Genomic DNA, 57,300 nt, shown 5'->3' on the forward strand with positions numbered 1-57,300 from the left:
TGACAAACCTCTATACCGAGACCCCGCCGTCCACGTCTACACCCCGCTTGACATCCACCACACCGCCCTAACTGAGCGGCATTGCCCCTAACCCCCTCCCCCACCCCGCCGCCTCCCGCCCGCCCGGGGGTCCGGTTGATCAAGGAGTTTGCGTCACCCACCGCCTCTGGGCGCGACCAAACTTCTTGATCAACGAGGCGGGCGCGGAGGCGGGCGCGGGCTGGGGCAGCTCTCGCGATCATGGAGTTGTGGTCGCTGGTTCGCGGCTTTTGTTCGCGTTCTCGGCCGCCACAACTCCATGATCGGCGGCGACAGGAGTGAGGTGCGGAGGGGCGGCGGCGGGCGTGCGGCCTGACGTAGGCGGGGAGGGCGGCGGGCTTGCGGACGAGGGCGGCCTGACATGGGCAGGGAGAACGACGGGGCTTGCGGGCGAGGGCAGCCTGACGTGCGCGGGGAGGACGGCGGGTGTGCGCGCGAGGGCAGCAGGGGCGGAGCGACGAGGGCGGCCTGCGAGGGCGGCCGGGGCGGAGGCGGCTGCGGGGGCGGAAGATGGTGCGAGCAGGCAGGGTTGGGGCAGGGGTCAGCGGAGGAGGTGGAGGGCGGCGGGGACGGCGGTGACGGTGACCGGGAGGGGTAGCGAGCGCTCGCCGTCGGCGTACGTGGTGATGCCCTCGGCGGCCACCGTCACCGTGCGGGCGCGGTAGGTGCGTACCAGCGGATGGTCCACATGCGTGCCGGCGTAGATGCGCGGCTTGACGCGGATCAGGGTACGACGGTCGAACCGGCCGCCGACCACCACGTCGAGCAGCCCGTCGGTCGGGTCCGCGTCCGGGCAGATCCGCATTCCGCCGCCGTAGCTGGCGCTGTTGCCGACCGCCACCAGCACTGCGTCCACGTCGACCCGCTCGCCGTCGAGGGTGAGGGTGTACCGGCGTGGGCGTAGTCGGGCCAACTCCACCAGGATCGCCAGGTCGTAGCGGCGGGCGCCCTTCGGCCGGCGCATCCGGTTGGCTCGCTCGTTGACGATCGCGTCGAAGCCGGCCGCGAGCACCGCACCGTACCAGCGCACCGTGTCGTCGTACCCGGTCATTCTGGCCAGGTCTACCGGTCGGCTCCGGCCCTCGCGCAGTGCCGCCGCGATGGTGTCCGCCGCCGCGCGCGGGTCGCTCGGGAATCCGGTCTCGATCGCGAAGTCGTTGCCGGTGCCGGCGGGCACCGGTGCGAACGGCACCGTGGTGCCGGCCACCGCCTGCATCGCCCGGTGCACCGTGCCGTCGCCACCCACCGCGACCAGCGCGGACACGCCCTCGGCGACCGCCGCCCGGCAGGCCGCCTCCGCCTCGAGCGCGCTGCCCGCGCGCAGCAGCCGGACCGGGCGTCCGGCGGTCGAGAGCCGGTCCACCAGGTCCGGCAGCAGGCCCCGGTGCCGACCACGTCCGGCGGTCGGATTCGCCAGTACGGCGACAGGCCCGTCGAGGTTCGGGAGGTGATCGTCTGCGGTCACGGCGTGCACCGTACCCGCCATCCGGTCCCCCGGTCAGCGGGGAAAGGGCCGAATTCCCCGGGCCGCACAGCACGAACGCCGCCCCTTGGCGGGAGCGGCGTTCGTGGTGATCGACCGGGTCAGGTCACGTCGTCGAAGCGACGCTCGATCGGCCTGGGTGCGGTGACCGGTTCGGGGGCCTCGATCGGGCTGGACGCCTCCACCCGCGCGCCCGCCTGCACCGGCTCCGGGTCGGGCTCCAGCGGGGAGACCTCGTCGTCGTCGAGACCGGCGTAGACCTCCTTGCCGCGCCCACGCCGCTTGTCGTTGAGGAACGCCACCCCGACGGCGGCGAAGTAGAGCGCGCACAGGCACAGTGCCAGCGCGGTCATGCCGAACGGGTCCGGCGTCGGAGTGACCACCGCGGCGAAGGCGAAGAACAGGAAGACGGCGATCCGCCACCAGCCGAGCAGCTTCTTCGCGCTGGCGATACCGACGAAGTTGAGCATCAGCACGATCAGCGGGAACTCGAACGCCACCCCGAACAGCAGGATCAGGTTGGTGACGAACGATATGTAGCGGGTGATGTCCAGCGTCGTGTTGATGTCGTCGCCGGAGACCTGGAGCAGAAACTCCAGGCCCTTGGAGGTGACGAAGTACGCCAGCACCGCGCCGGCCGCGAACAGCGGTGCCGCCAGGGCGGTGAAGACGTACGCGTACCGCCGCTCGTTGCGGTGCAGGCCCGGCGCGATGAACGCCCAGAGCTGGTAGAGCCAGATCGGCGCGGCGATGATCAACCCGACCCACAACCCGATTTTCAGGTTGAGCAGGAAGAGGTCCGCCGGGCCGAGCTGGACGAAGTTGCATCGACCGTCGGGCGTCGTACTGCCGGGAAGCTGGCAGTACGGCTGCGACAACAAATGACGGACCGGACCAGCCAGCCAGATGCCGATGCCGAAGCCGACCAGGATGGCCAGCGACGCCTTGAACAGCCGGGTGCGCAGCTCACGGAAGTGCTCGACCAGGGTCATCGAGCCGTCGGAGGCCCGCTCGAAGTTGCTCGGCCCGCGTTTGCGGAGTCCGAAGGCCACGGTGATCGGCCTCCGGAATCAGTTCTCGCGGACGCGCTGCACCGGGTCGGCGACCGGCTGCTGCACGGAACCCTGGTACGGCGGCTGCACAGTGCCCTGGTACGGCGGCTGCTGGGGTGCCTGCTGGGGCTGCTGCGGCGGGTACGGCTGGTAGCCGGCCTGCGCGTCGGCCTTGCCGGCGAGGTCGCGGTCGTCGTCGGCGAGGCTCTTGGTCTCAGCCTTGATGATCCGCAGCGAGCGGCCCAGGGAGCGCGCCGCGTCGGGAAGCCGCTTCGCACCGAAGAGCAGGATCATCACGACCACGAGTACGGCGATGTGCCAGGGCCTGAGGGCACCCATGGGAAACTCCAGTCGCTCTGTGTCGATGAGGGTATACCGCAGCCCATCCTACGTGCGTCATCGGCTGTTGCCACCCGCCGGGCGAAGGGGCGTCCCGGTGGGTGAAGTCTCGACCACGTACGAGCATCCCGTCAACCACCGAATCGATCATGCGGGGCCGGATCGGGGCAGGTCGGCGCTCAGTCGCCCCGGCGCGCGCGGATCAGGGTCAGCCGCTGCTCGGTCGTCTCCAACCGGCTCTGCAGGCTCTCGGCACGCTGCTGGAGGCTCTCCGCAGCGGCGCTCAGCGCGACGGCCTCGTCGGCCCGCCGCTGCAACCGCCCGACCGCCCGGCGCAGATGCGGCAACCGGGCCAGCACCGGACGAACCGCCAGCGCGAGGACGACCAACGGCACCAGCACCAGCGCGAGCACGATCCACTTCAGCACGGGCGTCAGCCTACTGCCTGACCGCCTGCGCCGCCGGGTCCGCACCCGGTGACACCGGCGTCGCGTACGCCTCCAGGGCCGCCACGGCCGCATCCCGGACCTGCTCGGCCAGCTCGGCCGGAGCCACGACGGTGACGTCCGGCCCGAGGCCGAGCACGAACCGGCGGGCCCAGCCCAGGTCGGTGACGCGCAGCGAGACCACCCAGCGTTCGCCGTCGGACTCGATCCGCTCACAGGGGTAGTACTCGGTGATCCACCGCTCCCCCCGCCCGATCCGCAGCGTGATCAGCGGCAGCTCCGACGAGGGCCGGAACACGCCCTCGCTGAGGTCCTGCGGGCGGGCCTGCGGCGGCACCACGGCCGGCTCGGTCAGCTCGGTGACCGCGTCGATCCGGTCGGCCCGGAACAACCGGACCGCCTCGGCCCGGCGGCACCACGCCTCGACGTACGTCCGACCGCTGACCATCAGCACCCGTAGCGGGTCGATGACTCGTTCGGTGGTCTCGTCCCGTGCCGCCGTGTAGTACGTGATGCGCAGCGCACGGCCGCCCTCCACGGCGGCACGGAGCTGCTTCACCCGGCCGGTGTCGCCGGGCAGCCGTACCTCCACCGGGGCCGCCACCTGGTCACCGGCGGCGTCCTCGATCTTGGCGAGGGCCCGTTCGACCGCATCCCGGTTGGCCACGCCCGGTGTCTCGGCCAGCATCCGCAGCGCCACCACCAGAGCCAGCGCCTCGTCGGGCGTGAGCCGCAGCGGCCGGTCGATCCCGGCGTCGTAGGTGATGGTCACCCGGTCGCCATCGAAGGCCATGTCGATCAGGTCACCGGGGCCGTACCCGGGCAGCCCGCAGACCCACAGCAGTTCCAGGTCCTCGCGGAGCTGGCGCTCGGTGACGCCCAGGTCACCGGCCGCCTCGGCGATCTCGATGCCGGGCCGGGCGAGCAGGTACGGCACCAGGTTGAGCAGCCGGGCCAACCGGTCGGCCGAGGTACGGGAGGAGGTCTTCGCACTCACTGAGCTGGCCTTCCGTTCGCGACTGCGGGGCTCGCAAGCTCACTCCTCGCGCTCACCGAACCGACCTTCCGTTCGCGACTGCGGGGCTCGCAAGCTCACTCCTCGCGCTCACCGCGAGACCGCCATCTCGTCGTGCCGGACGGCGATCTCCTTGAGGCGCTGGATGACCGCCTCGCGTACCTCCGGGGGGTCGAGCACGCGCACGTCGGGCCCGTAGCCGACCAGGTGCCCGGCCAGGGTGTCGGCGTCGGCGTAGGGCAGGACCAGCCGGTCGCCCTCCGGCCCGGCGGTCGTCTCCACCGCCCAGCGGCGCAGCCCGGCGGCCCGCCCCGAGGCCACCAGCACGGTGGCCCGACCGGGCCGTTCGGTCGGCCCGAACCAACGGGCCACGTGGCTGATCAGGTCGACGTCGGCCGGTGGCTGGTAGGCGCCCGACGCGCCGGTGGCCCGGACCGCACCGGCGACCCGGGACAGCCGGAAGCAGCGGGTGGCGTCGCGGTCCAGGTCGTGGCCGACCACGTACCAGCGGCCACGCCAGCAGACCACCCCCCACGGTTGCAGCCGGCGGCGGGTGGGTGCGTCCTGGTCCGGTACCCGGTAGTCGAAGCGGACCTCGCGCCGGTCCCGCGCGGCGGCGGTCAGCGGGGCGAACGCCGGGTCGACCGTCACCATGGGTTCCAGGCCGAGGGTGGCCTGCGGGTCCACGTCCACCCCGGCGGCGCGCAGCTTCGCCAACCCGGAGGAGGCGGCGGCGGCCAGGCCGGCGTGCTGCCACAACCGGGCGGCGATGCCGACCGCGGCGGCCTCGTCCGGTTTCAGGGGAATGTCGGGGAGGGCGTACTCGCGCTGGGCGATCCGGTAACCCGGCTCGGTATCGAAGGCGCTCGCCGTCCCGGTCTCCAGCGGTACGCCCAACTCCCGCAGTTCGGCCTTGTCACGCTCGAACTTGCGCTGGAACGCCTCGTGTTCCCGGGCGTCGTCGGGGTGGTGCTCGTAGCCGGGCACGGTCGCGGCGATCTGCGCAGCGGTCAGGAACCGCCGCGTGGACAGCAGGCAGATCACCAGGTTGACCAGGCGTTCGGTGCGACTTCGCGACACGGCGTAGACGCTAGCAGCCGCGCCGCTTCCGCCACGCACCCGCGCCGCCCCCGGATTCCTCCGGATGTAAGGAGGGGTCCCCTACTAACGCCTCGTGTATAGGAAGGGTCCCTTCCTTACATCCGTACCCGGGCGTGAGCGGGCGGCGGGGTGCGGGTTAGCGTGCGGGGATGGTGCGATGGCGGGCGGGCGTGGTGGCGGCACTGCGGCGACGGTGGACCGGAGCCGTGGAACTCGACGTCGAGCTGACCGACGGCACATCGATGCGCGCGCTGGCGTACCCGGAACTGGTGGGTGAGCCCGAGCCCGGCGACCGGGTGCTGCTCAACGCCGGAGCACTGCTGATGAGGCTGGGCACCGGTGGGTACGCCCTGGTGGTGGCGGTGCCCGACCGGCTGCCGCCGGACCCGCCGCAGGCTCTCGACTCCCGCGACGCGGGCCACCTGGTCAAGGCGCGCTACACCCCGTTGCAGCCGATCCTGCTCGGGGTGGACGAGGAGGCGTCGCCGTACCGCGAGGTGCTGGCCGCCGCCGAGGATCTGGGCGGCCTGCCGGTGGTGACCGCCGACCTGCACTCGGCGTTGCCGGCGATCCTGGCCGGCATCCGGGCCGACGCGCCGCACGCGCGGGTGGCGTACCTGCTCACCGACGGTGGGGCGCTGCCCGCCTGGTTCTCCCGGACGCTGGCCGGGCTACGCGACGAGTTGGTCGGCACGATCAGCGTCGGGCAGGCGTTCGGCGGCGACCTGGAGGCGTCGACCCTGCACAGCGGGCTGCTCGCGGCCCGGTACGTCCTGCACGCCGACGTCGCCGTGGTGGCGCAGGGCCCGGGCAACCTGGGCACCGGCACCCGCTGGGGTTTCTCCGGGGTCGCCGTGGGCGAGGCGGTCAACGCGATCGCCGCGCTGGGCGGGCGACCGATCGGCTCGCTCCGGATCTCCGACGCCGACCCCCGCCCCCGACACCGGGGCGTCTCACACCACAGCCTGACCTCGTACGGGCGGGTGGCGCTGGCCCGTGCGGATCTGGTGGTGCCCGACGGCCTGGACCCGACGCTGACGGCCGAGGTCGACGCCGCGCTGGCGCCGCTGGCCGACCGGCACACGCTGGTACGGGTCGACGACGCGGGCCTGGACGCGGCGCTGCGGCGCAGCCCGGTGCCGCTGTCGACGATGGGGCGCGGCCTGGACGCCGACCATGCCTACTTCCTGGCCGCCGCGGCAGCCGGCCGGTACGCGGCCCGCCTCACGTCGACGACGCCCCCGCCGCCCGCTGCCCCCTGAGGCACCCGATGCCGCCAGCGCATCGTGCTGGCGTCCGGGCCGGGAGGCGCGGCGAGACGGATCGCGCCAGCGGCTGCTGGCACCCTACGCGGACAACGGCGTGAGCGGGATTCGCAGAGCGTGTTAGCAGGGGTCCCCTGCTATACCGCAGGCGTTAACAGGGGGCCCTTCCTTACACCTCAGGCAAAGATGATCAAGGCTAGCCAGCCGCCGATCATCGCGGCCAGGGCCAGCGCGAGCACCCAGGTGGGGACGGTGTACTCGCCTCGACGGTTGCGCTCGACTTCGGCGCGCACCTTCTCGCGGCGGCGTTCGAGCCAGCTCTGCCGCTCGGTGCCGGGGGTGGGGGGTTCGGGAGGAAGCATGGCCCGACCAGCCTACCCGGGCCCGTCCGGCGCGCGGACAGGCCCGGGCGGGACCGGTCACATGCTGGCGATCAACCGCTCCACCCGCTCGTCGTACGCCCGGAACGGGTCCTTGCACAGCACGGTGCGCTGCGCCTGGTCGTTGAGCTTGAGGTGCACCCAGTCGACGGTGAAGTCCCGCCGCTTCTCCTGGGCGTGCCGGATGAACTCGCCCCGCAGCCGGGCCCGGGTGGTCTGCGGGGGCGTCTCCTTCGCCTCGAAGATCTCCGGGTCGGTGGCCACCCGGTCCACGTCGCCACGCCGCTCCAGCAGGGCGTAGAGCCCGCGCCCGCGCCGCAGGTCGTGGTAGGCGAGGTCCATCTGCGCCACCCGGGGGTGCGACAGCGGCAGGTCGTGCTTGCGCTGGTAGCGCTCGATCAGCCGGAGCTTGGTTACCCAGTCGATCTCGCGGGAGACCGGCTCCAGGTCACCGGTCTCCACCGCGCTGAGGACCCGGCCCCACAGCTCGACCACCCGCTTGGCGGTCTGGTCGCCGCCGCGCCGCTCGACGAACTCGATGGCCTTGGAGAGGTATTCCTGCTGGATCTCCAGGGCGCTGATCTCCTTGCCGGAGGCCAGCCGCACCTTGCGGCGACCGGTGATGTCGTGCGACACCTCGCGGATGGCCCGGATCGGGTTCTCCAGGGTGAGGTCGCGCATCACCACCCCGGCCTCGATCATCCGCAGCACGATGTCGGCGGTGCCGACCTTGAGCAGCGTGGTGACCTCGTTCATGTTGGAGTCGCCGACGATGACGTGCAGGCGGCGGTACCGCTCGGCGTCGGCGTGCGGCTCGTCCCGGGTGTTGATGATCGGGCGGCTGCGGGTGGTCGCCGAGGAGACGCCCTCCCAGATGTGCTCGGCCCGCTGGGACAGGCAGTAGACGGCACCGCGCGGCGTCTGCAGCACCTTGCCGGCGCCGCAGATCAACTGGCGAGTGACCAGGAACGGGATCAGGACGTCGGCGAGCCGGCCGAACTCCCCGTGCCGGGACACCAGGTAGTTCTCGTGGCAGCCGTAGGAGTTGCCGGCCGAGTCGGTGTTGTTCTTGAACAGGTAGATCTCACCGGCGATGCCCTCGTCGTGCAGCCGCTTCTCCGCGTCGATGAGCAGCCCCTCCAGGATCCGCTCACCGGCCCGGTCGTGGGCGACCAGGTCGACCACCGAGTCGCACTCCGGGGTGGCGTACTCGGGGTGCGAGCCGACGTCGAGATAGAGGCGTGCGCCGTTGCGGAGGAAGACGTTGCTCGACCGGCCCCAGGACACCACTCGGCGGAACAGGTATCTGGCTACCTCGTCAGGGGACAGCCGCCGCTGCCCACGGTAGGTGCAGGTGACGCCGTACTCGGTCTCCAGACCGAAGATTCGCCGCTCCATGATGAGACATTAGCCGTACCGGGGCCCAGTTCGTCACTGTCGCGGCCCGTACGCGTCGATGAGGCCCGGTCAGGACGCCCCGGGAAGCCCCGCGCCGGCCAGGCCCGCCGTGTACGCGCGGCACGTGTCGTAGTCCGGCAGCAGCCCCCGTCGCCGCACCTCGGCGAGGCTCGGCGCGGCGGCGTCACGGGCGGAGAGCTGCGGTGATCCGGTCGGCCACTCGATGCCCAGCTCCTCGTCGAGCGGGTGCACCGCATGCTCGCCGGTGGGGTTGTAGGGGGTCGAGCAGACGTAGCTGAGCGTCGCGTCGTCGGTCAACGCGCAGAAGCCGTGGCCGAGTCCTTCGGCCAGATAGACCGCACGTCGGTCCACGTCGTCCAGGCGTACGCCCTCCCAGCGGCCGAAGGTCGGCGAGCCGATCCGCAGGTCCACCACCACGTCGAGCACCGCACCCCGGACGCAGGTGACGTACTTGGCCTGCCCGGGCGGCACGTCGGCGAAGTGGATGCCGCGCACCACGTCGCGGGCCGACACGGAGAGGTTGCCCTGCGCCAGCCGCAGCGGATGCCCGACCGCCTCGGCGAGCCGGTCGAAGCGGTACCACTCCAGGAACAGCCCGCGCGCGTCGCCGTGCTGCTGCGGGACGATCTCCCAGGCTCCCTCGATGCCCAGTGGCCGGATCTTCACGGGGTCACCTGCACCGGCACGGTCCGGTCGATCAGGTCGCCGCGCTCGCGGGCGAGCAGGTCGAGCAGGTAGTCGCCGTAGCCGCTCCTGGTCAACGGCTCGGCCAGCGTCCGCAGCTGCGCGTCGTCGATCAGACCGGCCCGCCAGGCCACCTCCTCGACACAGCCGATCTTCATGCCCTGCCGTTCCTCGATGACCCGGACGAACTCGGCGGCCTGCATCAGCGAGGTGAAGGTGCCGGTGTCCAGCCAGGCGGTGCCCCGGTCCAGCACGGTCACCGACAGCTCCCCGGCCCGCCGGTACGCCTCGTTCACCGCGGTGATCTCCAGCTCGCCCCGGGCGCTCGGGGTCAGGCCACGGGCGATCTCCACCACCCGGTTGTCGTAGAAGTACAGGCCGGGTACCGCGTACCGGGACCGGGGCCGGGCCGGCTTCTCCTCGATCGACAGCACCCGACCGTCGTCGTCGAAGTGCACGACGCCGTACGCCTGCGGGTTGGCCACCGGGTAGGCGAAGATCCGGCCGCCGACGGGGTCGCCCGCGGCGGCGAGCTGACCGCCCAGGCCGACGCCGTGGAAGATGTTGTCGCCCAGGATCAGCGCGACCGCCTCGTCGGCGATGAAGTCCGCGCCGAGCACGAACGCCTGGGCGATGCCCTCCGGGCGGGGTTGGGCGACGTACTCCAGGCGCAGCCCGAACTGGCTGCCGTCACCGAGCAGACGCTGGAACTGGCCCTGCTCCTCGGGCGTGGTGATCACCAGGATCTCCCGCACCCCGGCCATCACCAGGGTGGAGAGCGGGTAATAGATCATCGGTTTGTCGAAGACCGGCATCAGTTGCTTCGACACCGCCCGAGTGATCGGCCACAGTCGGCTTCCGGTGCCGCCGGCGAGCAGGATTCCACGCACCTGCGGAGCGTACCGGGAGGAACCGGCACAGGGCACGCGGCGCAACCGCTGGTTTGCGGCTGTTTCGCGTAGACTTTCGGATCCGTGAGGATTCTGGTCACCGGCGGCGCCGGATTCATCGGTTCGGAGTACGTCCGGCTGCTGCTGGGCGTGCCGGGCGGCAGCACGCAGGGGGTTTTCCCGGTGCAGCCGGCCAGCGTGACCGTGCTGGACGCGCTGACCTACTCCGGCAACCCGGCCAATCTCGATCCGATCCGCGACGACCCACGGTTCCGGTTCGTACGGGGCGACATCCGCGACGCCGAGGTGGTGGACGAGGTCGTTCCGGGGCATGACGTGATCGTGCACTTCGCCGCCGAGTCGCACGTCGACCGCTCGATCGCCGGGGCCGCGCCGTTCGTCACCACCAACGTGCTGGGCACCCAGACGCTGCTCGACGCCGCGCTGCGGCACGGCACCGGACGGTTCGTGCACGTCTCCACCGACGAGGTGTACGGCTCGATCGCGGACGGTTCGTGGACCGAGGACTGGCCGCTGGCGCCCAACTCGCCGTACTCGGCGTCGAAGGCCGGCTCGGACCTGCTCGCGCTGGCGTACCACCGCACGCACGGCCTGGACGTGGTGGTGACCCGCTGCTCCAACAACTACGGTCCGTACCAGTTCCCGGAGAAGGTCATCCCGCTGTTCGTGACGAACCTGCTCGACGGGCGGACCGTGCCGCTCTACGGCGACGGCGGCAACGTGCGGGACTGGCTGCACGTGCACGACCACTGCCGGGGCATCGCGCTGGTGCAGCAGCAGGGCCGCGCCGGCGAGATCTACCACATCGGCGGCGGCACCGAGCTGACCAACAAGGAGCTGACCGCGCTGCTGCTCGACGCGTGCGGCGCCGACTGGGACCGGGTAGTCGCGGTGCCCGACCGCAAGGGCCACGACCGTCGCTACTCGCTGGACATCTCGAAGATCAACAACGAGCTGGGGTACGCCCCCAGCATCCCGCTGGAGGCCGGCCTCGCCGACACCGTCCGGTGGTACCGGGACAACCGCTCCTGGTGGGAACCGCTGACCCGGACGCAGTCCGCGTGAGGGCGCTGGTCACAGGTGCCGGCGGGATGCTCGGCCGGGACCTGGTGGAGGTCCTCGCCGCCGAACACACGGTGACCCCCGCCACCCGGGCCGACCTCGACGTCACCGACGCCGCCGCTGTGCACGCCGCGGTGGCCGGTCACGACGTGGTGATCAACACCGCCGCGTGGACCGACGTGGACGGCGCCGAGTCGAACGAGGCGGCGGCCACCGTCGTCAACGGTGAGGCGGTGGCGCACCTGGCCACGGCCTGCGCCGCGCACGGCACCCGCCTGATCCACCTCTCCACCGACTACGTCTTCCCGGGCCACGCGGACACCCCGTACCAGGAGGACATGCCCACCGCGCCGATCAACGCGTACGGCCGGAGCAAGCTCGCCGGGGAGCGGGCCGTGATCCGGCTCCTGCCCGACGCCGGTCACGTGGTCCGCACCGCCTGGCTGTACGGCACCCACGGCCGCAACTTCGTCAGCACCATGCTCGGCCTGGCGGCCCAGCGCGAGTTCCTCGACGTCGTGGACGACCAGCGGGGCCAGCCCACCTGGTCGTACGCGCTGGCGCGGCAGTTGGTGGCCCTGGCCGGGGCGGCGCTGGCCGGTCAGGCGGCCCCCGGCGTCTACCACGGCACCTGCGCCGGCGAGACCACCTGGTACGGCCTGGCCCGGGCCGCGTTCGCCCTGCACGGGCTCGATCCGGACCGGATCCGGCCGGTCACCAGCGACCGCTTCCCGCGTCCCGCCGCCCGACCGGCGTACAGTGTGCTCGGGCACGACCGATGGGCCGCCGCCGGGCTGGCACCGCTCCCGGACTGGCACACCACACTGGGCGACGCGCTCGCCCTCGCCGCTCCACCCTCCCCGTGGAAGGTCGCATGAGGCTCACCCTGGTCACCGGCTTGACCGGCCTGGTCCTGCTGGCCACGATCGTCGAGTTGCTGCGCCGCCGACAGCTTCGCGAGAAGTACGGCATGCTCTGGCTCGGACTGTTGTTCGTGGTCATCCCCCTGTCGCTGTTCCCCAGGCTGCTAGACGGCGTCGCCGACCTGCTCGGCGTGGCCTCCGGCGTCAGCCTCGTGCTCTTCCTCGGCATCGTCTTCCTCCTGCTCGTCTGCATCCACCTGAGCTGGGAGGTCAGTGCGCTGGAGGAGGAGACCCGCACGCTCGCCGAAGAGATCGCGCTGATCCGCGCCGAGATCGAGGCCGACCGGGCCGCACGGGACGAGATGGTGTCCCGCGATGGTTAACGGCAAGCGGCTCCTGGTCGTCATCCCGGCGCTCAACGAGGCCGGATCGATCGCCGACGTGGTCCGCGAGGTCCGTGGCGAGCTGCCCGGCGTCGACGTCCTCGTGGTGGACGACGGCTCCACCGACCGCACCTCGGCGGTCGCCGCCGCCGCCGGTGCCCGGGTCGCCCGGCTGCCGTACAACCTCGGCGTCGGCGGGGCCATGCGCCTCGGCTACCGGTACGCGTACGACCACGACTACGACGTGGCGGTGCAGATCGACGCCGACGGCCAGCACGACCCCCGGTACGTGCCGAAGCTGGTCGACCTGCTCGACGAGCACGACCTGGTGATCGGTGCCCGGTTCGCCGGTGAGGGCGAGTACGTCGTGCACGGACCCCGACGCTGGGCGATGGGGATGCTGTCGATGGTGCTCTCCAGGCTGTCCGGCACCACGCTGACCGACACCACGTCGGGGTTCCGCGCCGCCAACCGGCGGATGATCGCGATGTTCGCCCAGTGGTACCCCGCCGAGTACCTCGGCGACACCGTCGAGACGCTGGTGCACACCGCCCGCCGGGGCTACCGCATCCACCAGGTGCCCGTGGCGATGCGGCGGCGGATGGCCGGCACCCCGAGCCACTCCCCCGCCCGGGCGATGATCTATCTCGGCCGGGCGCTGGCCGTGCTCACGCTGGCCCTCATCCGCCGGTGATCGGTCGCCTGCTCCGTCTCGTCCCGCCCGGCACCGTCCCGGTCGGCGCGGGTCTGGCCATCGTGGGCCTGGCCGCGTACGTGCACCTGGCGGTGGCCGGGCACAACCTCACCGCCGGGGACTACTCGTCGCTGTCGGTGCTCTGGTCCTTCGTGTTCACCGTGGGCCTCGGTGTGTTCCTGCCGGTCGAGCAGGAGGTGGCCCGGCTGGTCGCCGCCCGCCGGACCCGTGGGTTGCCGCCCGGCCCGGTGCTGGCGCGGGGCGCCGCCGTCGCCGCCGTCACGCTGGGCCTGCTGGTGCTGGTCTGCGTCGCCGCCGCCGACGTGCTCGCCGACCGCCTCTTCGCCGGTGACACCGGGCTGGTGTGGGCGCTGTGCGGCGCACTCGCCGCGCTGGCCGTGGCACACACCACCCGGGGCGTGCTCTCCGGGCTGCGGCAATTCGGCTGGTACGGCAGCCAACTCGGGATCGACGGCGGGCTGCGCATCGGGCTGGTGGCCCTCCTCGGCCTGGCCGGGGTCGACTCGCCGATGGCGTACGCGCTGGTGCTGGTCGTGGCCCCGCTGGTGGGCGTCGCGTCGACCCTGCCACCGGTGATCCGGGCGGCCGGTGGCGGCGCGGCCCTGCCCTGGCCGGCCCTGCTGCGGGGGCTGGCCCTGCTCACCGTCTCCAGCCTGCTCGCCCAGGTCGTGGTGAACGTCGGCGTGATCAACGTACGGCTGCTCGCCCCGGCCGACGTGGCGACCGCCGGCGCGCTGCTCTCCGCGCTGGTGCTGGTCCGCATCCCGTTGTTCGTGTTCGGCTCGATGCAGGCCGCGCTGCTGCCCGGCCTGTCCACCGCCGCCGCCACCGGCGACCAGGCGGCCTTCGGCACCCTGCTGCGCCGGGCCCTGGCCGTCGTCACCGCGCTCGGCGTGCTCGGCGGCGTGCTGGCCGCGCTGCTCGGCCCGTGGCTGGTCCAGGTCCTCTTCGACGCCCCGGACGTCCTCGGTCACGGCGACTTCGCCTGGCTCGGCCTGGCCACCCTGGCCTACCTGTGGGCGATGGTCCTCGGGCAGGCGCTGCTCGCCCGCGACCAGCACCAGGCGCAGGCCGTCGCGTGGATCGTCGGGGTCGCCGCGCTGGTCGTCGCCACCCTCGCCCCGCTGAGTGTCGCGCTGCGCGTCGAACTCGGCTACACGGTGGGTTCCCTGGTGGTCGTCGCGGTGATGCTCACCCGGCTGCGTCGGGGCACCACCCCCACCCCGCCCGTCGCGGTCCCGGTGTCCGCGAGCACCCCCGGAGGCATCCGATGAGCCCACCCCGCGTGACCGCGGTGATGCTCGCCTACGGCCCCGAGCCCTGGCTGGTCGACGCCGCCGAGGCCGTCCTGGCCAGCACCGGCGTCGACCTCGACCTAATCGTGGTGGACAACGGCTGCACCGGTGACGGCATCGACGTGGTCAAGGGCCTGCCGGGGGTCCAGGTGATCCGACCGGACGAGAACACCGGTTACTCCGGCGGGTGCAACGTCGGCGCGGCCGAGGCCACCGGCGACTGGCTCGCCTTCGTCAACTCCGACGCGGTCGTCGCCCCCGACGCGCTCGCGAAGGTGGTCGCGGTGGCCGCCGAACCGGGCGTGGGCGCGGCGATGGCCTCCATCCGGCTCGCCCACGACCCCGACCTGATCAACACCTCCGGCAACCCGCTGCACTTCACCGGCCTGTCGTGGGCCGGTGGCAACGGCGAACCCGCGAGCGCACACGCCCGGCGGACCGTCGTGCCGTCGCTGAGCGGCTGCTGCTTCGTGATCGGCCGGTCCCGCTGGACCGATCTGGATGGCTTCCCCACCGAGTACTTCGCCTACCACGAGGACACCGAACTCAGCCTGCGGCTGTGGCAACGCGGCCAGCGGTTGGAGTACGTGCCGGACGCCGTGGTGCGGCACCACTACGAGTTCTCCCGCAACGATCTCAAGCTCTACCTGGTCGAACGCAACCGGCTGCTGACCCTGCTCACCGCCTACCAGGGCCGTACCCTGGCGCTGCTGGCACCGATGCTGCTGCTCACCGAGGTCGCCATGCTGGCCGCCGCGCTCGCCGGCGGCTGGTCCCGGCAGAAGACGCGCGGCTGGGGCTGGCTCTGGCGGCACCGCGACTGGGTACGCGCCCGCCGCCGCCGGTTGCAGTCGGAACGCACCGTCGGCGACGGGGTCATTGCCGACCTGATGACCGCCCGGGTGGCCCCCTCGAACGTGGCCGCTCCTCCGGGAACGGGTGTCTTCAACGCCCTCGCCGCCGCCTGGTGGGCGCTGGTACGGCCACTGCTCGCGCGTCGCTGAGCTACCGCCCGGCGAAGGTCGCGACCGCGGGCTCCGGGAACGGCACGGCGCCCGACAGTCGGAACTGTCGGGCGCCGCGGAACTCCAGAATCGGGTACGGCGTCAGGCGTCGGGCTTGTCGCCCGGCTTGTCCTCCAGGTCCGCCGAGCCGGCCGACGTGGTCGGCTTGTGCGCCTCCTCGGTCGGGGTGGTCGGGGTCTCCGCCCGGTCGCCCTCCGCCGCCGCCTCGCCCTCCGCGCCGCCGTCGAGCAGGCCGGTCAGCGCTGCACCGGTGATCCGTCGGAAGGTACGCCCCACCCGGTTGCGGTCCAGGACCGCCACCTCCAGTTGGTCGGCGGCGATCGTCCGGGCGGCACCGCCCTCGCCACCGACGCTGCCCAGCGCCTGCACCGCCACCTTCACCGCCTCGCCGAGCGACATGTCCGGCCGGTGGTGGGACTTGAGCACCCCGGAGATGGCGTCGGACTGGCCGCCCATCGCCATCCGGCCCGGCTCGTCGGTCACCGAACCGTCATAGGTCAGGCGGTAGAGCGAGTCGTCCTCCGGCGTGGCACCCACCTCGGCGACGCAGATCTCCACCTCGAACGGCTTGGACTGCTCGGTGAAGATCGTGCCGAGGATCTGCGCGAACGTGTTGGCCAGCGCCAGGCCGGTGACGTCACGCCGGTCGTAGCTCAACCCGTTGAGGTCGGCCATCCGCACCCCGGCCCGGCGCAGGTTCTCGAACTCGTTGTAGCGACCGACGGCCGCGAAGCCGATCCGGTCGTAGATCTCGCCGACCTTGTGCAGGGTGCTGGAGAGGTTCTCCGCGACGAAGAGAACCCCACCGGCGTAGCTCAGGACCACCGCGCTGCGTCCCCGGGCGATGCCCTTGCGGGCCAGCTCGGAACGGTCGCGCATGATCTGTTCGGGCGAGGCGTAGAACTGCATGGCCACGGCGGCGGCTCTCCTTCGGGCGCTGTGCTGGGGGAACTGCGTTCAGGTGGGGGCGGGGACGGGCTCAGCCGCCCGGATTCTCCATCCGACCGGCGACCACGCTCTCACCGAGCGCCGCCGTCTCCGCGTCGGTCAGCCGGTACGTCCCCTCCGCCGTCGCGGTCATCACCACCGGGAAGATCCGCCGGGTCAGGTCGGGGCCACCGGTCGCGGTGTCGTCGTCGGCCGCGTCGTAGAGCGCCTCCACCGCCAGCCGGACCGCGTCGTCGACAGAGAGCCCGGGCCGGAACCGCTTCTTCAACGCCGACCGGGCGAACAGCGAACCCGAGCCGATCGCGTCGTAGCCGGTCTCCTCGTAGGGGCCACCGGTCACGTCGAAGCTGAAGATCCGCCCGGCCCGCGCCGGGTCCTTCGCCGCCAGGTCGAACCCGGCGAACAGCGGGATCACCGCCAGCCCCTGCATCGCCGCCCCGAGGTTGCCCCGGATCATCGCGGCGAGCCGGTTGGCCTTGCCGTCGAGCGAGAGCATGGCGCCCTCGATCTTCTCGTAATGCTCCAGCTCCACCTGGAACAGCCGCATCAGCTCGATGCCGATCCCGGCGGTCCCGGCGATCCCCACCAGCGAGTACGCGTCGGCGGGGTGGACCTTCTCGATGTCGCGCTGCGCGATCAGGTTGCCCATGGTGGCCCGCCGGTCGCCGGCCATCACCACACCGCCGTCGGCGACGATGGCGACGATCGTGGTGGCGTGCGGGGCCAGGTCGGCGGCCATGCCCGGCGGCAGCGGCCGACGGCCGGGCAGCAACTCGGGGGCCACCTTGCTCAGGAACGTGGTGAAGGAGGACGTCCCCGCGTTGGTGAACACATCTGGTAGACGCCCGGATGGATCAAAACCCGCTGCCACGTGGTTCCTCTCAGGTACGTGATGGCCCTGGCCAGCCTCGTAGGACTGTCCCGGAACTGGCCAAGACCACCGGTGCAGTTGAAGCAGATTATCCCGCGCACCCACCCGGTGCGATGATCGTGGTCCACAAGTTCCGGATCGGGTTCACCACAGACCGCGCAGCGGTTGCCGCAGGGCCGGAGAACCGGACACTAGTCCTATTCTCCGCCCTTCTGGACGTACCCCCTCACGAACTCCTCGGCGTTCTCCTCCAGGACGGAGTCGATCTCGTCGAGTAGATCGTCCACGTCCTCGGTGATCTCGGCGTGCCGCTCGGCGACCTCCGGGTTCGCCTCGACGGTGACGTCCTCGATCTCCTCACCCTGACGGGACTTGCCCGTCTGCGACTGACCGCCGCTGTCACGAGTGGCCACTGTTGCCTCCTCCACGATCGCCTGCGATGAACTTACCTCGCGGGAACGACGAAACGCCCGTCGCGCGCCGGTACCGGACCGGCGCGCGAGCACCGAACGAGAGCACGGCCGGTACGGCTCAGCCGCCGGTCAGCGTCTCCAGCAGGTCCTTGGCACTGGCACACTTGTCGAACAGCGCACCCACGTGCCGCCGGGTGCCCCGCTCCGGCTCCATCATCGGCACCCGGACCAGCGACTCCCGCCCGACGTCGAAGATCACCGAGTCCCAGCTGGCGGCGACCACCTCGGAGGCGTACTGCGCCAGGCAGCGGCCCCGGAAGTAGGCGCGGGTGTCCTCCGGCGGCTCGGTCATCGCGGCCTGCGTCTCGGCCTCGGGCAGCAGCGTCTTCATCGCCCCCCGGGAGACCAGGCGGTGGTAGAGCCCCTTCTCCGGACGGACGTCGGAGTACTGCAGGTCGACCAGTTGGAGCTTGTGCGAGCCCCACCCGAGCTTCTCCCGCTCCCGGTAGCCCTCCAACAGCCGCAGCTTGGCCACCCAGTCCAGCTCGTCGGCGCAGAGCATGACGTCGCGGCCGAGCCGGTCCAGCACGTTCTCCCACCGGTCCAGCACGTCGGTGGTCTGCTCGTCGACGTCGCTGCCGTACCGGTCCTCCACGAAGGCCCGCACCCGCTCCAGGTACGCCCACTGGACGTCCAACGCGGTCAACCGGCGGCCGTCGCGCAGCCGCATCCGGTGGGTCAGCGACGGATCGTGACTGACCGCGCGGAGTTCACCGACCGGGTCGGCGATGCCGAGGTCGGGGCCGAGCGCCTTCTCCTCGATCATCGTGAGGATCAGTGCGCTGGTGCCCACCTTGAGATAGGTGGAGATCTCCGACAGGTTGGCGTCGCCGATGATGACGTGCAGGCGGCGGTACTTGTCGGCGTCGGCGTGCGGCTCGTCCCGGGTGTTGATGATCGGCCGCTTGAGCGTCGTCTCCAGCCCTACCTCGACCTCGAAGAAGTCGGCCCGCTGCGAGATCTGGAAGCCGCTCTGGCCGCCGTCCTGCCCGATGCCGACGCGACCGGCGCCGCAGACGATCTGCCGGGTCACGAAGAACGGGGTCAGGTACGCCACGATGTCGGCGAAAGCGGTCTGCCGGCGCATGAGGTAGTTCTCGTGCGCACCATAGCTGGCGCCCTTGTTGTCGGTGTTGTTCTTGTAGAGGTGGATCGGCGCGCTGCCCGGGATGGTGGCCGCCCGGCGCGCCGCCTCGGCCATCACCCGCTCCCCCGCCTTGTCCCAGCGCACCAGGTCCCGAGGGTTGGTCACCTCCGGAGTGGAGTACTCCGGGTGCGCGTGGTCGACGTAGAGCCGGGCCCCGTTGGTGAGGATCACGTTGGCCAGCCCGAGGTCGTCGTCGGCGAGCGCCTCGGCTGGGTCGTACGCGGCCCCGGAGTAGGTGAAGCCACGGGCGTCCCGCAGCGGTGACTCCTCCTCGTAGTCCCACCGGGCCCGACCGCCCCGGTTCAGTTCCGGGCGGGCGCCGTAGGCGTTCACCACCTGGGAGGAGGTGACCATCGGGTTGGCACCGGCCTGACCGGGCACGGAAATGCCGTACTCGACCTCGGTGCCCATGATCCGTCTTACGCTCATCGACCTACCCGCTTCGCTTGCCCGACCGGTCCCCCGTCACGTCGAGCGTAGTCGCCGCTCGCGCACGCGGGGGCGTGCCGGTGGGGTCGGAACGCCGCGGGTCGCGCCGCTGCGCCCTCGGAGCGCTCGACGATCATGCGCTCGATGGTGGCCCGCTCGCGTGTCTCGGGCAGCGAACGCAGCGGTCTCCCGGCCCGCGAGCGCGCGCCGGAGTCGGTGGCCACCAGACGGATCCGGCCGGGGCGTCGCGTGCAGCATCTGCCAGGTCCGACCCGGTTCGACGACGATGAGGTGAGCGACAGGGCCTGAGCGACAGGGCCCGTGACAAAAGCGTCACGGGCCCCGGTGGCGCGACCGGTCAGAGGTACTGGCCGGTGTTGCTCGCGGTCTCGATGGAGCGACCGGCTTCGGCGCCCTTGCCGCCGGAGACGAGCGTGCGGATGTAGACGATCCGCTCGCCCTTCTTACCGGAGATGCGGGCCCAGTCGTCGGGGTTGGTGGTGTTGGGCAGGTCCTCGTTCTCGCGGAACTCGTCGACGCACGCGTCGAGCAGGTGCTGCAGGCGGAGTCCCTTGCGACCGGAGGTGAGGAACTCCTTGATGGCCATCTTCTTGCCACGGTCCACGATGTTCTGGATCATCGCGCCCGAGTTGAAGTCCTTGAAGTACAGGACCTCCTTGTCGCCGTTGGCGTAGGTGACCTCAAGGAAGCGGTTCTCCTCGGTCTCCGAGTACATCCGCAGCACCACCGCGTCGATCATCGCCGCGACGGTGGCCTGGGCGTCCTGACCGTGTTCGGCCAGGTCGTCCGCGGAGAGCGGCAGGCCGGAGAGGATGTACTTGGAGAAGATGTCCTTGGCCGCCTCGGCGTCCGGACGCTCGATCTTGATCTTCACGTCGAGCCGACCCGGCCGCAGGATCGCCGGGTCGATCATGTCCTCCCGGTTGGAGGCACCGATGACGATGACGTTCTCCAGGCCCTCGACACCGTCGATCTCGCTGAGGAGCTGCGGGACGATGGTGTTCTCCACGTCGGAGGAGACACCGGAGCCCCGGGTCCGGAAGATCGAGTCCATCTCGTCGAAGAAGACGATCACCGGAGTGCCCTCGCCGGCCTTCTCCCGCGCCCGCTGGAAGATCAGTCGGATGTGCCGCTCGGTCTCGCCGACGTACTTGTTGAGCAGCTCGGGACCCTTGATGTTGAGGAAGAAGCTGGTGTGCTTCTCCTCACCCCGCCGCTCGGCGATCTTCTTCGCCAACGAGTTGGCGACCGCCTTGGCGATGAGCGTCTTACCGCAGCCGGGCGGACCGTAGAGCAGGATGCCCTTCGGCGGCCGGAGCTGGTGCTCCCGGAACAGGTCGGCGTGCAGGAACGGGAGTTCCACCGCGTCCCTGATCTGCTCGATCTGGGACTGCAGGCCGCCGATGTCGGCGTAGTCGACGTCCGGCACCTCCTCCAGGACCAGTTCCTCGACCTCGCTCTTGGGAATCCGCTCGTACGCGTACGCCGAGCGGGGTTCGATCATGAGCGAGTCGCCGGCCCGGATCGCACTGCCGATCAGAGTCTCGGCCAGGTGCACGATCCGCTCCTCGTCGGAGTGCGAGACCACCAACGCCCGGTCACCCGGGACACCGTCGGGGCCCGCCAGCACCTCCTTGAGCATGACCACCTCGCCGACCCGCTCGAACCCGAACGCGTCGACGATGTTGAGTGCGTCGTTGAGCAGAACCTCCTGGCCGCGTCGCAGCTCACCCACGTCCAGCGAGGGTGAGACGGCCACGCGCAGTTTGCGCCCGCCGGTGAAGACGTCGACCGTGCCGTCCTCGTGCCGGGCCAGGAAGACGCCGTAGCCACTGGGGGGCTGGGCGAGACGGTCGATCTCCTCTTTGAGCGTCACGATCTGCGCGCGGGCCTCTTTCAAGGTGCCCACGAGCCGTTCGTTGTTCTCGGTCAGCCGCGCCAACTGCGCCTGGGTGGCCGCCAGCCGCTCTTCGAGCTGCCGGACGTGTCGGGGGCTTTCGGTCAACTTGCGCCGCACGAGAGCGAGTTCCTCTTGCAGGAACGCGACCTGCGTGGAGAGATCGTGGGCCTCCTTCTCCCACCGTGCGGCGCGCGAGTCCGCGTCGTCGCTGCGTGCCACGTCCCACCTCCCCGGGGGGCTCGAACGTTCTGCCCTAACACTAGCCGCTATGAGCCCGATTCGGTCCTCCGCAACGCGCCCGTCACCGAAGCTTGATCGCCAAGGGTGGGTAGCTGGGCGGGTACGGGCATTCGGGTACCGTCGTGGGGTGGGACGGGAGAACATGGGGGGTGCACCGGTGGTCGAGGTCGCGACCGACCAACTGCAGGTCTGGGTGGATCAGGACCTGTGCACGGGCGACGGGTTGTGCGTGCAGTACGCGCCGGACGTCTTCGAGTTCGACGTCGACGGCCTGGCCTACGTCAAGGGCCCCGACGGCGAACTCCAGCAGGCCCCGGGCGCCCGGGTGGACGTGCCGGAGCACCTGCGCCTCGAGGTGATCGACTCGGCGAAGGAGTGCCCGGGCGAGTGCATCCACGTCGTCCGCGGCAGCGACGGCGTCGAGGTGGCCGGCCCGGACGCCGAGGACTGACCGGCCCGGCCACGCCACGGTGACGGCCGGGCGACCGGCCGCTACAGCAGTGGCCGGCCGACCACCGAGGCGACCAGCCGGGCGAACTCCTCCAGCCGGGCGATCTGCCCGGCACCGCCGTCGTCGAGCGTCTTGCCGAACCGCAGCGCGTCGTGCCGGGGCCCACCGGCGGCCTCCTCGCTGGGCGGTGACTCGTCCAACGAGGTCAGCAGCAGGTAGACGTCGATGCTGTCGACCCGGATCTCACCGTTGTCGTGGCGGAACAGCCGACGTCGGCACCCCACCTCGGTGACCGAGGAGACCGGCACCACCCGCAGGGACGAGGTCATCGAACCGGGCGGGCCCTCCCCCGGTGGCACGTCCTCGCCGTGCCAGAGCACCAGCCGGCTGCCGTCGCAGACGACGACCTCCTGCCACACCCCGTTGACCTCGTTGACGAAGCGTTCCAGCGTGAAGCCGAGCACCGAGGCGCCGCGCAGCACGCCGCCGAGCGCCTCCAGGGCCACGTCGGGGTCCCGCAGGTAGGCGCGGGCCGCCGATTCGAGGTCGGTGTAGGGGGACCAGTCCGGAAAGACCGCCGGCAGGTCGCCACCGCCGAAACCGGGACGGCTCATGCCGTCACCCCACCCCGCCGGCCCGGACCGGAAACACCGGCCCGCGTCGACCCGCGTCGAGGATCAGCCCGTTCACTCCGCGCCGCCCCAATCCGCCGTCACGGCCTGTCCGTCTCCTGCGTCGTGTCGGGTTCGGCACCGTCGGTCGGTGCCTGTCGGGCCGCCTCCTCCGCCGCGCGCAGCGCCTGGCGCCGTTGTGCGTACGCCTCGCTGCCCTTGCTGGGCTTGCGTCGGCGGGGCGGGGCGGTGACTCCGGGGGCGAGCTTACGCGCGGAGACGAGGAAGGCGGTGTGGGCGATCATCCGGTGGTCGGGCCGGACCGCCAGCCCCTCGGCGTGCCAGTCCCGCACCAACGACTCCCAGGCCCGCGGCTCGGTCCAGCCACCCCGCTCGCGCAGCGCCTCGACCAGCTCGGACAACTGCGGGGTGGTGGCCACGTAGCCGATGAACACACCGCCGGGCAGCAGCGCCCGCTCGACCATGTCGAGGTTCTCCCACGGGGTCAGCATGTCCAGGATGATCCGGTCGAAGCCGGTCTCCGGGCATCCGGCCACCTCGCCCACGTGCAGGTGCCAGGCGGGGTGCGGCCCGTTGAAGAACGCCTCGACGTTACGCCGGGCAATCTGGGCGAAGTCGTCCCGCACCTCGTACGAGTGCAACTCGCCGGAGGCGCCCACGGCCCGCAGCAGCGAGCAGCTCAGCGCGCCGGAGCCGGCGCCCGCCTCCAGGACCTTCGCGCCCGGGAAGATGTCGCCCATGGCGACGATCTGCGCCGAGTCCTTGGGATAGATCACCTGCGCGCCGCGCGGCATCGACAGCACGTAGTCCGACAGCAGCGGCCGCAGCGCCAGGAAGGCGGTGCCCCCGCCGGAGGTGCTGACCACGCTGCCGTCGGGCAGGCCGATCAGCGCGTCGTGCGCGAGGATGCCCCGGTGGGTGTGGAACTCCTTGCCCGGCTCCAGGGTGATGGTGTGCATCCGGCCCTTCGGGTCGGTCAACTGCACCCGGTCACCGGGGCGGAACGGCCCGCGGTGCACGGCGGGCGGCTCCGCCCTCTCGGCGGGCAGTTCGGTGCCCGGGGTGGCCGGGCCGGCGGAGTGGGTCACGGTCACGTGTTCATCTTCCGGTGAGGTTCGAGCAGTCGCGCCAGATCCGCGATGTGCAGAATGCCGACGACATCTTCGCCTGCCGTCACGAGGTACTGCGCGGCCGGGTGGGCCTGCACCCCCTCCAGCACCCGTTCCCCGTCGGTCTCGACCGGCAGGGTGGGCAGGTCGGCGATGGAACGCGCCACCGCGTCGACGGCGATCCAGGGGCGGCGGGCCTCCGGCACGGCCGCTGCGGCGGCCGGGTCCACCACCGCCACCGGCCGGCCCGCCGAGTCGGTGACCAGCAGCGCCGCGCTCGACGCTCGCGCCCGGTCGTCGGGACCGACGGCGGTCGACGCTCCGACGTCCGCCGAGGTCACCCCGGTCGCGTGCGGCTCCACCGTCGCGGACCGCGGCGCCGCCGCCTCGGCGGCGCGACGCTGTGCCTCGGCGAGCGGGGTTCCGGTGGGTACGCCGAAGGTCGGTCGGGCCAGCCGGGCCAGGTCGACGAGGGGCAGCCGGCGGCCGATCCGGGACATCCGGATCGACTGCCCGGCACCGTGCCAGAGGGTGAGCGCGACCAGTGCCGTCAGCGGCAGGGCGAGCAGGCTCAGCACGTCCATCGCGTAGAGCACCGCCACCAGCAGCGCGGTGCCCACGGCGAGGATCCGGCCGGCCCAGCCGGCGATCTCGGTGGCGGCGTGCCGGTTGCGGGTGACCGCCCAGATCACCGCCCGCAGCGCCCGCCCGCCGTCCAGCGGCAGGCCGGGCAGGATGTTGAAGACCGCGACGATGATGTTGCTCGCCGCCAGTTGGAACGCCAGTTGGTCGGCCACGGTGCGGTCGGGCAGGACCAGCATGGCGGCGACGGCGATCACGCCGAGCACCGCGGAGACCGCCGGGCCGGCCAGCGAGACGTAGAGGTCCACCCGGGGGGACGGGGCCTCCCGGTCCATCTCGGTGTACCCGCCGAGCAGTTCCAGGGTGATCCCGCGCACGCCGATGCCGAACCGCCGGGCGGTCAGGGCGTGCCCGAGTTCGTGCAGGAGCACCGAGCCGAGCAGCGACACGACGAACCCGGCGCCGACCAGGTAACCGCCAATCGGGGAGAGTTGCAGGCGCTGGCCGGCCAGTTCGCCGTAGAGCACGATGATCAGCACGGCGAGCAGCAGGATCGAGGCGTTCAGATAGAGCGGCACCCCGAAGACCCGGCCCACCCGCATGCCGGTACGCCGGCCGGCGCGCGGTCGACTCCCTTGTTCCACCGGCCCGATGCTACGCGGCGGGAGATCACCTCCCGGTGCGGTGCCGGTGGTCCTGTCACACTCGTGCCCTAACCTTCCGGGCATGACGGCGGATCCGGTGATCACTCGACAGGCCCCGACTCCGACGCAACTGCCGGCGGCGGTGCGCGCCTCACTCTCGCCGTCGCGGGCGGCCGACTTCAAGACCTGCCCGCTGCTCTACCGCTTCCGCAGCATCGACCGCCTGCCCGAGCGGACCACCGTGGAGCAGGCCCGGGGCACGCTGGTGCACGCGGTGCTGGAGCGTCTGTTCGACCTGCCGTCGGCCGGGCGTACCCCGGAGGCGGCCGGTGACCTGGTGGCGCCGCAGTGGGACCGGTTGGTCACCGAGCAGCCGGAGTTGTCCGGGATCTTCGAGGGTGACGACCCGGCCGCCGTGACGCAGTTCCTGACCTCGGCGGCAGCGCTGCTGGAGGGCTACTTCACGGTGGAGGACCCGCGCCGCCTGGAGCCGGCCGAGCGGGAGAGCCTGATCTCGGCGGTGGTCGACGACGAGCTGTTGATCCGGGGCTACCTGGACCGGCTCGACGTCGCGCCGGACGGCGCGCTGCGGGTGGTCGACTACAAGACCGGCGGCGCACCGCGGGAGGCGTTCGAGGCCCGCGCCCTGTTCCAGCTCAAGTTCTATGCGCTGGTGCTCTGGCGGACCCGGGGCGTGGTGCCCAAGGTGCTGCGGCTGCTCTATCTCAAGGACGCCGAGGTGTGCGACTACGCGCCCGACGCCGAGGAGCTGGTGCGCTTCGAGCGCACCGTGGTGGCGTTGTGGCGGGCGATCGAGCAGGCCACCGCCAACCAGGACTTCCGTCCCCGGCCGAGCCGGCTCTGCGACTGGTGCAGCCACCAGGCCCTGTGCCCCACCTTCGGCGGCACCCCGCCGCCCTTTCCCGAGCAGGTGGCGGCGGCGGACCCGCTGCGCGACGCCCGGTCCCGTCCGGCAACTCCGGGCGCCGACGAGTAGGGACCTCTCCTCCCCAGGGAGGAGAGCAGGTCACCGCAGGAGACGATCTTTCGCCCGAACGGGCGGATAGCGTCGGAGCGTGGGTACGGATCCGAGGGACTGGCTGCGGCGGCACCCGCTGGCCGCCGACGGGCTGCTGGTGGTCGGGCTGGCGGTGGCGGAGGTCGTGCTCACCCTGCTGACGCCCCGGGACTTCTGGCCCCGGCCGCTCTTCGCCGCGCTGGGCTGGAGCCTGGTGTGCGCCGCGCCGGTGCTGGTGCGCCGGACGGCACCGTGGCCGGCGGTGCTGGCCGCACTGGCGACCCTGGCCCTGCCGCTCACGCTGGAGATCTCCCCGGCGACGCAGAGCTTCACCTTCGTGGTGCTCACCTACACGATGGCCGCGTACCGGCCGGTGCGCCCGGCGGTGGTCGCGGCGGTGGTGCTCTGGCTGCCGGTGGCGCTGGTGGCCACGCTGACGCCCTTCGAGGCCATGCCGCAGGTCAACTCCGCCTACCTGGTGGCGAACAACCTCCTGATCGGCATCGTGTCGTTCTCGGTGGGCCGCACGGTGCACGCCCGGCGGGCCAGCACCCAGGCGCTGCGGGAACGGGCCCGGATCGCCGAGGCCACCCAGCGCGCCCTGGCCGAGCAGGCGGTCGCCGACGAGCGGCGGCGCATCGCCCGGGAACTGCACGACGTGGTGGCCCACCACGTGAGCGTGATGGGCGTGCTGGCCACCGGGGTACGGCGGGTGCTGCGGCGTGACCCGGACGCCGCCGAGGAGGCGATCGGCACCATCGAGGAGACCAGCCGGGCCACCCTGCGGGAGCTGCGCCGGCTCCTCGACGTGCTGCGTACCGAGGCGGAGCCGGCGGCCGAGTTGTTCCCGCAGCCGGGGATCGCCGGCATCGAGGCGCTGGCCGAGCAGGTCCGCGAGGCGGGTCTGCCGGTGACGCTGACGGTGCGGGGCGCGCCCGCCGCGTTGGCGGAGGGCGAGGCGCTGACCGTGTACCGGATCGTGCAGGAGGCGCTGACGAACGCGCTCAAGCACGCCGGAACGGCCACCGCGCAGGTCCGGGTGAGCTTCGCCGACGACGCGGTGGAGGTCGAGGTCACCGACACCGGTCGGGGCCCGACGCCGGACACCGACCGGGTCGGGCACGGATTGGTCGGGATGCGGGAGCGGGTCGCCCTCTACGGTGGTGTCCTGCGCACCGGCGCTCGGCCGGGCGGTGGTTACCGGGTGCACGCGAGGATCCCGGTGGAGACCCTGTTGGACGCCGGGACGTCCAGGTGACGGCGAACGTGGAGGACGAGATGACCGAAGCGACGCCGTCGCGCCGACCGATCCGCATCCTGCTCGCCGACGACCAGCCGCTGCTGCGTACCGGCTTCCGGATGGTGCTCGGCGCGGAAACCGACCTGGACATCGTGGCCGAGGCCGGCGACGGCGCGGAGGCGGTGGACCTGTCCCGGCGGCTGCTTCCCGACGTGGTGCTGATGGACATCCGGATGCCCCGGATGGACGGGGTCACCGCGACCCGGGCCATCGTCGACGCGCGGCTGCCGGTCCGGGTGCTGATCCTGACCACCTTCGACCTCGACGAGTACGTGGTGGGCTCGCTGCGGGCCGGCGCGAGCGGCTTCCTGGCCAAGGACGTGCCGGCCGAGGACCTGGTCACCGCGATTCGTACGGTGGCCGCCGGCGACGCGGTGGTCGCCCCGCGCATCCTGCGGCGGCTGCTGGACCGCTTCGCCGAGGCCCTGCCCGACCCGGCGGCGACGCCCCCGAAGGGCCTCAACACGCTGACCGAGCGGGAGCGGGAGGTGCTGGTGCAGGTCGCCCGGGGGCTGTCCAACGCCGAGATCGCCCGGGCGCTGTCGGTGAGCGAGACCACCGTCAAGACCCACGTCGGGCACGTGCTGACCAAGCTCGGGCTGCGCGACCGGGTGCAGGCGGTGGTGTTGGCGTACGAGTCGGGTCTGGTCCGGCCCGGCGCGTAACGTTCGCGTTGCATTGGTCACCTACAGTGACCGCCGGTGGCGGAAACGGGTTGACCCTCACCCGGCGGCACCGTTCACGATGATCTCGCCCGGCCGCGAGGGGTGGCCGGGCGGCGCGGCGTCGGGGGCAACCCTGACGGCGCTTAGGGGGTACCCGCACCTGGAAATCCGCCTCGTCTCCGCCCGGAGTCGGACGGTTCCGCGTCGGGCAGCACAGAAGATGGACTCGTGCCGGACCAGCGGGGGCGGCGCGATTCGAGACCGACGGAGAGGTACGAGACGTGACCGCTACGACAGGCCAGTCGGCCCCGGCCGCAGCCCGGGCGAGCGATGTGTGGAAGGTGTACGGCAGCGGCGAGGCCCAGGTCGTCGCGCTACGGGGGGTCAGCGCCGAGTTCGAGCGTGGCCGGTTCACGGCCATCATGGGCCCGTCCGGGTCCGGCAAGTCGACGCTGATGCACTGCCTGGCGGGGCTGGACACGGTCACCCGGGGGACGGTGCACGTCGGCGACACGACGGTCACCGGTCTCGGTGACTCGGGCCTGACGAAGCTGCGCCGGGACAAGATCGGCTTCATCTTCCAGCAGTTCAACCTGCTGCCGACGCTGACCGCCAAGGAGAACATCCTGCTGCCGCTGTCGATCGCCGGCCGCAAGCCCGATCCGGCCTGGTACGACGTGGTGATCGACACGGTCGGCCTGCGGGACCGGCTGGACCACCGGCCGGCGCAGCTCTCCGGCGGTCAGCAGCAGCGGGTGGCGTGCGCCCGGGCGCTGGTGGCCCGTCCCGAGGTGATCTTCGCGGACGAGCCGACCGGCAACCTCGACTCGCGGGCCGGCGCGGAGGTGCTCAACTTCCTGCGCAACTCGGTGCGTGAGCACGGCCAGACCATCGTCATGGTGACCCACGACCCGACCGCCGCCGCGTACGCCGACCGGGTGGTGTTCCTCGCCGACGGTCAGATCGTCTCCGAGCTGATCGAGCCGACGGCCGACACGGTGCTGGACACGATGAAGAAGCTGGACACGCCCGCCGAGGTGGCCGGCTGATGTTCCGGGCGACTCTGAAGAGCCTGCTGGCGCGGAAGGTCCGGCTGGTCCTGTCCGGCCTGGCCGTGGTGCTCGGCGTCATGTTCGTCTCCGGTGCGTTCGTGCTCACCGACACGCTCGGGCGCACCTTCGACCAACTCTTCGCCGAGGCGTACGAGGAGGTCGACGTCAGTGTGTCGGCCAAGCCGAAGCTCGCGGTCAACGAGATGGAGGGCGAGCAGGTCCAGGCGCCCTTCCCGGCCGACACGGTGGAGACCGTCCGGGCGGTGCCGGGCGTGGCCGACGCCACCGGTGTGGTGGTCTCCGACGGCGCGCGGATGATCGGCAGCAACGGCAAGGTCGTCGCCTCGTTCGGTCCACCGCAGCTCGGTGGCAACTGGCTCGGCGAGAGCGACCTGGTGCGGTTGCGCGAGGGACGCGGGCCACAGGCCGACGACGAGATCGTGATCAACCAGTCGTTGGCGAACGCGGGCAAGGTCGCCGTCGGTGACCGGGTGGGCGTGCTCACCCTGAGCCCACGGCAGGACTTCACCATCGTCGGCGTCTTCGGCTACAGCGGTGACCGGGACTCCCTCGGTGGCGTCAACGAGGTCATGTTCACCACCCCGACGGCCCAACGGCTGATGCTCGGCGAGCCGGACGTGTTCAACAGCATCACGGTCACCTCCGCGTCGGGCGTCACCGACGACGCGTTGCGCGACAGCGTGGCCACGGCGCTCGGCGACGACTACGTGGTCAAGACCGGCGAGCAACTCTCCGCCGACGCCGCCGCCGGCCTGAAGGAGGGACTCACCTTCTTCAACCGGATCCTGCTCGGCTTCGCCGCGGTGGCGCTGCTGGTCGGCACGTTCCTCATCCTGAACACGTTCTCGATCATCGTGGCCCAGCGGACCCGCGAGTTGGCGTTGCTGCGGGCGGTGGGCGCCAGCGGCAAGCAGATCATCGGTTCGGTGGTGCTGGAGGCGATCGCCGTCGGCCTGATCGCCTCGGTACTCGGCCTGGCGGCCGGCTTCGGCGTCGGCGCGCTGCTGGCGTACCTGTTCAGCTCCGTCGCCGGTGGCCTGGAGTTGACCGGGCTGAGCATGCCCGCCTCGGCGGTGATCGGCGCGTTCTCGGTCGGCCTGGTGATCACGGTGCTGGCGGCGCTGTTGCCGGCGCTGCGGGCCGCCCGGATCCCGCCGATCGCGGCGATGCAGGACGTGGCCACCCCGGACCGCCCGCTCACCAAGATCACCATCGCCGGGGCGCTGGTGACCGGGATCGGTGCCGTCCTGCTCTTCCTCGGGCTGAACGGTCACGCGGGCGGCAACACCCTGGCCACCATCCTCGGCGGCGTGCTGTTCGCGTTCATCGGGGTGGCCCTGCTCACGCCGCTGATCAGCAAGCCGGTGGTGGCGGCGCTCGGCTCGGTCTTCGCCGGCTGGGTGCCGGGCAAGCTGGGCCGGCTCAACTCCGGCCGCAACCCGCGCCGCACCGCGATCACGGCCGCCGCGCTGATGGTCGGTATCGCGCTGGTCACCGGCATCACGGTGATCCTGGACTCGGCCAAGAGCAGCATCAGCGGCCTGGCCCGGGACAGCATCAAGGCCGAACTGGTGATCGCCGGGGCGCAGAGCGGGCCCCGTCCGCCCACCTTCGACCCGGCCGTACTGGAGGAGGCGAAGGCGATCCCCGGCGTACGCGTCGCCGACGGTCTCTACGGCGACCTGGCCATGGTCGACGACGAGCGCACCTTCGTCGGCGCGGTGACCGAGCCGGCCGCCCTGCGCCAGGTCTACAGCCTCAACGCCGCCGCCGGTGACATCGACCGGATCGGCGCGGGGCAGATGCTGGTCAGCGAGGAGACCGCGAAGGCACGGGGGCTGTCGGTCGGTTCGACGACGTCGGTGCAGTTGGCCCGGGGCGAGCCGAGCACGTACACGGTGACCGGCATCTTCGAGGACACTCCCCTGTTCACCGGCGTGCAGATGGTGCTGCCGACGGAGATCGCCCGCAACTTCACCGTGCCGCAGCCGAGCCAGGGATTCATCCAGCTCGAACCGGGCACGTCGGTCGCGGACGTCCAGCCGCGCATCGAGACGCTGCTGGCGGACAGCCCCGAGGTGTCGGTAGTCGACCTGAACGCCTTCGTGGAGCAGCAGGCCGGTCAGCTCGACACGTTGCTCACGATGATCCAGATCCTGCTGGCGCTGGCCATCGTGATCGCCGTACTCGGCATCATCAACACCCTGGCCCTGTCGGTGCTGGAGCGGACCCGCGAGCTGGGCCTGCTGCGCGCCATCGGCCTGCGGCGGTCGCAGACCATGGGCATGATCACCGTAGAGGCGGTGGTGATCTCGGTCTTCGGCGCGCTGCTCGGCGTGGTGGTCGGTACCGGCCTCGGTGCCGCGGTGGTCGAGGCGCTACGCAGCGAGGGCATCAACGAGCTGGTGCTGCCCTGGGGCCAGATGGGACTCTTCCTCGGTCTGGCCGCGATCATCGGTGTGGTCGCCGCCGTCCTGCCGGCGATCCGGGCCGCCCGGATCAACGTCCTGGGCGCGATCGCCCACGACTGAGCACGACATGCGGGCCCCGGCACCACAGAACTGTGGTGCCGGGGCCCGGTCGTTTCCGTGACGCGGGCGTCCGGCCCGGTCGTTTCCGTGACGCGGGCGTCCGGCCCGGTCGTTTCCGTGACGCGGGTGTCAGGCCCGCGATCGCACCAGCAGCGCGGCGAGCAGGTCCAGGTCCGCGGTGAGCAGGCTCTCCAGTTGGTGTACGCCGTCGCGAGGGCTCAGCGGCACCTCGGCCGGCACGGCCAGGACCGCCGCCCCGGCGGCGACCGCGCTGGCCACCCCGGTCGCCGAGTCCTCGATCGCCACACATTCGTCGATCGGTACGCCGAGCAGCCGCGCCGCCGTCAGGTACGGCTCCGGGTGCGGCTTGGTGGAGTCGACCTCGTCACCGCAGACCACCACGTCGAAGCTGTCCCGGCCGAGAGTGTCCAGGGCGATCTCGACCAGGGCACGGCCACTGGAGGTGACCAGCGCGGTCGGGATCCGGGCCTCCCGGACGGCGCCGAGCAGCGCCAGCGCGCCGGGACGCCACTGCAGGCCGGTGCGGAACAGCTCCAGGATTCGGGCGTTGATCCACTCGGCGCTCACCTGCGGATCCCGGTGCGGCTGCCTCAGGTCGTCGTGCAGGATACGCATCGAGTCGGCCATCCCGGTGCCGACGATCGCGCGACGGGCCTCGGCGGAGAGGGTGCCGCCGTAGCTCTCCGCGAGCTCCTGCAGGGCGACGTCCCACAACCGCTCGCTGTCGACCAGCGTGCCGTCCATGTCGAAGAGCACTGCGGCCGGTCGGGCGCTGCTCACCGGATCCTCCTCGGGTCGGGTACCCGGTCGATCCTTCCAGCCCGCCGGAACCGCCTGTCGCGCGACGCCCGACACGGTGACGTTCGTCAACCGAGATCGCAGGCGGCCAGGGAGCGCTCGTAACCCCGGAAGAACATCTCGGAGCGCTGTTCCGGGGTGCCGTGCGAGCCCTCGGCGAACCACGGCTGGCCGGGGTCGTCGCCGACGGCGAGCAGGCCCTCGTTGAACTCGTCCAGGTCACCCTCGTCGAGGGTCAGCGTGCCGGCGCGGACCGAGTCCCCGAGGTAGGCCCCGGCCATGCAGTCGGCCTGCAACTCCTGCTGGATGGTGAACTCGTAGCGGATGCCGAGCCGGGTCTGGACGCCGTGCGCGTACTCGTGCCCGAGCAGATAGAACACGAACGCGTCGCCGATCTGCCGGAACGCCCGGAACGACCAGTTGACGTCGTAGGCGATGTAGTCGCTGACGGTGCAGTAGACCGCGTTGTTACGGGGCACCTCCTGCCCGCCGCAGGAGATCTCACCGTCCCGCTCGTACGGGATGATGCGGCGGATCGGCTGGAACGACCGGCCGGAGGCCCGGAAGTACTCGGCCCAGTACCGTTCGGCGAGGCGCGTGGCGTCGGCCATGTCCTGCTCGAACTCCTCGACCGTGTCGGTGCCGTCGGCCCGGGTCACCTCGGTGCTCGGCGACGCCGGTGCCGGTGGCTCGGCGGGCCCGGTCGGTGCGCCCACCGGCTCCACCATGCACGCGGTGGCCGCCACCAGCGCCACCGCCAGACCGGCGAGCCTCCCCCGGCTTCGCTGCCCCGCACCTACCCGCACCCTGTGCCTCCCGCCTCGACGCCGGACCAGTACCCCGACGGTAGGACCGTCACGCCCGTCACCGTCTGGTACGCCGTACCGGCCGGTCCGGTTCACCGGCGCACCGTCCACCTGATCCTTTCCGCCGTGCGCGACGTGCCCCTCAGGGCTGGCGGCGTGGCTGCCGCAGGGCTGGGCCGCAGGGCTGGGCCGCAGGGACTTTCGGTCTGGCCTCAGGGACTCGCGTCTCGTCCGCAGGGCCGGCGACCTGGCCTCAGGGGCTGGCGGCGAGGAAGACGAAGGCGGCCAGGAGTACCAGGTGCACCCCGCCCTGTAGGAGGGTGGCCCGACCCGGCACCACGGTCAGCACGCCGGTGACCACGGTCAGCGCGAGCAGCGTCACCTGGGTACCACCCAGGCCGAGCAACAGCGGCCCCTCCAGCCAGATCGAGGCGATGGCGATCGCCGGGATGGTCAGCCCGATGCTGGCCATCGCCGAGCCGAGCGCGAGGTTCAGGCTGATCTGCACCCGGTCCCGGCGGGCCGCGCGGGCGGCGGCGAGCGTCTCCGGCAGCAGCACCAGCAACGCGATGATGACGCCGACGAACGCCGGCGGCAGGTTCACCGCGGCCACACCCGCCTCGATCGCCGGAGAGACCGACTTGGCGTCGCCGACCACGGCCACCAGGGCGACCAGCAGCAGCCCGAGGCTCGCCATGGCCTCTCGGGTCGACGGCGGGTCGGCGTGCGCCTCCTCCGGCAGCACCTCCCCCTCGCTGCCGACGGGCAGGAAGTAGTCCCGGTGGCGACCGGTCTGCACCATCACGAACAGCGCGTAGAGCGCGAGCGACACCACCGCCGCGAAGGTGAGCTGGGCCGGGCTGAACTGCGGGCCGGCGCGGCCGATGGTGAACGTCGGCACCACCAGGCACAGCGTGGCGAGGGTGGCCACGGTGGCCAGCGCGCCGCCGGTTCCCTCCGGATTGAACACGGCCAGCCGGCGGCGCAGCGCGCCGATGAGCAGCGACAGGCCGAGGATGCCGTTGCACGTGATCATCACGGCGGCGAAGACGGTGTCCCGGGCCAGCGACTCGGTCTTCTCCCCGCCGCTGATCATCAGCGTGACGATCAGCGCCACCTCGATGACGGTGACGGCCACCGCCAGCACCAACGACCCGTACGGCTCGCCGACCTTGTGCGCGACCACCTCGGCGTGGTGCACGGCCGCCAGCACCGCGCCGGCCAGGAAGAGCGCCACCACGATGACCATCACGCCGGTGAGCTTGCGGTCCCAGGTCAGCCCCAGCACCAGCAGCGCGGCGATGGGCACCGAGACGGTCCAGGTGGTCATGGCGCGGCGCAACGCGGGCATGATCTGGATCCTGCCAGCATTAATGATCATGAGCGGCGAACCGGCGAAGACTCCCCCGACCGCGCTCGGCCCTGACGTTAGGAAGGGACCCTTCCTATACCGGAGGCGTTAGTAGGGGGCCCTTCCTTGCATTGACCGCGCCCGCCGCTCGTACTTTGGGCCGATCCGGCGGAGCCGTCCCGTTCCTACGATGGACTCGTGTCGGCTCTGTTGCGCTCGGTGTGGGAGGAACCCGCCCCGCCCGGCGCGCCGCGTCGCGTGTGGCGGGACTGGCTGCTGCTCGCGATCCTCGCGCCGGTCGCGCTCGTCGAGGGGCTCGTCCGGCCCGAGCTGGCCTGGCGACCGCTGTCGGTGGCCGTGGCGGTGGCGCTGACGGCCACGGTGCTCTGGCGCCGGACCCGGCCGCTGCCGATGGTCGCGCTCGCCTTCGGCGTCTGCGGGCTGGTTCCGCTGCTGACCGACCGGGACGCTCTCCAACAGGACGTCCTGGCCTTCGTCCTGCTGCTGGTGTATGCCCTGTTCCGCTGGGGCTCCGGGCAGGAGGTCGTGCTCGGCGGTCTGGTCGTGGTGGGCAAGCTGGGACTGTGGGTCGCCGCCGGTCAGGCCGGTCTCGCGGACACCGTCGCCGCCTTCGTCGTCCTGTTCGCCGCCGCCACGCTGGGTACCAGCGTGCGGTACCGGGTGCGGGCCCGGCAGCGCGAGCTGGACCAGGTCACGCTGCTCGAACGGGAACGTCTCGCCCGCGACCTGCACGACACCGTCGCGCACCACGTGTCGGCGATGGCGATCCGGGCCCAGGCCGGGCTCGCCGTGGCGGCCACTCACCCGCAGGCAGCGATCGAGGCGTTGCAGCTCATCGAGGCCGAGGCGTCGCGGGCGCTGGCCGAGATGCGTGGCCTCGTCCGGGTACTGCGGACCGACGAACCGGCCGCGCTGTCGCCCGCGCCACGCATCGCCGACCTGACCCGGTTCGCGGCGGAGACACCAGACGGCCCGGCCGTGGAGGTGCAGATCGTCGGTGACGCCGGCGGCCTCGCCCCGTCCGTGGACCGCGCGGTCTACCGGCTGGTGCAGGAGTCGGTCACCAACGCCCGCCGGCACGCGCGGCACGCGACCCGCATCCGGGTACGCGTCGAGGTGGACGACGCCTCGGTCCGGCTACGTGTCAGCGACGACGGCGAGAGCCCGGCCGGACCGCTTCCCGGTTCCGGGTACGGACTCGCCGGGATGACCGAACGCGCGGCGCTGCTCGGCGGCAGTTGTGCCGCCGGACCCGGTCCCGAACAGGGGTGGATCGTCGACGCGGTGCTGCCCCGGGCCGGAGCACCCGCGTGACCCGACCGACCACCGGACGACCGAACCCGTCCGGCGACGACGGTGACCGGCGGATTCGGGTGGTCGTCGCGGACGACCAGGAGATCATCCGGAGCGGACTCACGATGATCCTCGACGCCCAGCCGGGCATCGAGGTCGTCGGTACGGCCGCCGACGGTCACCACGCTGTGGAACTGGCCCGGCGACTGCGTCCTGACGTGTGCCTGTTCGACATCCGGATGCCCGGTGTGGACGGTATCGAGGCGACCCGGCGGCTCGCCGGCCCCCGGGTGATCGAACCGCTCGCCGTCGTCGTCATCACCACCTTCGACCTCGACGAGTACGTCTATGCCGCGCTGCGCGCCGGTGCCCGGGGCTTCCTGCTCAAGGACGCCGGCACGGCGCTGCTGGCCCAGGCGGTCCGCGCCGCGGCCGACGGCGACGCGCTCATCGCGCCCAGCGTCACCACCCGCCTGTTGCGCGCCTTCGCCGACGCCGGACCGGCCGCGCCGCCCCGGCAACCCGTCGACCCGCTCACCGACCGGGAGGAGCAGATCCTCACGGCGGTGGCCCGGGGGCGGACCAACAGCGAGATCGCGGGCGAGTTCCACGTCAGTCTCAGCACGGTGAAAACGCACGTGGCGAGTCTGATGGCCAAGCTCGGCGCACGGAACCGGGTGGAGATCGCCATCTGGGCGTACGAGACGCACCGGGTACGCGGCCGGTAGCGCTCCCCCGGCGGCGCGGACGCCGTAAGTACGAGCGTCGGCTCACTCCGAGGACCGACGGGGCGTGAGCCCATGCACCGACGAGTTCGCGCCGTCGCGAACCCAGCATCGATGCATGTCCACGAACCGCTTCCTCCGCAGACACGAGTGGGCGATACCCACCGGCCTGATCCTGCTCGCGCTCGTCCCGGTGGTCGCCGGGGCCGTCCGGACCGTCGAGCTGTCCGGTGATCCGGCGGTCACGCCCGCCAACGCCCGCTTCGTCGCCGATCCGGTGCCGGTGCTGGTGCACATCGTCACGGCGAGCGTGTACTGCCTGCTGGGCGCCTTCCAGTTCATGCCCAACTTCCGGCGTCGGCGACCGGGATGGCACCGCGTCGCGGGTCGGCTGCTGGTGCCGGCCGGGATCCTCGCCGCGCTCTCCGGCATGTGGATGGCCGCGTGCTATGCCCTCATGCCCATCGACGGTGCGTTCCTCATCGGTCTGCGGCTGTTCTTCGGCGGCACGATGGCCGGCTGCATCGTCCTCGGTCTCCGCGCGATCCTGCGGCGGGACGTCAGCCGGCACCGCGCGTGGATGATCCGTGGGTACGCCATCGGTCAGGGCGCCGGCACCCAGTTCCTGACCCATCTGCCGTGGCTCGTGGTCGCCGAACCGCCGGGCGAGCTGACCCGGGCGTGGCTGCACGCCGCCGGCTGGCTGATCAACCTGGCGGTGGCCGAGTGGATCATCCGCCACGGGTCGGCGGAACCGACGCGGCCGCCTCCCGTGCGGGCAGGTCGGGGATGATGGCGAGTCGAGGCCGTCGCTGAGGTCGTGCCTCTGGGTCAACCCATGGACTTCGCGCCGTCGATCGCCTCCCGGATGATGTCGGCGTGCCCGGCGTGCTGCGACGTCTCGGCGATGACGTGCACCAGCACACGTCGGGCCGACCAGCGGGCGCCCGGCTCGAACCAGGGTGCGGCGGGCAACGGCTGGCTGGCGTCCAGGTCGGGCAGGCTCCGGATCAGCTCGTCGGTGCGGGCCGCGACCTCGTCGTACGCGGCGAGCACGCCGGCCAGGGTCTCGCCCGGCAGCAGCCGGAACGACTGTGCGTGGCGCTCGTGGACGGCGGGGTCGTGGTGGTCCGGCGCCTCGGCCGGGCCGTCGACGATGAAGTCGGCCCAGCCTCGTTCGACGTCCGCGACGTGCTTGATCAGACCACCGATACACAATGCGCTGACCGTGCTGCACGTCGCCGCCTGCGCGTCGGTCAGCTCCCGCGCAGTGTTGCGCAGGAAGAAGCGTTGCTGACGCAAGGCCTGCAGCAGGTCCGTGCGCTCGGGCGACAGGCTGCTCTCGGAGTGTGGGCTGCTCCCCGTCATGGCTGGTCCCTTCGTCGGCGTCCGCCCGACGCTATCGGTGACCACCGACAACTTCCGGGATGTCGGACGGGCGGGACCGCGCCAGGGCTATCGGCGGCCGGTCAGCACCTCGCGCATCCGGTTGATCTCGACGCCCTGCTCGACGACGACGCTGCTGGCGAACTCGTTGATGATGATGTCGGTGCCCAGCGTCAGGACCTCGTTCGCCATCGCGATGGCGCCCTGGTGGTGCTCGGTCATCATCGTGACGAACATCCGGTCGAACTCGGCGCCCCGGGCGGCGGTCAGCCGGTTCAGCGCCTGCGCCGTCTGCATGCCGGCCATCTCGTGCCGGTGCCCGTCGCCGGAGTTGCGGTCCAGCCCCCGGTCGGTCAACCAGGTCTCCAGGGTCTTGATCTCTGGGTCCTGGGCAGCCAGGATCCGGTCCGCGATGATCTTCAGGTTCGAGTTCTCGGCCCGGTCACTGACCAGTTTGGCCATCACCAGGGCCTGCTCGTGGTGCGGGATCATCATGGTGACGAAGCGGGTGTCGGCGTTGTTGTGCGGAGGCCGGGCCATCGGCGACATCTCGTTGGCCGACAGGGTCTTCGCCGGCTCGCCGGGGCCGCCCGGCATCAGCACCGGTGCGGTGGCGTCCGGGATGCCGGGCAGGTCGAGCGGCGGTGGCTCGTTCGTCTGCGCCGTCGGCGCGGGGGGCCCGCTATCCGGCCACGACACGGCCACCGCGATCCCGACGGCCAGCATCGCGAGCACGGCCAACTCGATCAGCACAAGCTTCCGGGACTGCCGCAGCAGCCCACGGATCCGCACACCTAGCACAACTCGACTCCCGCCGTTCACAGTTGGCCGGGATGGTAGCGCGGGCCTGAGCTGCGACGGGAGGGTTGCGAACGGCAGAACGATCGTTTAGCCCCACCTGCGGCAGTTTGCGCCGGGACATCGGCGGTCGTGTTGCTAAACCGTGACCACATGGCCGACGATCGAGCACCCACCGCAGGGTTAACCTCCGCTAACCCTGCTCATCCCTGACGAAGGGTGTTCCTACATGTTCAGACCGACCCCACGAGGGAGCCGAAGGCTGGGAATCAGCCTGGCCGCCACAGGTGCCCTTCTCGTCGCGGGTGTCGCGGTGGCGCCATCGAGCAGCGCCGCCGAGACCGCGAACACCATCCCGGCCGTCGACGAGATCGTCAGCAGCCCCAACCTCACCCAGATCGCCAACGTCCCGAAGTTCGGCGGGTTCGCCAGCGAGGCCGCGTACAACTCGGACCTGGCGTTCCAGGACAACCACGTCATCGCCGGCAACTACAACGGGTTCAGCATCTTCGACGTCAGCAACCCGGCCTCACCCCAGGTGGTCAGCCAGGTCGTCTGCGTCGGAGCGCAGGGCGACCCGTCGGTCTACGGGGACCTGCTGTTCCTCGCGGTCGACTCGCCCCGCAGCGACGACTCGTGCAGCAGCAGCGCCGGCTCGGTGGCCCAGCAGAGCTCCTGGGAGGGCGTCCGGATCTTCGACATCAGCGACAAGGCGAACCCGCGCTACATCAAGTCGGTCCGTACCGACTGCGGTTCGCACACCCTGACGCTGGTGCCGAGCAAGGACGACAAGAGCGTCTACGTGTACGTCCAGTCGTACAGCCCGTCGAACAACGCGTTCTACTGCAAGCCGCCGCACGACAAGATCTCCATCATCGACGTTCCGCTGGACAACCCGACCAGCGCCTCCGTGGTCGCCACCCCGGTCCTCTTCCCGGACGGCGGCAACACCAACACCAGCGGCTGCCACGACATCACCGCCTACCCGGACCTGGACCTGGCCGCCGGCGCCTGCATGGGTGACGGCGTCCTGATGGACATCTCCGACCCGGTGAACCCGGTGGTCCTGAGCCAGGTGCGCGACACCAACTTCGCGTTCTGGCACTCGGCCACGTTCAACAACGCCGGCACCAAGGTCGTCTTCACCGACGAGCTCGGCGGCGGCAGCGGCGCCATCTGCACCCCGGCCTACCGGGCCAACCAGGGCGCGAACGCGCTGTACGACATCGTCGGCTCCGGTGCCGACCGTCGACTGGTCTTCAAGAGCTACTTCAAGATCCCGCGGGAGAACTCCGCCCTCGAGAACTGCGTGGCGCACAACGGCTCGCTGATCCCGGCGATGGGCCGCGACATCATGGTCCAGGCGTGGTACCAGGGTGGCATCTCGGTCATCGACTTCACCGACTCGGCCAACCCGGTCGAGATCGCCTTCTGGGAGCGGGGCCCGCTGTCGGACACCCGTCGGATCCTCGGCGGCGCCTGGTCGACGTACTACCACAACGGCTACATCTACTCCAACGACATCCAGAAGGGACTTGACGTCCTCAAGTTGGACGACCCGCTGACGAACAACGCCCGCGCGGTCGTCGCCTTCGACGAGCTGAACGTGCAGACCCAGCCCAGCTACCCGGAGTGCACCACCGTCCTGCGCGGCCGGCACAACGGCAGCATGACGATCTCCTCCGGCATCACCTGCATGGACGGGGTCACCCAGAACGGCGCCATCAAGGTCAACCCGGGTGCCGGTCTGATCGTGTTCAACTCGAACCTGAACGGCGCGATCCACGCGCACAACGCCTCGGTGGTCTCGATCGTGGAGAGCCGGGTCAACGGTTCGGTGAACGCCGTCGGCGCGACCATCCGTGACACCAAGGTCAACGGGTCGGTGCGGACGAGCTGATCCGCACACCCCGTGCACCGCACCACCTCCGGCCCGGCGGTCTCCGCCGGGCCGGAGCCCGTCCCACCCCGGTGACCACGGGTGGCCTCCTGGAACGTGCCTGTCGGAGCGGCCTGTTACGGTCTCGCCGCTATCGCGGTCAGGTCGGAGGTTGAGAGTGTTCAGAACGCACGTGTCGTCGTTAGCCGGTCTACCGGTGCTCCCCTTCACCTCAGGGATGGAGGTGCCGGCGGATCCCTCGGCGGTGGCCTGGCGGCTCGAGGTGGGCGACATCGACGACGAGCCCGAGCCCGAGGAGTTCGTCGCCCTGGTCGAAGCGATGCTCGACGAGGTCCCGGCCGAGTCGGTCCGCGCCGTCGTGGTCGGCGAGTGGGGGATGGCGTACGAACGGCCGCTGCCGGTCGACCTCCTGGTGAAAGCGGCGTCGCAGTGGACCGGGCTCCGGGCGCTCTTCCTCGCCGACCTGGTCTCCGAGCAGTGCGAGCTCTCCTGGCTGACCCACGACGACATCACCGGGCTGCTGGCGGCCTACCCGCAGTTGGAGACGCTGTGGGTGCGCGGCGGCGAGGGCCTGCGGTTGGACGCCGTCACGCACACCGGCCTGCGGGAGCTGCGGTTCGAGTCCGGTGGCCTGCCCGGCGCGGTGGTGCGGGCGGTCGGCGAGTGCGACCTGCCGGCCCTGCAGCAGCTGGACATGTGGCTGGGCCGATCGGACTACGGCGGCGACGCCACCCTCGACGACCTCGCCCCGCTGCTCGCCGGTGCCGGGATGCCGGAGCTGCGACGGCTGGGACTGCGCAACGCCGAGATCGCCGACGTGGTCGCCGGAGCGGTCGCCACCGCACCGGTGGTGCCCCGCCTCTCGGTGCTCGACCTGTCGATGGGCAACCTCACCGACGAGGGTCTGGAGGCGCTCCTGGCCGGGCAACCGCTGACCCACCTGACCGAGCTCGACCTGCACCACCACTACCTGTCCGAGCCGGCGCAACAGCGGGTCGTCGCGGCCCTGCCCGGCGTACGCGTGGACGTGTCCGAGGGACGTACCCCGGACGTCTACAGCGGCCGCACCTACCGCTTCACCGCAGTCGGGGAGTGAGCAGACATGACGTTCTCTTCGCACCTGGCCGAGTTCGCCGACCGTCCGGTGGTCGACTTTCCGCTGGAGGGGCCGCTGCCGACCGTGACCGGCCCGGTCTCGTGGCGCGTCACCCATCCGGAGTTCGACGACAACGAGGAAGGCGCACTCTCCAAGGAGTTCGCCGCCACCTTCGAGCGGTTCGTCGCGCAGGTCGGCGACAGCGTGGAGTCGCTGGTCATCGGCGCCTGGGGGTACGCGGCCTTCAACCCCGCGCCGATCGCACAGATCTGCGCGGCGGCCGATCGACTGCCCGCACTGCGGGCCCTGTTCCTCGGTGACATGATCTTCGAGGAGTGCGAGGTCTCCTGGATGAAGGTCGGCGACGTCACTCCGCTGCTGACGGCGTACCCGGACCTGGAGGTGCTGTGGGTGCGCGGGGGTGAGGAGTTCGACTTCTCCCCCGTCCAGCACGACAACCTCCGCGAACTGGTGGTGCAGAGCGGCGGGCTGTCCCGCGAGTTCGTCGGCGCGGTGCTCGACTCCGACCTGCCCGAGCTGGCCGACCTCGAACTCTGGCTCGGCACCGACGACTACGGCGGCACCACCGAGCTGGCGGACCTCGCCCCGCTGCTGGCCGACGAGCGTTTCCCGGCGCTGCGCCGCCTGGGCCTGTGCAACTCGATGATCACCGACGACATCGCGGCGGCCCTGGCGACCGCGCCCGTGGTGCGCCGCCTGGAGGTGCTGGACCTGTCCAACGGCACTCTCGGCGACGAGGGGGCGGAGGCGCTGCTCGCCGGTCAGCCGCTGACCCACCTGACGGTGCTGGACCTGCACCACCACTATCTGTCAAAGGAGGTCGCCGCGTCGGTGGTCGCCGCCCTGCCGGACGTCCGGGTGAACCTCTCCGACCCGCAGGAGGCGGACGACGAGGACGACGGCGAGAGCTACCGCTACACCGCGGTCTCGGAGTGACATGCGGTTGACCGTGGTCGGCAATCCCGGCAACCGTCGGGTGTCGATGTTCACCGACGCGGTGCTGGCCGCCGGTCTGCCCCGGCCCGTGATGCTGCCCTGGGTCGAGGTGCTGACCGGGGCCGCACCGCCCTCGGCCGGCACGCTGGTGCGGGTGGACTCGCCCGGGGAGGACGCCCGGGTCGACCAGTTGCTGCGCCGGTCGCCCACCGTCGCGCGGCACGGCGAACTGGTCGGCCTCGCCGACGCGTACGCCGGTCTGGTGGACGGCATGGCCCGGGTGTCCGCCGGCGGCGCGACCCTGCTCAACCCGCCGGAGGACGTCGCGGTGCTCTGCGACAAGCGGCGCTGCCACGCGCGGCTGGCGGCGGCGGGGGTGCCGGTGCCGGACGCGCTGCCGCAGGTCGGTGGCTACGCCGAGCTGCGGTCGGCGATGGCGCAGGCCGGTTGGTGCCGGGTGTTCGTCAAGCCGGCGCACGGCTCCTCGGCCGCCGGGATCATCGCGTTGGCGGTCGGCGCCGGCCGGGTGCAGGCGCTCACCACCATCGAGCAGACCCCCGAGGCGCTGTTCAACTCGCTGCGGTTACGCCGCTACACCGACGAGACGCAGATCGCGGCCATCGTGGACCGGCTCGGCCCGGAAGGTCTGCACGTGGAGCAGTGGCTGCCCAAGGCCGGGATCGGTGACCGGGTGGTCGACCTGCGGGTGCTGGTGATCGCCGGCCGGCCCGACCACGTGGTGGTTCGGGCGGCGCGGGGGCCGCTGACCAACCTGCACCTGGGCAACGCGCGTGGCGATCTCGACGAGGTGCGACGGGCCGCCGGGGCCCGGCAGTGGTCGGCGGCGATGGAGACGTGCGAGCGGGCCGCCGCCTGTTTCCCCGACTCGCTGCACGTCGGGGTGGACCTGATGTTCCTGCTGGGCTGGCGGCGGCACGCGGTGGCCGAGGTCAACGCGTTCGGTGACCTGCTGCCCGGGGTGCTGGCCGACGGCCGGGACAGCTACGCCGCCCAGGTGCACGCCCTGACCGACGGCGGGTGGCGTCCCGGTCGGGCGGGCCCGGCCGCGTCGCCGGAGGTGGTCGGATGCGGAGCCTGATCGGTGACCACGACCTGCTGCTGGTCACCCTCGACACGCTGCGCTACGACGTGGCGTCCGAGCTGGCGGCGGCAGGCCGGACGCCGCACCTGACGCGGGCGTTGCCGGGCGGCCGGTGGGAACGCCGGCACTCCCCGGCCAGTTTCACCTACGCCGCGCACCACGCCTTCTTCGCCGGGTTCCTGCCCACGCCGGTGCCCCCGGGTCGACACGAACGGCTGTACGCGGCGGCCTTCCCGGGCAGCGAGACCTCCGGCGCCGACACATGGGTGTTCGACGCGCCGGACCTGCCGACCGCGCTCGCCGACGTCGGCTACCACACGCTGTGCCTGGGCGGCGTCGGCTTCTTCAACCGACGCAGCCCGCTCGGGGCGGTCCTGCCGGGGCTGTTCCGCGAGGCGCACTGGGAGCCGGAGTTCGGCGTCACGTCGCCCACCTGCGTGGACGCCCAGCTCGACCGGTTGGCGGAGGTGGTGGCCGATCTGCCGCCGACCCGGCCGTTGTTCACCTTCCTCAACGTGGCCGCCCTGCACCAGCCGAACCGGCACCACCTGCCCGGCGCCGAGGAGGACGACCTGGCCAGTCACGCCGCCGCCCTGGAGTACGTGGACGGCCGGATGGAGCGGCTGTTCGCGCTGGTCACCGGCCGAGGGCGGCCGGTGTTCACGATCATCTGCTCCGACCACGGCACCGCGTACGGCGAGGACGGGCACACCGGGCACCGGATCGGCCACGACGTGGTGTGGACCGTCCCGTACGCGCACTTCACCCTGCACCCTGGAGAATGGTGACCAGCACCGACGCGAGTCTTGACGGCTCGCCGTACCAGCAGTATCTCTACGCCTACCCGCACAAGACCTCGTACCGGGCGTTGCGCCCCCGCCCGTCGTTGACCGACGTGTGGCGGGACCAGGCACGGGACGCCCTCTTCCTCTATCTGCACGTGCCGTTCTGCGAGATGCGCTGCGGCTTCTGCAACCTGTTCACCCGGGCCAACGCGCCCGCCGAGCAGGTCACCGCCTACCTGCGGCAGCTTCGTCGGCAGGCGGAGCAGGTCGCCGAGGCGCTCGGCGGCTCGACCGGGTACGCCCGCGCGGCCTTCGGCGGCGGCACCCCCACCCATCTGACCGCCGACGAGCTGACCGAGCTGTTCGACATCGCCACCACGACACTCGGGGCGCGGCTGCCCGGCGTACCGCTGTCGGTGGAGACCTCGCCGGCCACCGCGACGCCGGACCGGCTCGCGGTGCTGGCCGCGTACGGCACCACCCGGGTCAGCATCGGGGTACAGAGCTTCCTCGACGTCGAGGCCCGCGCCGCCGGTCGACCGCAACGGCGCACGGAGGTGGAGACGGCGTTGGCGGCGATCCGCGACGCCCGTGTCCCGGTGCTCAACATCGACCTGATCTACGGCATCGACGGGCAGACGGCCGACACCTGGCGGGAGAGCCTCGACGCGGCGCTGGCGTGGCGTCCCGAGGAGTTGTACCTCTACCCGCTCTACGTCCGGCCGCTCACCGGTCTGGGCCGGCGCACGCACGCCCGCGCGGACTGGGACGCGCAGCGCCTCGCGCTCTACCGGCAGGCCGTGGAGACGCTCGGCGCGGCCGGCTACCGGCAGGAGTCGATGCGCCAGTTCCGCCGGGCCGACGTGCCGGCCCCGGACGGCCCCGACTACTGCTGCCAGGACGACGGCATGGTCGGTCTGGGTTGCGGTGCCCGCTCGTACACCACCGCGCTGCACTACTCCTTCGACTACGCGGTCAGCGTCTCGCAGGTGCGCGCGGTGCTCGACGACTACCTGGCCCGACCGGCCGAGGACTTCCGGTACGCCGAGTTCGGATACCACCTCGACGGCACCGAGCAGCGCCGTCGGTGGCTGCTGAAGTCGCTGCTGCGCGTCGACGGGGTCGACCCGGACGCCTACCGGGCCCGGTTCGGTCGCCCGCCGGGCGAGGACTTCCCGCAGCTCGACCGGCTGGTCGAGCGGGGCTGGGCCACCGACGGCGGGCTCCGTCTCACCCCCTCCGGGCTGGCCCGGTCGGACGCCGTCGGCCCCTGGTTGACCTCCGCCGAGGTGCAGCACGCGATGGCCGGGTACGTGCCGCGATGAACCTGGCGATCCTCTACCGTGGCCCGCTGGCGAGCTGCAACTACGACTGTCCGTACTGCCCGTTCGCCAAGCGCCGGGACCCGCCGGAGCTGCTCCGCGCCGACCGGGAGGCGTTGGCGCGGTTCACCGACTGGGTGGGCGCGACCACCGACGTACGCCTGTCGGTGCTGTTCACGCCCTGGGGCGAGGGCTTGACCCGGCGCTGGTACCGGGACGCGATGGTGTCGCTGTCCCACCTGCCGCACGTGGAGCGGGTGGTGATCCAGACCAACCTGGCGGCCCGGGTGGACTGGCTCGCCGAGGCCGACCCGAGCGCCGCCGCGCTCTGGACCACCTACCACCCGGGGCAGGTCACCCGGGAACGCTTCCTGCGGCGCTGCGCCCGCCTGTCCGAGTTGGGTGTCCGGTACTCGGTCGGGGTGGTCGGGCTGCCCGAGCACCTGGCCGAGGCGCGGGCGCTGCGGTCCCTGCTGCCCGACGAGGTCTACCTCTGGGTCAACGCCGCCGACGGTCGGCGCTACGACGCCGCCGAGGAGGCGACCTGGACGGAGCTGGACCCGCACTTCGGCTACAGCGTGCGTCCGCACCTGTCTCTGGACCGGCCCTGCCATGCCGGGGAGACCGCGATCTCCGTGCGCGGCGACGGCACGGTCCGCCGCTGCCACTTCATCGACACCCCGATCGGCAACCTGTACGACGGGTCGTGGCGGGCCGCGCTGGAGCCCCGGCCGTGCAGCAACGCGATCTGCGACTGTCACATCGGCTACGTCCATCTCAAGCCGCTGGGGTTGCGGGACGTCTTCGCGGGCGGGGTGCTGGAACGCATCCCGGCCGGCTGGCCAGGAAGGTCGGCCGGGTCGGTCTGACCAGCAGCGACCCGGACCGGCGGTGGACCGGCGGTCAGGGCCGGGACGCCATCCGGCGGGTCAGTTCGGTCGCCCGGTACGCCGCGACCTGACGGGCCTGTGCCGCCACGAAGCGCCGCAGCAGCAGCGGGGCACCGGCGGTGACCGACTCCCGGATCCGCGTACCGCCGGTCTCGGGCGTCAGGTCGACCACCGCGCGAAGCCACACCCACCCCGGGCTCCGCACGTCGCTGACGATCTGGCTGCCGGGGCGGGTCGCCACCATCCGCACCCGAATGTGGTTGTCCCACCGCAGCGGGCCGACCATCCGGAACCGTTCGACGGCGACGTAGTCGGTGACCGCGCGGCCGTCGGCGTCCCGGTCGGTCCGCACGTCGGAGACCGCCACGATCAGCGGCGACAAGCCGATGTAGCTGTGCGGGTCGGTCAGGTGGCGGTAGACCGCGTCCGGCGACGCGGCGACGACACAGCTCGTCTCGAACGTGATCGACGGTCTCCGATCATCGGGCACGCCTCATCCTGCCACGCCCTCATCGGGTGCGGTGGCGCAGGAGGATGTCGCGCATCGAGCCCATCCCGTACCGGTCCTCGTCGCTGGACATCGCGGCCACCTCCGCCAGGACGGGATCCACGTCGATCCCGGCTCGCCGGGCCCGGTCGCACACGGCCCGCAACGACATGATCTCGTCGCGGGTGTCGGCGCCCTGGTCCCGGGCGGAGAGATGAACGAGGTCGTCCCGGAACCCCTCGGCAGTCCGGCAGTCGGTGGGCAGATGGGCCGCCCACCGGAACGACGGGTACCGGTCGAACATCCGCCGGATCTCGGCCCGGGCGGTCTCGTCGGCGGCGTACCTGTCGACGATGGCGCGCAGCACCCGCTCGGCGCGCTCCTGCACGCCCAGCGCCGTCAGCTCCGCGTCGACGGCGGCGCCGAGCTCCGCCATCCGGTCCAGTGCGGTGACGTCGACCGGCTTGTTCGCCACCGAGCGGTAGCGGGCGTCCAGGTCCGCCATCTCGGTCTCGATCTCCGCCATATCCACGGCCACCGTTATATAGCACCGACACCGGCCTCCGGCCGGCAGCGCACAGCGGTCGAGGTGCAGACGGCTGGCATACTCGACCCGACCAGGTGGGGACCGGACAGTGTGGTGGTCAGGTGCAGTTCCGCGTGTTGGGACCGCTGGAGGCCGTCCGCGACGGGCACGCCGTGCCGCTCGGTGGGCCGAAGCAGCGGGCGTTGCTCGCGCTCTTCCTGCTGCGCCCGAACCGGTTCGTCGCCACCGACTGGCTGGTCGACGCGCTCTGGGACGGACGGCCGCCGGTCAGCGCCGAGATGACGCTCCGCACCTATGTGGCCGGACTCCGCCGCGCGGTCGAACCGCAGCGCAGCCACCGCGAGCCGGCCCGCGTGCTGCGCAGCCACCCCAGAGGGTACGAGCTGCGCGTCGAGCCGGAGGACATCGACGCGGTCCGCTTCCAGCGGCTGGCGGCGTACGCGGCACACGCGCTCGCGGCGGGCGACGCCGACTCGGCCGAACGGGGCTACGTCGAGGCGCTGGCGCTCTGGCGGGGCGAGCCGCTGACCGGCGCGGCCGAGCTGAGTGCGGTGCGTCCCGAGGCCGCCCGGCTGACCGAGTCGCGCCTCGGTGCCGAGGAGGGACGGTTCACGGCTGCCGTGGCGGCCGGACGGCACACCGCCGTACTCGCCGAGCTGCGCCAGTTCGTGGCCGCGAACCCGGTCCGCGAGACCGCCCGTGCCCAGTTGATGCTCGCGCTCTACCGGTCCGGGCGACAGACCGAGGCGCTGGCCGCCTTCGACGAGGGCCGTCGGGTCCTGGCCGGCGAGTACGGCATCGACCCGGGCGAAGAGCTGCGCGAGCTGCACGGCCGGATCCTGGCCCAGTCCGTGCCGCCGCCGACGGCCACGGCTGTCACCGCTGTCGCGCCGGACGCCACGCCGACCGGGGTGGTCGGCCCGTCCGCGTCCACTCCGGACTACCGGCCCGGACCGGTCCACGGGACGACCAGCGTGGTCGGGGCTCCGGCGGCGCGTTCGGATTCCCTGGTCGGCCGGGACGCCGAACTGACCGAGCTGATGACAGCGCTGACCGAGGCCGTCACCGGCGGTGGTGGCCGGGTCGCCGTCGTGGTGGGCGAGCCGGGGATCGGCAAGACCACGCTCGCCGCCGCGCTCGCCGGGACGCGGGGCGTACCGGCGGTGTGGGGTCGTTGCCCCGACGTCGGGCAGACGCCGCCGTTCTGGCTGTGGAACCAGGTGGTGCGGACGCTGGCGGCGATGCCGCAGGCGGGCACGACCGGATCGACGCGCCGGTTGGACGGCTTCGCGGCCGGACCGGCGGACGGGTCGACCGGCGACGCGGCACCCGACCCGACGGCGCGGTTCCGCGCGTACGAGGCGGTGGCGGACCTGGTGCGCACGGTCGCCGGTGCGGACGGCCTGCTGGTGGTGCTGGACGACCTGCACGCCGCCGACCCGGACTCGCTGCTGCTGCTGCGGTTCCTCGCCACCACCCTGGCCGACGCCCGGGTTCTCGTGCTGGCCACGATGCGCCCCTACGAGCACCACCCGGCGCTGGTGGCGACGGTGGCCGACCTGGCCCGTGGTGCGGGCTTCCGTCACCTGCGGCTGACCGGGCTGACCGACACCGACGTGGCCGACCTGGTCCGCCGACGCACCGGCACGCCCCCGCAGCGGCAGGTGGCGGCGCGCCTGGCCACCCGGACCGGGGGCAACCCGTTCTTCATCACCGAACTGCTGCGCGCCGGCACCGACCCGGCCGACGCGGACCTGCCGCCGAGCGTCCGGGACACCGTCCGGCTGCGCCTCGGTGCCCTGCCCGAGGCGGCCCGCGACTGCCTGGAGCTGCTCGGCGTGGCCGGGCGCGACCTGGACACGCAGACGATGGCGACGGTGCTGGAGGTCTCGGCGGCGCACATCGCCGAGGGGTTGACGGCGGCGTACGCGGCGGAGCTGGTCGCCGAGGCCGGGCCGGGTGCGGTGCGGTTCCGTCATCCGCTGTTCGCCGAGGTGGCGTACGCGCAGTTGCCGCCGCCCCGACGAGCCGCGCTGCACGCCCGGCTGGCCCTGGCGTACCAGCGGGTCGGCGGTGTGGCCCCGGCCGAGCTGGCCCACCACTTCGGGCAGGCGATCGGACTCGGGCACGGCGAGGACCATCTGCGCTGGTCACTGGCGGCGGCCGACGACGCGACGCGGCGGTTCGCGTACGAGGACGCGCTCGGCCACCTGGACCGGGCGGCCCGGCGACTGTCGCCGCTCGCCGGCACCTCGCCGTCGGCGGCGGCCACCGAACTCGCCGTCCAGTTGCACCGGGCCGCCCTGTTGCAGATGACGGTCGGCGTCGGAGCCGACGCCGTCGACGAGGTCTGCGCCCGGGCCCGGGAGCTGCTGGCGCTCGTCGGCGCGGAGACCGACGTACGGCCCGCGCTGTGGGCGCTCGGCGAGCTGGCCGCCAACCAGGCCGACTACGCCGGTTGCGGGGAGTTGGCCGAGCGGCTGGTCCGGGCCGACGACGGCACCGGGCTGATCGCGGCGGCCGGCGAATACTTGCGAGGTGTGGTCGGCTACTTCACCGGCGCGCTGGTCGAGGCCGACCAGCGGCTCACCGCCGCCGTCGATCGGCTGCGCACGGTCGACCCGGATCTGCTGGGCCGCCAGGTCGGTCGGCTGCCGGTGTTGGCCGCGTACAACTTCCGGGCCCTGGTCCGGTCGCTGCGCGGTGCGACCGAGGACGCCCGGCGGGACATCGCCGAGGCGGAGCGGCTGGCCGAGCGGCTCGCCGACCCGTACGGCCGGGCGAACGCGGCACTCTTCGCGGCCTGGATGGGGATGCAGGAACGCGACGTGGCGGCGGTACGCGCGGCGGCGCACCGGTGCCGCGAGATCGGTGCCGCCAACGGCATGCCGCACTTCGTGACCACGGGTGGCTTCTTCCTGGAGTGGGCGGCCGCGCGGGGCGGCGAGCACGACCGGCTCCCGGCGATGCGGGCCGCAATGGAGGGCATCTACCGCCCCGGGCTGCGGGCCACCCGCACCGTCACATACAGCGCGATGGCCGAGGCGTACCTGGCGGCGGGTGATCCGTCGACGGCGGCGGAGCTGGCCGACGAGGGACTGTCGGTCGCGGACCGCCTCGGCGAGTCGGTCCTCGCGCCCGAACTGCACCGCATCCGCGGCATCGCCCGCCGCGACCCCACCGCCCTCGCCACCGGCGCCCGCCTGGCCGCCGCCCAAGGCAACATCCTCCTCCGCTCTCGCTTCCCCACCCACCCCCACCCCTGACCACCCACCCCACCAAGACCAACCACACCAGATTCTCGGGATGCCCAGCCCCCAACCCAGACCAACCACACCAGATTTCCGGCAGGCCGAGCCCTTACGCCAGCACCCACCAGGGCCGAGCCGTCAGCACCAGACCGGCCACGTCAGGTTTCCGGCAGGCCCGACCCGCGCAGGGATCAAGCCTGACCGCCCGGAGCGGGTCGGGCCTGCCGGAAACCCCACCGCAAGCGGCTCGGACCCGCCGAAACCCACCACACGCGGGTCGGGCCTGCCGGGAGCCCCACCCACGAGAAACCAGAACCCCAACCGGAAATCTACGAAACCTCCACACCCGCCCGCTGTGCTGAACCAGTCAACAGTCCCCGCCCGGCCACCCCGGGCGGCCAGATGGTGGAGGAACGAGATGAACCCGGCCCAGTCGTCGTCGCCCGGCGAGGTCCAGGAGGTCGACGTCGTCATCGTCGGGTGTGGTCCGGTCGGTGCGCTGGCCGCGAACCTGCTCGGCATGCGGGGCGTCCGCACGCTCGTCGTGGAGCGGAGCACGGAACCGCACGGGCAGCCGCGCGCGTTCTCCTGTGACGACGAGGCGCTGCGCATCTATCAGCAGGCCGGGCTGCTGGACCGGATCGTCGGCGACCTGCACCAACCGGTACGCGCCGACTACGTCAACGCCGCCGGCCGGCGTTTCGCCACCATCGCCTTCGACGAGGTCGACTTCGGGTTCGGGCACGCCCCGCTGAACTTCTTCGACCAGCCGTTGCTGGAGCAGGCTCTGCGTACCGGGCTGGAACGGTTCGCGCACGTGACGCTGCGGCTGGGCACGGAACTGGTCGACCTGCGGCAGGACGAGGACGGCGCGGATCTGGTGGTGCGGGACGTGGTGGCCGACCGGTCGTACCCGGTCCGGGCCCGGTTCGTGCTGGGCTGCGACGGTGCGCGGAGCACCACCCGCGCAGCGGTGCGGATCCCGCTGGCGGGGGCGAGTTACGCCGAGCCGTGGCTGGCGGTCTCCGGTGACGTGATTCCGGACGGGATCCGCACGCCGCACACCACCTTCGTCTGTGACTGGCGGCGGCCCGCGTTCGTCTCCCCCGGGTCGCGGGGCAGCTATCGGGCGGAGTTCATGCTCCAACCGGGCGAGACCGAGGCCGACATGCGGGAACCGGCGAAGATCGCCGAGCTGGTGTCGCCGTATGTCGACCCGGACCGTTTCACCGTCACCCGCGCCGTGGTCTACACGTTCCACCACCTCATCGCCGTCAGGTGGCGGGAGGGACGGGTGTTCCTGCTGGGCGACGCCGCCCACCAGATGCCGCCGTTCCTCGGGCAGGGGCTGTGCAGCGGACTGCGGGACGCGGCGAACCTGACCTGGAAACTGGCGCTGGTGCTGTCCGGCGGGGCCGCCCCGGCGCTGCTCGACACGTACGAGACGGAACGTCGGCCGCACACGGCGGCGATGGCGGAGACGAGCGTCCGTCTGGGTCGGGTGTTCCTGGCCCGTAGTCGGCGGGCCGCGTGGGTCCGCGACAGCGTGCTGCGGGCGGTGCAGACCGTGCCCCGGGTACGCCGATTCGTGCGGCACTTCGAGTTCAAGCCGCTGCCCGCCTACGAGCGGGGGCTTTTCGCCGGTGGCCAGCGCGACGGTGCCGTCGGGGCGATGTTCCCGCAGCCCCGGGTGGCTGTCGGCGGCGATCCGACGCCCCGCCTGCTCGACGATCTGCTCGGCGACGGCTTCGCACTGGTCGGGCGTGGCCTCCCGGCGGAACTGCCCGGGCTGCCGGGGCCGGTACGGTCCGTCGTGACGCATCCGGCCGGCACCGACCCGGCGCGCCTGCCGGCTAGCGATGCCGCCCAGGTCCACGTCGTCGACCTGGACGGGACCGTCGACGCCTGGCTACGGCGGCACCGGGCGGACGCTGTTCTGCTGCGGCCGGACCGGTTCGTCTTCGCCACCGCGCAGGCCGGCGGCATCGGCCAGGTGGCCCGCACGCTCGCGGCCGACCTCGGCGCGACCGCCTCCCGCCAACCCACCGGCTAGCCGTGTCACGTCACCGGCTCGCCCGGTCCGGGCCCGGTCCTGCCGGCCGGGGTTCCGTGGCGGACCGGTGACGTGCCAGGATGCGGCCATGCGTGCCGTGATCTTCGACGAGTTCGGTGTCCCGCCGCAGGTCCGCGACGTGCCGGACCCGACGCCGCCGCCCGGTGGCGCGATCGTCCGGGTCGAGGCGACCGGGTTGTGCCGCAGCGACTGGCACGGCTGGCAGGGACACGATCCGGACATCGTCGTGCCGCACGTACCCGGGCACGAGTTCGCCGGTGTCGTCACCGCCGTCGGTACCGGCGTGCGGGGCTGGCGAGCGGGTGACCGGGTCACCGCGCCCTTCGTCTGCGCCTGCGGTCGGTGCCCGTCGTGCCAGGCGGGCGACCAGCAGGTCTGCGAACGGCAGAGCCAGCCCGGTTTCACGCACTGGGGCTCGTTCGCCGAACAGGTGGCCGTCCGCGACGCCGACGTCAACCTGGTCCGGCTCCCCGACGAGCTGGACCATCCGGCCGCCGCCGCGCTCGGTTGCCGGTTCGCCACCGCGTTCCGGGCCGTGGTCACGCAGGGACGGGTCGCGGCCGGCGAGTGGGTGGCCGTACACGGCTGCGGCGGGGTGGGGTTGTCGGCGGTGATGATCGCGCTGGCGTGCGGGGCCCGGGTGGTGGCCGTCGACGTCGCGCCCGGTGCGCTCGACCTCGCCCGGAGCCTCGGCGCGGCGGTCTGTCTGGACGGGCGCACCCTGGACGGGCCGGACGCGGTGGCCGAGGCGGTCCGGGAGGCGACCGGCGGCGGGGCCCACCTGTCTCTCGACGCGCTGGGCAGTCACGCCACCTGCACCGCCTCCGTCCGAAGCCTGCGCCGCCGGGGACGACACGTGCAGGTCGGGCTTCTGCCCGCCGCCCAGGGACACCCGGTCGTGCCGATGGATCTCGTGATCGCCTACGAGTTGGAGCTGCGCGGCAGCCACGGCATGCCGGCGCACGCCTATCCGGAGTTGCTCCGGCTCGTCACCGCCGGGGTGCTGCGGCCGGCCGCGCTGGTCACCCGCACCATCGGGCTCGCCGACGTGCCGCACGCGCTGGCCACCATGGACGGTCCGACCGGTGGCGGGATGTGTCTCATCCGCCCGTGACGAGCTGGCCGGGCCGGGAACTCGGGCAGCGGACCCGATGGCCGCCCCCGTCGGAACGAGGGCGGCCCCGAGTTCACCTCGCGGGTGTGGGTGCGGCCCGCCGTTCCGCGAGCGCCAGTACGACCACGGCGCCGAGCAGCACCGACGACCCCAGGACGGCGACCGGGGTGAGCCGTTCGTCCAGGAGCAGCACCGCGATGACGGCTGCGGTGACCGGCTCGACCAGCGCCAGGACCGACGCCGTGGTCGCCCGGACCGACGCCAGGCCGGCGAAGAACAGCCCGTACGCCAAAGCGGTGGGCACCGCGCCGAGGTAGGCCAGCAGGCCCAGTGTCCGGCCGACGTCGCCCGAGGTGGGCAGGATCCCTTCGAGCAGGGCCAGCGGCAGCAGGACGAGCATCCCCACGACGAAGCCGCCCAGCGCCGTGGTGCCGGGGTCACCGCCGGTGCCGTCTCGGCCCCGCTTCCGGTTGAGCAGGGTGACGCAGGCGTACCCGGTTGCGGAGAGCAGCGCGCATGCCAGGCCGAGTGCCGGCGCCCTGCCCGCGCTTTCGCCGCCCACCAGCAGGATCAGCCCGACCAGCGCCATCGCCACGGTGGCCGCGCCGGCACGGCCCAGCCGCTCTCCCGTCCACAGGCGGGCACCGATGGCGATCAACACCGGTCCGGACCCGAGGGTGACGACGGTGGCGATGGCCAGCCCGGCGTACGCCACGGCGGCGAAGTAGGCCGTCTGGTAGACCGCCAACCCCACACCGGTGGTCACGATCGCAGGCCACCGGGGGCCGTGCTGCGGCGCGCCGACCGACTGTCCGTCGACCGGAGTGGACCGGGCCGGGCGCCGGTGGCGGAGCACCAGGTGTCCGACAGCCAGCAGCAGGACACCGCCGACGAACCGCCAGAAGGACACCGCGACGGGTCCGAGCCCACTCATTGCATAGAGGATCGCGGCGACCGCGCCACCGGTGCCCCAGGCGACCGCCGCGATGATGATGTAAAGGATTCCCCGCCCCACTGACGGGGGCACGTTGGTGTGCACACAATTCTCCGTTGTCGTCGCCGCCCGGGCAGCACGAGACGCACCCGGGCTCGAAATAGGTCAGAGCCGGGTCGGCGGAAGCGCCGTTACCGGGTGGGTGGCGGCGAGACGACGGAGAACATCACCGGGGCAGCGTACCGGCCGGGCCGGACACCGGCGCGATCATGCGGTGGGCCGCTACCAGGGGTGAGGAACCGACTCCGAACCTCACGACATCGCCACACATCTATTGACAAACATCCTTAACAGTCACAGTCTGAGAGAGCGCTCTCTCACCCCGTGTCACCACCGAACGGAGGAGTACCCGTGATTGTCCGAAGAAGACTGCTGGCGGTCGCCGCCGCCCTGATCACCGCCGTCCCGACCGCGCTCGTCGCCGCCGCGCCCGCCCAGGCCGTCGGCCCCGCGTTGCTGCCCGTCACCGTCACCAATAACACCGGCCGCTCCGGAGCCGTCCACGTGTACGTCATCGGCGTACAGCTCTCCTCCGGCCGCCTCGGCTACGTCAACCAGGCCGGCACGTTCATCCCCTGGTCCGGCGGACAGATCCCGCCGTCACCCGCGCCCGACGCCTCGATCCCCGGACCGACCAACGGTGCCAGCGCCACCGTCCGCTTCCCGCGCGGCTTCTCCGGTCGCGTCTACTTCTCCTTCGGCGAGAAGCTCAAGTTCTTCCTCACCCCGACCGGCCTGGTGCAGCCCGCCCCGTGGGCGGCCGGCGACGCCAACCGCGACATCCTGTTCGACTGGAGCGAGTTCACCTACAACGACGCCGGGCTCTGGCTCAACAGCTCCCAGGTGGACATGTTCGCGGTGCCGCACGCGGTCACCGTGACCGGCGCCAACGGCGTCACCAAGCGGACCGGCGACGTCGTCGCCAACGGCCGCACCGCGATCATCAACGGCGTACGGTCCCAGTCCGGCTGGGCGAACACCGTGTACACCCGCGCCGACGGCACCGTGCTGCGAGTGCTGGCACCGGGCAAGGCCGCCGGAGCGGGCCTGTTCAGCAGCACCTACCTGGACTCCTACATCGCCTCGGCGTGGAACGCGTACACCAGCCGCACGCTGACCGTGGTGCCCTTCGGCGACCGGCCCGACGTCCGCTACTTCGGGCGCACCTCGGGCCGGGTGATGACCTTCACCAACAGCGCCGGACAGGTCGTCGCCTCGTTCAACCGCCCCTCGTCGGCGAGCGTCTGGGGCTGCGACGGCGACCTGCCCGCCCCCAACGACCAGGTGGTCGGGCCGATCTCCCGCACCCTCTGCGCCGCGCTGAACCGGGGCACCCTCGGCACCATCCACACCCAGCCCAGCACCAACGCCGCCGAGTTCTACCGCAGCAACCCGACCAACCAGTACGCCCGGATCATCCACGCCAACATGCGCGACGGTAAGGCGTACGCCTTCGCCTTCGACGACGTCGGCGCCTTCGAGTCGCTCGTGCACGACGGCGACCCGCGCGCCGCCGGCCTGGTGCTCAGTCCGTTCTGATCCCGACCGACCCTCAGGTGGGTGGATTTGTTGTCGCCGGGGTGGCTAGCCGTACATGGTCACGATCAACGGCGTCCAACCCATCCGTTTGCGGATGGTTTAGATCCTTTACATCGCCTATATAGGATTGTGGATGGGTTGCGGCTTGGGTCGCATCAACGGTGGCTTGAGGCGCGTCTCCCGTGATGGTGATCTTGATGTGGGCTCGCTGTGCGTTGTGAATGCGTACATCGAGTTTGAGGATGTCGAAGAGTTGGCGCAGTAGGCGCTCGGGCAGGCTGGTAAGGGAGGTTTCGAAGTAGGGCATGGCGTCGAGCAGGGTGGCGTCCCCAGCGGTGGGCACGGTTTGAGTAGCCGATAGGTCGGCGAGTCGGGCTTCGGCGTCGGTGCGGCGGTTTTCGAGTGTGTTGAACCGTTCGCGTAGTTTCGCCCGCCACGCCTTGTTGTCGACGGCCGCTTCTTCCAGTTCGATGCTGAGGCTGTCTTGTCGGCTGACGATGTCGTTGAGGGTGCGGGTGGCGGCGGCGACGGA

At 71.9% G+C, this 57,300-nt stretch carries 54 protein-coding genes and 1 pseudogene (1 of these 55 only partly in view); 27 read left to right on the plus strand and 28 right to left on the minus strand.

All coding sequences use genetic code 11. The annotated features are described in order from the left end of the window. Positions 1-580 precede the first annotated feature (580 nt). From ACIBO1_RS28085 to ACIBO1_RS28110, 6 genes are all read right to left on the minus strand, one after another. Positions 581-1,525 carry a diacylglycerol kinase gene (locus ACIBO1_RS28085; RefSeq protein ID WP_396751629.1) on the minus strand — a complete coding sequence of 315 codons (945 nt, stop codon included), beginning with the start codon at positions 1,523-1,525 and terminating at the stop codon, positions 581-583. 98 nt (positions 1,526-1,623) lie between these two features. Next, the gene (gene tatC, locus ACIBO1_RS28090) at positions 1,624-2,574 is read right to left on the minus strand and encodes a twin-arginine translocase subunit TatC (protein WP_396751631.1); all 951 of its coding nucleotides are present in this window, start codon (positions 2,572-2,574) and stop codon (positions 1,624-1,626) included. Positions 2,575-2,592: 18 nt separating this feature from the next. Beyond that, positions 2,593-2,913, minus strand: coding sequence for a Sec-independent protein translocase subunit TatA (gene tatA, locus ACIBO1_RS28095; protein ID WP_131052329.1), 321 nt, complete (start codon positions 2,911-2,913; stop codon positions 2,593-2,595). 179 nt (positions 2,914-3,092) lie between these two features. Beyond that, positions 3,093-3,341 (minus strand): hypothetical protein, encoded by a 249-nt coding sequence (locus tag ACIBO1_RS28100; RefSeq protein WP_350694785.1) that lies wholly within the window; start codon positions 3,339-3,341, stop codon positions 3,093-3,095. Positions 3,342-3,351: 10 nt separating this feature from the next. Then, entirely contained in the window at positions 3,352-4,356 is a 1,005-nt protein-coding gene (locus tag ACIBO1_RS28105) for a helix-turn-helix transcriptional regulator (RefSeq protein ID WP_396751633.1), read from the minus strand. A gap of 108 nt (positions 4,357-4,464) precedes the next feature. Further along, positions 4,465-5,454, minus strand: a complete 990-nt coding sequence (locus tag ACIBO1_RS28110; protein WP_396751635.1) for a helix-turn-helix transcriptional regulator — start codon at positions 5,452-5,454, stop codon at positions 4,465-4,467. A 170-nt stretch (positions 5,455-5,624) separates the two neighbouring features. Between ACIBO1_RS28110 and ACIBO1_RS28115 the strand changes: the two genes are divergently transcribed. After that, positions 5,625-6,737 (plus strand): DUF3866 family protein, encoded by a 1,113-nt coding sequence (locus tag ACIBO1_RS28115; protein WP_396751637.1) that lies wholly within the window; start codon positions 5,625-5,627, stop codon positions 6,735-6,737. A 179-nt stretch (positions 6,738-6,916) separates the two neighbouring features. Here the strand turns inward: ACIBO1_RS28115 and ACIBO1_RS28120 are convergent, their stop codons facing one another. The 4 genes from ACIBO1_RS28120 to rfbA form a co-directional block, all read right to left on the minus strand. Then, entirely contained in the window at positions 6,917-7,102 is a 186-nt protein-coding gene (locus tag ACIBO1_RS28120; protein ID WP_350694791.1) for a hypothetical protein, read from the minus strand. Positions 7,103-7,159: 57 nt separating this feature from the next. Further along, positions 7,160-8,518, minus strand: a complete 1,359-nt coding sequence (gene pafA / locus ACIBO1_RS28125) for a Pup--protein ligase (protein WP_396751639.1) — start codon at positions 8,516-8,518, stop codon at positions 7,160-7,162. 69 nt (positions 8,519-8,587) lie between these two features. After that, positions 8,588-9,205, minus strand: a complete 618-nt coding sequence (locus ACIBO1_RS28130) for a dTDP-4-dehydrorhamnose 3,5-epimerase family protein (RefSeq protein ID WP_396751641.1) — start codon at positions 9,203-9,205, stop codon at positions 8,588-8,590. Then, entirely contained in the window at positions 9,202-10,113 is a 912-nt protein-coding gene (gene rfbA / locus ACIBO1_RS28135) for a glucose-1-phosphate thymidylyltransferase RfbA (protein WP_396751643.1), read from the minus strand. The genes ACIBO1_RS28130 and rfbA overlap by 4 nt, the downstream gene beginning before the upstream one ends. A gap of 84 nt (positions 10,114-10,197) precedes the next feature. On the opposite strand from rfbA, the gene rfbB reads away from it, so the two are divergent. Genes rfbB through ACIBO1_RS28165 form a run of 6 tightly spaced genes read left to right on the plus strand, consistent with a single transcriptional unit; the run spans position 10,198 to position 15,456 of the window. Beyond that, positions 10,198-11,199, plus strand: coding sequence for a dTDP-glucose 4,6-dehydratase (rfbB, locus tag ACIBO1_RS28140; RefSeq protein ID WP_396751645.1), 1,002 nt, complete (start codon positions 10,198-10,200; stop codon positions 11,197-11,199). Continuing rightward, positions 11,196-12,074, plus strand: coding sequence for a dTDP-4-dehydrorhamnose reductase (gene rfbD / locus ACIBO1_RS28145; protein WP_396751647.1), 879 nt, complete (start codon positions 11,196-11,198; stop codon positions 12,072-12,074). Before rfbB ends, rfbD begins: the two co-directional genes overlap by 4 nt. Beyond that, on the plus strand, positions 12,071-12,442 hold the full coding sequence (locus ACIBO1_RS28150) for a DUF2304 domain-containing protein (RefSeq protein ID WP_396751649.1): 372 nt from the start codon (positions 12,071-12,073) through the stop codon (positions 12,440-12,442). Before rfbD ends, ACIBO1_RS28150 begins: the two co-directional genes overlap by 4 nt. Beyond that, positions 12,435-13,136 (plus strand): glycosyltransferase family 2 protein, encoded by a 702-nt coding sequence (locus ACIBO1_RS28155; protein WP_396751651.1) that lies wholly within the window; start codon positions 12,435-12,437, stop codon positions 13,134-13,136. The genes ACIBO1_RS28150 and ACIBO1_RS28155 overlap by 8 nt, the downstream gene beginning before the upstream one ends. Next, on the plus strand, positions 13,133-14,431 hold the full coding sequence (locus ACIBO1_RS28160) for a lipopolysaccharide biosynthesis protein (protein WP_396751653.1): 1,299 nt from the start codon (positions 13,133-13,135) through the stop codon (positions 14,429-14,431). The genes ACIBO1_RS28155 and ACIBO1_RS28160 overlap by 4 nt, the downstream gene beginning before the upstream one ends. Beyond that, the gene (locus ACIBO1_RS28165; RefSeq protein WP_396751655.1) at positions 14,428-15,456 is read left to right on the plus strand and encodes a glycosyltransferase family 2 protein; all 1,029 of its coding nucleotides are present in this window, start codon (positions 14,428-14,430) and stop codon (positions 15,454-15,456) included. The genes ACIBO1_RS28160 and ACIBO1_RS28165 overlap by 4 nt, the downstream gene beginning before the upstream one ends. 102 nt (positions 15,457-15,558) lie before the next feature. Here the strand turns inward: ACIBO1_RS28165 and prcA are convergent, their stop codons facing one another. From prcA to arc, 6 genes are all read right to left on the minus strand, one after another. Continuing rightward, positions 15,559-16,392: a proteasome subunit alpha gene (gene prcA / locus ACIBO1_RS28170; protein ID WP_396751657.1), complete on the minus strand. Its 834-nt coding sequence runs from the start codon at positions 16,390-16,392 to the stop codon at positions 15,559-15,561. Between the two features lie 64 nt (positions 16,393-16,456). Then, positions 16,457-17,296: a proteasome subunit beta gene (gene prcB / locus ACIBO1_RS28175; RefSeq protein WP_396751659.1), complete on the minus strand. Its 840-nt coding sequence runs from the start codon at positions 17,294-17,296 to the stop codon at positions 16,457-16,459. Next, positions 17,215-17,424 carry an endonuclease domain-containing protein gene (locus ACIBO1_RS28180; RefSeq protein ID WP_350694810.1) on the minus strand — a complete coding sequence of 70 codons (210 nt, stop codon included), beginning with the start codon at positions 17,422-17,424 and terminating at the stop codon, positions 17,215-17,217. The genes prcB and ACIBO1_RS28180 overlap by 82 nt, the downstream gene beginning before the upstream one ends. A 69-nt stretch (positions 17,425-17,493) precedes the next feature. Then, the gene (locus tag ACIBO1_RS28185) at positions 17,494-17,709 is read right to left on the minus strand and encodes a ubiquitin-like protein Pup (RefSeq protein WP_111218203.1); all 216 of its coding nucleotides are present in this window, start codon (positions 17,707-17,709) and stop codon (positions 17,494-17,496) included. Between the two features lie 118 nt (positions 17,710-17,827). Further along, positions 17,828-19,345 carry a depupylase/deamidase Dop gene (dop, locus tag ACIBO1_RS28190; RefSeq protein WP_350694812.1) on the minus strand — a complete coding sequence of 506 codons (1,518 nt, stop codon included), beginning with the start codon at positions 19,343-19,345 and terminating at the stop codon, positions 17,828-17,830. Positions 19,346-19,703: 358 nt separating this feature from the next. Then, positions 19,704-21,485 carry a proteasome ATPase gene (gene arc / locus ACIBO1_RS28195; protein ID WP_396751662.1) on the minus strand — a complete coding sequence of 594 codons (1,782 nt, stop codon included), beginning with the start codon at positions 21,483-21,485 and terminating at the stop codon, positions 19,704-19,706. A 178-nt stretch (positions 21,486-21,663) separates the two neighbouring features. Here arc and ACIBO1_RS28200 point away from each other — a divergent pair, with 178 nt between their 5' ends. Further along, positions 21,664-21,957 (plus strand): ferredoxin, encoded by a 294-nt coding sequence (locus tag ACIBO1_RS28200; protein WP_350694950.1) that lies wholly within the window; start codon positions 21,664-21,666, stop codon positions 21,955-21,957. 41 nt (positions 21,958-21,998) lie between these two features. Here the strand turns inward: ACIBO1_RS28200 and ACIBO1_RS28205 are convergent, their stop codons facing one another. From ACIBO1_RS28205 to ACIBO1_RS28215, 3 genes are all read right to left on the minus strand, one after another. Continuing rightward, positions 21,999-22,571 (minus strand): hypothetical protein, encoded by a 573-nt coding sequence (locus tag ACIBO1_RS28205; RefSeq protein ID WP_117227855.1) that lies wholly within the window; start codon positions 22,569-22,571, stop codon positions 21,999-22,001. 98 nt (positions 22,572-22,669) lie between these two features. Beyond that, positions 22,670-23,638 carry a tRNA (adenine-N1)-methyltransferase gene (locus ACIBO1_RS28210; protein ID WP_396751714.1) on the minus strand — a complete coding sequence of 323 codons (969 nt, stop codon included), beginning with the start codon at positions 23,636-23,638 and terminating at the stop codon, positions 22,670-22,672. Between the two features lie 41 nt (positions 23,639-23,679). After that, entirely contained in the window at positions 23,680-24,882 is a 1,203-nt protein-coding gene (locus ACIBO1_RS28215; protein ID WP_396751716.1) for a site-2 protease family protein, read from the minus strand. 124 nt (positions 24,883-25,006) lie between these two features. Between ACIBO1_RS28215 and ACIBO1_RS28220 the strand changes: the two genes are divergently transcribed. From ACIBO1_RS28220 to ACIBO1_RS28240, 5 genes are all read left to right on the plus strand, one after another. Next, positions 25,007-25,921 carry a RecB family exonuclease gene (locus tag ACIBO1_RS28220; RefSeq protein WP_396751664.1) on the plus strand — a complete coding sequence of 305 codons (915 nt, stop codon included), beginning with the start codon at positions 25,007-25,009 and terminating at the stop codon, positions 25,919-25,921. 79 nt (positions 25,922-26,000) lie between these two features. Further along, positions 26,001-27,200, plus strand: coding sequence for a sensor histidine kinase (locus ACIBO1_RS28225; RefSeq protein ID WP_396751666.1), 1,200 nt, complete (start codon positions 26,001-26,003; stop codon positions 27,198-27,200). A 20-nt stretch (positions 27,201-27,220) separates the two neighbouring features. Next, positions 27,221-27,907 (plus strand): response regulator, encoded by a 687-nt coding sequence (locus ACIBO1_RS28230; RefSeq protein ID WP_396751668.1) that lies wholly within the window; start codon positions 27,221-27,223, stop codon positions 27,905-27,907. A gap of 281 nt (positions 27,908-28,188) precedes the next feature. Further along, complete coding sequence (locus ACIBO1_RS28235; RefSeq protein WP_396693700.1) at positions 28,189-28,956, plus strand: ABC transporter ATP-binding protein; 768 nt, start codon at positions 28,189-28,191, stop codon at positions 28,954-28,956. Beyond that, a complete protein-coding gene (locus ACIBO1_RS28240; RefSeq protein WP_396751670.1) occupies positions 28,956-31,511 on the plus strand; it encodes an ABC transporter permease in 2,556 nt (851 codons plus the stop codon). The genes ACIBO1_RS28235 and ACIBO1_RS28240 overlap by 1 nt, the downstream gene beginning before the upstream one ends. Before the next feature lie 129 nt (positions 31,512-31,640). On the opposite strand, the gene ACIBO1_RS28245 is transcribed toward ACIBO1_RS28240, so the two are convergent. From ACIBO1_RS28245 to ACIBO1_RS28255, 3 genes are all read right to left on the minus strand, one after another. After that, a complete protein-coding gene (locus ACIBO1_RS28245) occupies positions 31,641-32,288 on the minus strand; it encodes an HAD family hydrolase (RefSeq protein ID WP_396751718.1) in 648 nt (215 codons plus the stop codon). Between the two features lie 110 nt (positions 32,289-32,398). Next, entirely contained in the window at positions 32,399-33,136 is a 738-nt protein-coding gene (locus ACIBO1_RS28250; RefSeq protein WP_396751672.1) for a neutral zinc metallopeptidase, read from the minus strand. 253 nt (positions 33,137-33,389) lie between these two features. Next, entirely contained in the window at positions 33,390-34,487 is a 1,098-nt protein-coding gene (locus tag ACIBO1_RS28255) for a calcium:proton antiporter (protein WP_396751674.1), read from the minus strand. Between the two features lie 198 nt (positions 34,488-34,685). Here ACIBO1_RS28255 and ACIBO1_RS28260 point away from each other — a divergent pair, with 198 nt between their 5' ends. From ACIBO1_RS28260 to ACIBO1_RS28270, 3 genes are all read left to right on the plus strand, one after another. Further along, positions 34,686-35,822, plus strand: a complete 1,137-nt coding sequence (locus ACIBO1_RS28260) for a sensor histidine kinase (RefSeq protein WP_396751676.1) — start codon at positions 34,686-34,688, stop codon at positions 35,820-35,822. Between the two features lie 104 nt (positions 35,823-35,926). Beyond that, on the plus strand, positions 35,927-36,529 hold the full coding sequence (locus tag ACIBO1_RS28265; RefSeq protein WP_396751720.1) for a response regulator: 603 nt from the start codon (positions 35,927-35,929) through the stop codon (positions 36,527-36,529). 115 nt (positions 36,530-36,644) lie between these two features. Then, positions 36,645-37,319 carry a DUF2306 domain-containing protein gene (locus ACIBO1_RS28270; RefSeq protein WP_396751678.1) on the plus strand — a complete coding sequence of 225 codons (675 nt, stop codon included), beginning with the start codon at positions 36,645-36,647 and terminating at the stop codon, positions 37,317-37,319. 38 nt (positions 37,320-37,357) lie between these two features. Here the strand turns inward: ACIBO1_RS28270 and ACIBO1_RS28275 are convergent, their stop codons facing one another. Continuing rightward, on the minus strand, positions 37,358-37,894 hold the full coding sequence (locus ACIBO1_RS28275; protein ID WP_396751680.1) for a DinB family protein: 537 nt from the start codon (positions 37,892-37,894) through the stop codon (positions 37,358-37,360). An 87-nt stretch (positions 37,895-37,981) separates the two neighbouring features. Beyond that, the gene (locus ACIBO1_RS28280) at positions 37,982-38,704 is read right to left on the minus strand and encodes a DUF305 domain-containing protein (RefSeq protein WP_396751682.1); all 723 of its coding nucleotides are present in this window, start codon (positions 38,702-38,704) and stop codon (positions 37,982-37,984) included. Positions 38,705-38,939: 235 nt separating this feature from the next. Here ACIBO1_RS28280 and ACIBO1_RS28285 point away from each other — a divergent pair. The 7 genes and pseudogenes from ACIBO1_RS28285 to ACIBO1_RS28315 form a co-directional block, all read left to right on the plus strand. Then, positions 38,940-40,328: pseudogene (locus tag ACIBO1_RS28285) on the plus strand (LVIVD repeat-containing protein); the annotation flags it as partial. A 499-nt stretch (positions 40,329-40,827) separates the two neighbouring features. Next, positions 40,828-41,706, plus strand: coding sequence for an STM4015 family protein (locus tag ACIBO1_RS28290; RefSeq protein WP_396751722.1), 879 nt, complete (start codon positions 40,828-40,830; stop codon positions 41,704-41,706). A 6-nt stretch (positions 41,707-41,712) separates the two neighbouring features. Continuing rightward, complete coding sequence (locus ACIBO1_RS28295; protein ID WP_396751685.1) at positions 41,713-42,663, plus strand: STM4015 family protein; 951 nt, start codon at positions 41,713-41,715, stop codon at positions 42,661-42,663. A 1-nt stretch (position 42,664) separates the two neighbouring features. Further along, positions 42,665-43,762 (plus strand): STM4014 family protein, encoded by a 1,098-nt coding sequence (locus ACIBO1_RS28300; protein WP_396751687.1) that lies wholly within the window; start codon positions 42,665-42,667, stop codon positions 43,760-43,762. Next, on the plus strand, positions 43,750-44,553 hold the full coding sequence (locus ACIBO1_RS28305; RefSeq protein ID WP_396751689.1) for an STM4013/SEN3800 family hydrolase: 804 nt from the start codon (positions 43,750-43,752) through the stop codon (positions 44,551-44,553). Before ACIBO1_RS28300 ends, ACIBO1_RS28305 begins: the two co-directional genes overlap by 13 nt. Further along, positions 44,550-45,875 (plus strand): STM4012 family radical SAM protein, encoded by a 1,326-nt coding sequence (locus ACIBO1_RS28310; protein WP_396751692.1) that lies wholly within the window; start codon positions 44,550-44,552, stop codon positions 45,873-45,875. Before ACIBO1_RS28305 ends, ACIBO1_RS28310 begins: the two co-directional genes overlap by 4 nt. Then, positions 45,872-46,741, plus strand: coding sequence for an STM4011 family radical SAM protein (locus tag ACIBO1_RS28315; RefSeq protein WP_396751694.1), 870 nt, complete (start codon positions 45,872-45,874; stop codon positions 46,739-46,741). Before ACIBO1_RS28310 ends, ACIBO1_RS28315 begins: the two co-directional genes overlap by 4 nt. Before the next feature lie 34 nt (positions 46,742-46,775). Here the strand turns inward: ACIBO1_RS28315 and ACIBO1_RS28320 are convergent, their stop codons facing one another. Together ACIBO1_RS28320 and ACIBO1_RS28325 are read right to left on the minus strand one after the other, a co-directional pair. Further along, positions 46,776-47,252 (minus strand): SRPBCC family protein, encoded by a 477-nt coding sequence (locus ACIBO1_RS28320; RefSeq protein ID WP_396751697.1) that lies wholly within the window; start codon positions 47,250-47,252, stop codon positions 46,776-46,778. Between the two features lie 19 nt (positions 47,253-47,271). Then, positions 47,272-47,781 (minus strand): hypothetical protein, encoded by a 510-nt coding sequence (locus ACIBO1_RS28325; RefSeq protein WP_396751698.1) that lies wholly within the window; start codon positions 47,779-47,781, stop codon positions 47,272-47,274. Positions 47,782-47,897: 116 nt separating this feature from the next. On the opposite strand from ACIBO1_RS28325, the gene ACIBO1_RS28330 reads away from it, so the two are divergent. The 3 genes from ACIBO1_RS28330 (at position 47,898) to ACIBO1_RS28340 (ending at position 54,235) form a co-directional block, all read left to right on the plus strand. Next, positions 47,898-51,062 (plus strand): BTAD domain-containing putative transcriptional regulator, encoded by a 3,165-nt coding sequence (locus ACIBO1_RS28330; protein ID WP_396751700.1) that lies wholly within the window; start codon positions 47,898-47,900, stop codon positions 51,060-51,062. Positions 51,063-51,465: 403 nt separating this feature from the next. After that, positions 51,466-53,100, plus strand: a complete 1,635-nt coding sequence (locus ACIBO1_RS28335) for a bifunctional 3-(3-hydroxy-phenyl)propionate/3-hydroxycinnamic acid hydroxylase (protein WP_396751702.1) — start codon at positions 51,466-51,468, stop codon at positions 53,098-53,100. Between the two features lie 88 nt (positions 53,101-53,188). Continuing rightward, on the plus strand, positions 53,189-54,235 hold the full coding sequence (locus ACIBO1_RS28340) for a zinc-dependent alcohol dehydrogenase family protein (protein ID WP_396751704.1): 1,047 nt from the start codon (positions 53,189-53,191) through the stop codon (positions 54,233-54,235). Positions 54,236-54,308: 73 nt separating this feature from the next. Here ACIBO1_RS28340 and ACIBO1_RS28345 read toward each other — a convergent pair whose 3' ends face one another. Next, complete coding sequence (locus ACIBO1_RS28345; RefSeq protein ID WP_396751706.1) at positions 54,309-55,274, minus strand: DMT family transporter; 966 nt, start codon at positions 55,272-55,274, stop codon at positions 54,309-54,311. A 306-nt stretch (positions 55,275-55,580) separates the two neighbouring features. Here ACIBO1_RS28345 and ACIBO1_RS28350 point away from each other — a divergent pair, with 306 nt between their 5' ends. Beyond that, entirely contained in the window at positions 55,581-56,768 is a 1,188-nt protein-coding gene (locus ACIBO1_RS28350) for a beta-1,3-glucanase family protein (protein ID WP_396751708.1), read from the plus strand. Positions 56,769-56,781: 13 nt separating this feature from the next. Here the strand turns inward: ACIBO1_RS28350 and ACIBO1_RS28355 are convergent, their stop codons facing one another. After that, positions 56,782-57,300, minus strand: partial view of a recombinase family protein gene (locus tag ACIBO1_RS28355; RefSeq protein ID WP_396751709.1) — the 3' portion only. 1,284 nt of this gene lie beyond the right edge of the window; 519 of the gene's 1,803 nt are visible here — the last part of the coding sequence; its start codon lies off the right edge, out of view; the stop codon is at positions 56,782-56,784.

Origin of the sequence: Micromonospora sp. NPDC049903 (genome assembly GCF_044460945.1) — a bacterium.
Lineage (GTDB): Bacteria > Actinomycetota > Actinomycetes > Mycobacteriales > Micromonosporaceae > Micromonospora.

Coding starts and splice junctions, on each gene's coding strand:
- ACIBO1_RS28085 (WP_396751629.1), bottom strand. CDS start 1,525: ATGGCGGGTACGGTGCACGCCGTGACCGCAGACGATCACCTCCCGAAC.
- tatA (WP_131052329.1), bottom strand. CDS start 2,913: ATGGGTGCCCTCAGGCCCTGGCACATCGCCGTACTCGTGGTCGTGATG.
- ACIBO1_RS28115 (WP_396751637.1), top strand. CDS start 5,625: ATGGTGCGATGGCGGGCGGGCGTGGTGGCGGCACTGCGGCGACGGTGG.
- ACIBO1_RS28120 (WP_350694791.1), bottom strand. CDS start 7,102: ATGCTTCCTCCCGAACCCCCCACCCCCGGCACCGAGCGGCAGAGCTGG.
- pafA (WP_396751639.1), bottom strand. CDS start 8,518: ATGGAGCGGCGAATCTTCGGTCTGGAGACCGAGTACGGCGTCACCTGC.
- ACIBO1_RS28150 (WP_396751649.1), top strand. CDS start 12,071: ATGAGGCTCACCCTGGTCACCGGCTTGACCGGCCTGGTCCTGCTGGCC.
- ACIBO1_RS28155 (WP_396751651.1), top strand. CDS start 12,435: ATGGTTAACGGCAAGCGGCTCCTGGTCGTCATCCCGGCGCTCAACGAG.
- ACIBO1_RS28165 (WP_396751655.1), top strand. CDS start 14,428: ATGAGCCCACCCCGCGTGACCGCGGTGATGCTCGCCTACGGCCCCGAG.
- dop (WP_350694812.1), bottom strand. CDS start 19,345: ATGAGCGTAAGACGGATCATGGGCACCGAGGTCGAGTACGGCATTTCC.
- ACIBO1_RS28205 (WP_117227855.1), bottom strand. CDS start 22,571: ATGAGCCGTCCCGGTTTCGGCGGTGGCGACCTGCCGGCGGTCTTTCCG.
- ACIBO1_RS28215 (WP_396751716.1), bottom strand. CDS start 24,882: ATGCGGGTGGGCCGGGTCTTCGGGGTGCCGCTCTATCTGAACGCCTCG.
- ACIBO1_RS28220 (WP_396751664.1), top strand. CDS start 25,007: ATGACGGCGGATCCGGTGATCACTCGACAGGCCCCGACTCCGACGCAA.
- ACIBO1_RS28230 (WP_396751668.1), top strand. CDS start 27,221: ATGACCGAAGCGACGCCGTCGCGCCGACCGATCCGCATCCTGCTCGCC.
- ACIBO1_RS28240 (WP_396751670.1), top strand. CDS start 28,956: ATGTTCCGGGCGACTCTGAAGAGCCTGCTGGCGCGGAAGGTCCGGCTG.
- ACIBO1_RS28255 (WP_396751674.1), bottom strand. CDS start 34,487: ATGCCCGCGTTGCGCCGCGCCATGACCACCTGGACCGTCTCGGTGCCC.
- ACIBO1_RS28265 (WP_396751720.1), top strand. CDS start 35,927: ATGATCCTCGACGCCCAGCCGGGCATCGAGGTCGTCGGTACGGCCGCC.
- ACIBO1_RS28270 (WP_396751678.1), top strand. CDS start 36,645: ATGTCCACGAACCGCTTCCTCCGCAGACACGAGTGGGCGATACCCACC.
- ACIBO1_RS28275 (WP_396751680.1), bottom strand. CDS start 37,894: ATGACGGGGAGCAGCCCACACTCCGAGAGCAGCCTGTCGCCCGAGCGC.
- ACIBO1_RS28290 (WP_396751722.1), top strand. CDS start 40,828: ATGGAGGTGCCGGCGGATCCCTCGGCGGTGGCCTGGCGGCTCGAGGTG.
- ACIBO1_RS28295 (WP_396751685.1), top strand. CDS start 41,713: ATGACGTTCTCTTCGCACCTGGCCGAGTTCGCCGACCGTCCGGTGGTC.
- ACIBO1_RS28300 (WP_396751687.1), top strand. CDS start 42,665: ATGCGGTTGACCGTGGTCGGCAATCCCGGCAACCGTCGGGTGTCGATG.
- ACIBO1_RS28305 (WP_396751689.1), top strand. CDS start 43,750: ATGCGGAGCCTGATCGGTGACCACGACCTGCTGCTGGTCACCCTCGAC.
- ACIBO1_RS28315 (WP_396751694.1), top strand. CDS start 45,872: ATGAACCTGGCGATCCTCTACCGTGGCCCGCTGGCGAGCTGCAACTAC.
- ACIBO1_RS28335 (WP_396751702.1), top strand. CDS start 51,466: ATGAACCCGGCCCAGTCGTCGTCGCCCGGCGAGGTCCAGGAGGTCGAC.
- ACIBO1_RS28340 (WP_396751704.1), top strand. CDS start 53,189: ATGCGTGCCGTGATCTTCGACGAGTTCGGTGTCCCGCCGCAGGTCCGC.